General features: G+C 73.4%; 49 protein-coding genes and 4 pseudogenes (1 of these 53 cut by a window edge). 29 read left to right on the top strand and 24 right to left on the bottom strand.

Annotated elements, in window-relative coordinates:
- The 3 genes from IF47_RS0118130 to IF47_RS0118120 form a co-directional block, all read left to right on the top strand.
- Positions 1 to 307, top strand: partial view of an MBL fold metallo-hydrolase gene (locus tag IF47_RS0118130; protein WP_031509864.1) — the end only. It extends 356 nt beyond the left edge of the window; 307 of the gene's 663 nt are visible here — the last part of the coding sequence; its start codon lies beyond the left edge, outside the window; it ends in the stop codon at positions 305 to 307.
- A 104-nt stretch (positions 308 to 411) separates the two neighbouring features.
- Entirely contained in the window at positions 412 to 1,188 is a 777-nt protein-coding gene (locus IF47_RS0118125) for an exodeoxyribonuclease III (RefSeq protein ID WP_031509863.1), read from the top strand.
- A gap of 117 nt (positions 1,189 to 1,305) precedes the next feature.
- Entirely contained in the window at positions 1,306 to 1,746 is a 441-nt protein-coding gene (locus IF47_RS0118120) for a DUF6278 family protein (protein WP_031509862.1), read from the top strand.
- Positions 1,747 to 1,868: 122 nt separating this feature from the next.
- On the opposite strand, the gene IF47_RS0118115 is transcribed toward IF47_RS0118120, so the two are convergent.
- Positions 1,869 to 2,621, bottom strand: coding sequence for a GntR family transcriptional regulator (locus IF47_RS0118115; protein WP_031509861.1), 753 nt, complete (start codon positions 2,619 to 2,621; stop codon positions 1,869 to 1,871).
- Positions 2,622 to 2,819: 198 nt separating this feature from the next.
- Positions 2,820 to 3,580: pseudogene (locus tag IF47_RS27965) on the bottom strand (hypothetical protein).
- A 223-nt stretch (positions 3,581 to 3,803) separates the two neighbouring features.
- Between IF47_RS27965 and hydA the strand changes: the two are divergent.
- The 3 genes from hydA to IF47_RS0118095 all read left to right on the top strand — a co-directional run bounded on the left by hydA (position 3,804) and on the right by IF47_RS0118095 (position 8,301).
- On the top strand, positions 3,804 to 5,222 hold the full coding sequence (gene hydA / locus IF47_RS0118105) for a dihydropyrimidinase (protein WP_031509860.1): 1,419 nt from the start codon (positions 3,804 to 3,806) through the stop codon (positions 5,220 to 5,222).
- A gap of 191 nt (positions 5,223 to 5,413) precedes the next feature.
- Complete coding sequence (locus tag IF47_RS0118100; RefSeq protein WP_031509859.1) at positions 5,414 to 6,373, top strand: TIGR03885 family FMN-dependent LLM class oxidoreductase; 960 nt, start codon at positions 5,414 to 5,416, stop codon at positions 6,371 to 6,373.
- Positions 6,370 to 8,301, top strand: coding sequence for a glycoside hydrolase family 15 protein (locus IF47_RS0118095; protein ID WP_106982594.1), 1,932 nt, complete (start codon positions 6,370 to 6,372; stop codon positions 8,299 to 8,301). The genes IF47_RS0118100 and IF47_RS0118095 overlap by 4 nt, the downstream gene beginning before the upstream one ends.
- 12 nt (positions 8,302 to 8,313) lie before the next feature.
- Here the strand turns inward: IF47_RS0118095 and IF47_RS0118090 are convergent, their stop codons facing one another.
- Entirely contained in the window at positions 8,314 to 9,096 is a 783-nt protein-coding gene (locus tag IF47_RS0118090; protein WP_031509857.1) for an SIR2 family NAD-dependent protein deacylase, read from the bottom strand.
- A gap of 142 nt (positions 9,097 to 9,238) precedes the next feature.
- Between IF47_RS0118090 and IF47_RS0118085 the strand changes: the two genes are divergently transcribed.
- Both IF47_RS0118085 and IF47_RS0118080 read left to right on the top strand, forming a co-directional pair.
- Positions 9,239 to 10,069 carry an inositol monophosphatase family protein gene (locus tag IF47_RS0118085; RefSeq protein WP_031509856.1) on the top strand — a complete coding sequence of 277 codons (831 nt, stop codon included), beginning with the start codon at positions 9,239 to 9,241 and terminating at the stop codon, positions 10,067 to 10,069.
- 13 nt (positions 10,070 to 10,082) lie between these two features.
- Positions 10,083 to 11,501 carry a phytoene desaturase family protein gene (locus tag IF47_RS0118080; RefSeq protein WP_031509855.1) on the top strand — a complete coding sequence of 473 codons (1,419 nt, stop codon included), beginning with the start codon at positions 10,083 to 10,085 and terminating at the stop codon, positions 11,499 to 11,501.
- Between the two features lie 38 nt (positions 11,502 to 11,539).
- Here IF47_RS0118080 and IF47_RS0118075 read toward each other — a convergent pair whose 3' ends face one another.
- On the bottom strand, positions 11,540 to 11,764 hold the full coding sequence (locus IF47_RS0118075; protein ID WP_031509854.1) for a hypothetical protein: 225 nt from the start codon (positions 11,762 to 11,764) through the stop codon (positions 11,540 to 11,542).
- Positions 11,765 to 11,830: 66 nt separating this feature from the next.
- Between IF47_RS0118075 and IF47_RS0118070 the strand changes: the two genes are divergently transcribed.
- The gene (locus IF47_RS0118070; protein WP_031509853.1) at positions 11,831 to 12,031 is read left to right on the top strand and encodes a type II toxin-antitoxin system VapB family antitoxin; all 201 of its coding nucleotides are present in this window, start codon (positions 11,831 to 11,833) and stop codon (positions 12,029 to 12,031) included.
- Between the two features lie 58 nt (positions 12,032 to 12,089).
- On the opposite strand, the gene IF47_RS0118065 is transcribed toward IF47_RS0118070, so the two are convergent.
- Complete coding sequence (locus tag IF47_RS0118065) at positions 12,090 to 13,769, bottom strand: BCCT family transporter (RefSeq protein WP_031509852.1); 1,680 nt, start codon at positions 13,767 to 13,769, stop codon at positions 12,090 to 12,092.
- 151 nt (positions 13,770 to 13,920) lie between these two features.
- On the opposite strand from IF47_RS0118065, the gene IF47_RS0118060 reads away from it, so the two are divergent.
- From IF47_RS0118060 to IF47_RS29590, 6 genes and pseudogenes are all read left to right on the top strand, one after another.
- A complete protein-coding gene (locus tag IF47_RS0118060) occupies positions 13,921 to 15,072 on the top strand; it encodes a glycerate kinase (protein ID WP_245641154.1) in 1,152 nt (383 codons plus the stop codon).
- A gap of 345 nt (positions 15,073 to 15,417) precedes the next feature.
- Entirely contained in the window at positions 15,418 to 16,233 is an 816-nt protein-coding gene (locus IF47_RS0118055; RefSeq protein ID WP_031509850.1) for an ABC transporter ATP-binding protein, read from the top strand.
- Complete coding sequence (locus IF47_RS0118050) at positions 16,221 to 17,024, top strand: ABC transporter ATP-binding protein (RefSeq protein ID WP_037732852.1); 804 nt, start codon at positions 16,221 to 16,223, stop codon at positions 17,022 to 17,024. The genes IF47_RS0118055 and IF47_RS0118050 overlap by 13 nt, the downstream gene beginning before the upstream one ends.
- Positions 17,021 to 17,911, top strand: a complete 891-nt coding sequence (locus IF47_RS0118045; RefSeq protein WP_031509848.1) for a branched-chain amino acid ABC transporter permease — start codon at positions 17,021 to 17,023, stop codon at positions 17,909 to 17,911. Before IF47_RS0118050 ends, IF47_RS0118045 begins: the two co-directional genes overlap by 4 nt.
- Complete coding sequence (locus tag IF47_RS0118040; protein ID WP_078591929.1) at positions 17,904 to 19,103, top strand: branched-chain amino acid ABC transporter permease; 1,200 nt, start codon at positions 17,904 to 17,906, stop codon at positions 19,101 to 19,103. Before IF47_RS0118045 ends, IF47_RS0118040 begins: the two co-directional genes overlap by 8 nt.
- Positions 19,100 to 20,338 (top strand): annotated as a pseudogene (locus IF47_RS29590) (ABC transporter substrate-binding protein); the annotation flags it as partial. The gene IF47_RS0118040 and the pseudogene IF47_RS29590, both read left to right, overlap by 4 nt.
- Positions 20,339 to 20,416: 78 nt before the next feature.
- Here IF47_RS29590 and pssA read toward each other — a convergent pair.
- The 9 genes from pssA to IF47_RS0117980 all read right to left on the bottom strand — a co-directional run bounded on the left by pssA (position 20,417) and on the right by IF47_RS0117980 (position 31,612).
- Positions 20,417 to 21,274 (bottom strand): CDP-diacylglycerol--serine O-phosphatidyltransferase, encoded by an 858-nt coding sequence (pssA, locus tag IF47_RS0118020; protein WP_031509844.1) that lies wholly within the window; start codon positions 21,272 to 21,274, stop codon positions 20,417 to 20,419.
- Positions 21,261 to 21,908 (bottom strand): phosphatidylserine decarboxylase, encoded by a 648-nt coding sequence (locus IF47_RS0118015; RefSeq protein ID WP_031509843.1) that lies wholly within the window; start codon positions 21,906 to 21,908, stop codon positions 21,261 to 21,263. The genes pssA and IF47_RS0118015 overlap by 14 nt, the downstream gene beginning before the upstream one ends.
- A gap of 175 nt (positions 21,909 to 22,083) precedes the next feature.
- A complete protein-coding gene (locus tag IF47_RS0118010; RefSeq protein ID WP_031509842.1) occupies positions 22,084 to 23,289 on the bottom strand; it encodes an acyl-CoA dehydrogenase family protein in 1,206 nt (401 codons plus the stop codon).
- Position 23,290: 1 nt separating this feature from the next.
- Complete coding sequence (locus IF47_RS0118005; protein ID WP_031509841.1) at positions 23,291 to 23,815, bottom strand: MaoC family dehydratase; 525 nt, start codon at positions 23,813 to 23,815, stop codon at positions 23,291 to 23,293.
- Positions 23,816 to 23,940: 125 nt separating this feature from the next.
- Positions 23,941 to 24,933, bottom strand: coding sequence for an HpcH/HpaI aldolase/citrate lyase family protein (locus tag IF47_RS0118000; RefSeq protein ID WP_051717840.1), 993 nt, complete (start codon positions 24,931 to 24,933; stop codon positions 23,941 to 23,943).
- Positions 24,930 to 26,984, bottom strand: a complete 2,055-nt coding sequence (locus tag IF47_RS0117995) for a protein meaA (RefSeq protein ID WP_078591928.1) — start codon at positions 26,982 to 26,984, stop codon at positions 24,930 to 24,932. The genes IF47_RS0118000 and IF47_RS0117995 overlap by 4 nt, the downstream gene beginning before the upstream one ends.
- A 186-nt stretch (positions 26,985 to 27,170) precedes the next feature.
- Positions 27,171 to 28,508 carry a crotonyl-CoA carboxylase/reductase gene (gene ccrA / locus IF47_RS0117990; RefSeq protein WP_031509838.1) on the bottom strand — a complete coding sequence of 446 codons (1,338 nt, stop codon included), beginning with the start codon at positions 28,506 to 28,508 and terminating at the stop codon, positions 27,171 to 27,173.
- 426 nt (positions 28,509 to 28,934) lie between these two features.
- Positions 28,935 to 29,720: a TetR family transcriptional regulator gene (locus IF47_RS0117985; RefSeq protein ID WP_051717839.1), complete on the bottom strand. Its 786-nt coding sequence runs from the start codon at positions 29,718 to 29,720 to the stop codon at positions 28,935 to 28,937.
- A 107-nt stretch (positions 29,721 to 29,827) separates the two neighbouring features.
- On the bottom strand, positions 29,828 to 31,612 hold the full coding sequence (locus IF47_RS0117980; protein ID WP_031509836.1) for a 3-hydroxyacyl-CoA dehydrogenase family protein: 1,785 nt from the start codon (positions 31,610 to 31,612) through the stop codon (positions 29,828 to 29,830).
- A 362-nt stretch (positions 31,613 to 31,974) separates the two neighbouring features.
- On the opposite strand from IF47_RS0117980, the gene IF47_RS0117975 reads away from it, so the two are divergent.
- Complete coding sequence (locus IF47_RS0117975) at positions 31,975 to 32,562, top strand: HEAT repeat domain-containing protein (RefSeq protein ID WP_245641153.1); 588 nt, start codon at positions 31,975 to 31,977, stop codon at positions 32,560 to 32,562.
- Between the two features lie 13 nt (positions 32,563 to 32,575).
- Here the strand turns inward: IF47_RS0117975 and pdxR are convergent, their stop codons facing one another.
- The gene (gene pdxR, locus IF47_RS0117970; protein ID WP_425423610.1) at positions 32,576 to 34,102 is read right to left on the bottom strand and encodes a MocR-like pyridoxine biosynthesis transcription factor PdxR; all 1,527 of its coding nucleotides are present in this window, start codon (positions 34,100 to 34,102) and stop codon (positions 32,576 to 32,578) included.
- 56 nt (positions 34,103 to 34,158) lie between these two features.
- On the opposite strand from pdxR, the gene IF47_RS0117965 reads away from it, so the two are divergent.
- Positions 34,159 to 34,986 (top strand): methyltransferase domain-containing protein, encoded by an 828-nt coding sequence (locus IF47_RS0117965; protein ID WP_031509833.1) that lies wholly within the window; start codon positions 34,159 to 34,161, stop codon positions 34,984 to 34,986.
- Between the two features lie 239 nt (positions 34,987 to 35,225).
- A pseudogene (locus IF47_RS29585) lies at positions 35,226 to 35,601 on the top strand (MerR family transcriptional regulator).
- On the opposite strand, the gene IF47_RS0117960 reads toward IF47_RS29585, so the two are convergent.
- Positions 35,513 to 35,752: a hypothetical protein gene (locus IF47_RS0117960; protein ID WP_031509832.1), complete on the bottom strand. Its 240-nt coding sequence runs from the start codon at positions 35,750 to 35,752 to the stop codon at positions 35,513 to 35,515. The pseudogene IF47_RS29585 and the gene IF47_RS0117960 overlap by 89 nt on opposite strands.
- Before the next feature lie 420 nt (positions 35,753 to 36,172).
- A complete protein-coding gene (locus IF47_RS0117955; protein WP_031509831.1) occupies positions 36,173 to 37,213 on the bottom strand; it encodes an Rv2578c family radical SAM protein in 1,041 nt (346 codons plus the stop codon).
- 280 nt (positions 37,214 to 37,493) lie between these two features.
- On the opposite strand from IF47_RS0117955, the gene IF47_RS0117950 reads away from it, so the two are divergent.
- The 5 genes from IF47_RS0117950 to IF47_RS0117930 all read left to right on the top strand — a co-directional run bounded on the left by IF47_RS0117950 (position 37,494) and on the right by IF47_RS0117930 (position 43,552).
- A complete protein-coding gene (locus IF47_RS0117950) occupies positions 37,494 to 38,228 on the top strand; it encodes a class I SAM-dependent methyltransferase (protein WP_031509830.1) in 735 nt (244 codons plus the stop codon).
- 96 nt (positions 38,229 to 38,324) lie between these two features.
- A complete protein-coding gene (locus tag IF47_RS0117945; RefSeq protein ID WP_031509829.1) occupies positions 38,325 to 39,161 on the top strand; it encodes a M55 family metallopeptidase in 837 nt (278 codons plus the stop codon).
- Positions 39,154 to 40,482, top strand: a complete 1,329-nt coding sequence (locus IF47_RS0117940; RefSeq protein ID WP_031509828.1) for a M20/M25/M40 family metallo-hydrolase — start codon at positions 39,154 to 39,156, stop codon at positions 40,480 to 40,482. The genes IF47_RS0117945 and IF47_RS0117940 overlap by 8 nt, the downstream gene beginning before the upstream one ends.
- 122 nt (positions 40,483 to 40,604) lie before the next feature.
- Positions 40,605 to 42,611 (top strand): S9 family peptidase, encoded by a 2,007-nt coding sequence (locus IF47_RS0117935; protein ID WP_031509827.1) that lies wholly within the window; start codon positions 40,605 to 40,607, stop codon positions 42,609 to 42,611.
- Positions 42,608 to 43,552, top strand: a complete 945-nt coding sequence (locus IF47_RS0117930; RefSeq protein ID WP_031509826.1) for a S66 peptidase family protein — start codon at positions 42,608 to 42,610, stop codon at positions 43,550 to 43,552. Before IF47_RS0117935 ends, IF47_RS0117930 begins: the two co-directional genes overlap by 4 nt.
- Positions 43,553 to 43,591: 39 nt before the next feature.
- On the opposite strand, the gene IF47_RS0117925 is transcribed toward IF47_RS0117930, so the two are convergent.
- Entirely contained in the window at positions 43,592 to 44,536 is a 945-nt protein-coding gene (locus tag IF47_RS0117925; protein ID WP_031509825.1) for an aminoglycoside phosphotransferase family protein, read from the bottom strand.
- 11 nt (positions 44,537 to 44,547) lie between these two features.
- Here IF47_RS0117925 and IF47_RS27960 point away from each other — a divergent pair.
- The 3 genes and pseudogenes from IF47_RS27960 (at position 44,548) to IF47_RS0117905 (ending at position 47,197) form a co-directional block, all read left to right on the top strand.
- Positions 44,548 to 45,172, top strand: a pseudogene (locus IF47_RS27960) (SDR family NAD(P)-dependent oxidoreductase).
- Positions 45,173 to 45,486: 314 nt separating this feature from the next.
- Positions 45,487 to 46,131, top strand: coding sequence for a 4'-phosphopantetheinyl transferase superfamily protein (locus IF47_RS0117910; RefSeq protein WP_031509824.1), 645 nt, complete (start codon positions 45,487 to 45,489; stop codon positions 46,129 to 46,131).
- A 142-nt stretch (positions 46,132 to 46,273) separates the two neighbouring features.
- A complete protein-coding gene (locus IF47_RS0117905) occupies positions 46,274 to 47,197 on the top strand; it encodes an NADP-dependent oxidoreductase (protein ID WP_031509823.1) in 924 nt (307 codons plus the stop codon).
- Between the two features lie 54 nt (positions 47,198 to 47,251).
- On the opposite strand, the gene IF47_RS0117900 is transcribed toward IF47_RS0117905, so the two are convergent.
- The 3 genes from IF47_RS0117900 to IF47_RS0117890 form a co-directional block, all read right to left on the bottom strand.
- Positions 47,252 to 47,608, bottom strand: a complete 357-nt coding sequence (locus IF47_RS0117900; protein ID WP_031509822.1) for a VOC family protein — start codon at positions 47,606 to 47,608, stop codon at positions 47,252 to 47,254.
- 78 nt (positions 47,609 to 47,686) lie between these two features.
- Positions 47,687 to 48,496 carry a methyltransferase domain-containing protein gene (locus IF47_RS0117895; protein ID WP_031509821.1) on the bottom strand — a complete coding sequence of 270 codons (810 nt, stop codon included), beginning with the start codon at positions 48,494 to 48,496 and terminating at the stop codon, positions 47,687 to 47,689.
- Positions 48,497 to 48,572: 76 nt separating this feature from the next.
- The gene (locus IF47_RS0117890) at positions 48,573 to 49,775 is read right to left on the bottom strand and encodes a baeRF2 domain-containing protein (protein WP_051717838.1); all 1,203 of its coding nucleotides are present in this window, start codon (positions 49,773 to 49,775) and stop codon (positions 48,573 to 48,575) included.
- Positions 49,776 to 49,939: 164 nt separating this feature from the next.
- On the opposite strand from IF47_RS0117890, the gene IF47_RS0117885 reads away from it, so the two are divergent.
- Entirely contained in the window at positions 49,940 to 50,173 is a 234-nt protein-coding gene (locus tag IF47_RS0117885; protein ID WP_031509819.1) for a DUF6158 family protein, read from the top strand.
- Between the two features lie 266 nt (positions 50,174 to 50,439).
- Positions 50,440 to 50,928, top strand: a complete 489-nt coding sequence (locus IF47_RS0117880; protein WP_031509818.1) for a ribonuclease FAU-1 family protein — start codon at positions 50,440 to 50,442, stop codon at positions 50,926 to 50,928.
- 171 nt (positions 50,929 to 51,099) lie between these two features.
- Here IF47_RS0117880 and IF47_RS0117875 read toward each other — a convergent pair whose 3' ends face one another.
- Together IF47_RS0117875 and IF47_RS0117870 are read right to left on the bottom strand one after the other, a co-directional pair.
- The gene (locus tag IF47_RS0117875) at positions 51,100 to 52,914 is read right to left on the bottom strand and encodes a thiamine pyrophosphate-requiring protein (RefSeq protein WP_031509817.1); all 1,815 of its coding nucleotides are present in this window, start codon (positions 52,912 to 52,914) and stop codon (positions 51,100 to 51,102) included.
- Between the two features lie 13 nt (positions 52,915 to 52,927).
- Positions 52,928 to 53,899, bottom strand: a complete 972-nt coding sequence (locus tag IF47_RS0117870; protein ID WP_031509816.1) for a TIGR03557 family F420-dependent LLM class oxidoreductase — start codon at positions 53,897 to 53,899, stop codon at positions 52,928 to 52,930.
- A gap of 244 nt (positions 53,900 to 54,143) precedes the next feature.
- On the opposite strand from IF47_RS0117870, the gene IF47_RS0117865 reads away from it, so the two are divergent.
- Positions 54,144 to 54,986: a SigB/SigF/SigG family RNA polymerase sigma factor gene (locus IF47_RS0117865; RefSeq protein ID WP_051717837.1), complete on the top strand. Its 843-nt coding sequence runs from the start codon at positions 54,144 to 54,146 to the stop codon at positions 54,984 to 54,986.
- Between the two features lie 78 nt (positions 54,987 to 55,064).
- Here IF47_RS0117865 and IF47_RS0117860 read toward each other — a convergent pair whose 3' ends face one another.
- Entirely contained in the window at positions 55,065 to 56,213 is a 1,149-nt protein-coding gene (locus tag IF47_RS0117860; protein ID WP_031509814.1) for a PAS domain-containing protein, read from the bottom strand.
- Between the last annotated feature and the right edge of the window lie 16 nt (positions 56,214 to 56,229).

Raw genomic sequence — 56,229 nt, 5'->3', positions numbered from 1 at the left:
CGTCGGCTACGCCGTCACCCACGCCGGCGCCCCCGGCGGCGCGGTCTTCCACCCCGGTGACGCCCTGACCGTGCCGGACCGCCCGGTGGACACCCTGCTGCTGCCGGTGCACGCCCCCTGGAGCAAGCTCTCGGAGGTCGTCGACTACGTTCGCGAGGTGGGCCCGAGGGTGGCGTACGACGTCCACGACGGGCTGCTGTCGAACTTCGGGTACGCGGTCTACGGCCGGATGCTCGGCCCGAACGGCCCCGGGATCGGCGACGCGGAGCACGTGCGGCTGGCGCCCGGGGAGAGCACCACGCTCTGAGCGGACGCCACAGAGCGCCCGGGAACGCCCCGTCCGCCGCGGACCGCCCGGCCCACCCCCGGTCTCTTCCTGGGATGTCGGCGCCGGGCGGTAGATTCGCTGCCATGCGCATCGCCACGTGGAACGTCAACTCGATCACCTCCCGGCTGCCGCGGCTGCTGGCCTGGCTGGAGAACACCGGCACGGACGTGCTCTGCCTGCAGGAGCTGAAGTGCACGGCGGAGGCGTTCCCCGCCGAGCCCCTGCGCGAGCTCGGCTACGAGGCGGTGATCGACGCCACGGGGCGCTGGAACGGTGTGGCGATCCTCTCCCGGGTCGGCCTGGAGGAGCCGGTCGTCGGCCTGCCCGGCGGGCCGGAGTACGAGGGGGTCCGGGAGCCCCGCGCGGTCGGCGCCACCTGCGGCGGGGTGCGTCTGTGGTCGGTGTACGTGCCCAACGGCCGCGAGGTGGGCCACCCCCACTACGAGTACAAGCTCCGGTGGTTCGCCGCCCTGCGGGAGCTGGTCGAGAGGGAGACGGGGGAGGGGCCCTTCGCCGTCCTCGGCGACTACAACGTCGCCCCGACGGACGAGGACGTCTACGACCCGGCCGTCTTCGAGGGCGCCACCCACGTCACCCCGGCCGAGCGGCAGGCGCTGGCCGATCTGCGGGAGGCGGGCCTGGCCGACGTCGTGCCGCGTCCGCTGAAGTACGACCGCCCCTACACCTACTGGGACTACCGGCAACTGTGCTTCCCCAAGAACAAGGGCATGCGCATCGACCTGGTCTACGGCAACCCGGCCTTCGAGGCGGCGGTGAAGGACGCCTACGTCGACCGCGAGGAGCGCAAGGGCAAGGGCGCCTCGGACCACGCCCCGGTCGTGGTCGATCTCGAGGTGTGAACCACGGGTGTGGGATGTGAGGGCCGTGTGACGTCCGTCGTCGGAAGGGGCGGCGGGCCGCACGGCCCTCCGCGTGCCTGTGGTGTTCACCGCGCCGGTGGTGACACCCTGAGTCGCATGAACATCCCCTTCCTGGACAACTGGCGCAAGCGGTACGGGCAGTCCCGCGGCGTGGCGGTGGTGGGAGACGACCCGCGCGACGCCGAGGGAGTGGCGCAGCTCCTCTCCGAGTGCGAACTGCTGCGCGCGCAGGCCGGGGCGGCGGGGATCGAACTGGACGACACGGTCGAGTCACTCGCCGCCCTCGACCAACTCCTGCCGCTGTGGCGGGACGATCCGGAGATACTGCTCTGGTTGGGCAACGACGCGGGCCTGTACCTGGGCACGGTCGTCGTCCGCACGGTGCCGGGGGCACGGTGGCAGGTGTGGCCCAGTGGCCGCCCGGTGGTGCGGCTCGCCTCCGGTCGGGAGCTCGACGTGGTGGAGGCCGGCCGGGAGTGGGCGCTCAGCGGCACCCCGGAGTTGTCGCAGATGTACGCGGAGGCGTCCGAGGCGTAGGGCCCGTCCGTCGTGCGGCTTCCGGGCCGGGTCCGCGTCGTCGGGGCTGTGTCTTCGGGGTCGCGTCGTCGGGTCCGGGGCCGTGCCCGCGACCGCCCGGTCGTGGGCGGCCGGGTGGCCGGTCAGTCGGCGAAGGCGATGCGGTACTCCAGCCGCCAGCGGTCCGCCCGCACCACGATGTCGGAGGTCTCCACGGCCCGCCCGTCCGCCGTGTGGTGCGTGCGCTCGATGACCGTCACGCACTGCCCCGGCGAACAGCCCAGGGCCTCCGACTCCAGGGTGGTGGCCGGGCGCGAGCCCACCAGTTCGGTGGCCCCCGTCACCCGCATCCCGATGGCGGCGAACCGCTCGCGCACCCCGCGGCGGGCGTACGGGCCGCGCTCGGGGAAGACCACCTCGGTGCCCTCGGTGAGTGCCAAGGGCTCCCAACTCGTGGCGAGTTGGAGCGGACGCCGGTCGGCCAGGTACTCGTACTGCGTGCACATCACGCGGTCGCCCACGGCGATCCCCAACCGTTCGGCGATGCGCGGCGGGGCGGCCGTGGTGGCGGAGGTGGCCTCCCACAGCAGCGACGCCGTGGCGGCCCCGGCGTCGATCCGGGCGGCGAACGGGGAGTCCACCGTCTCGCCGGTCCGCAGCAGGTTCCCCAGGGGGCGGCGGTCGGTGACGAACACCCCGCGCCCGAACTGCCCTTCCGCGTAGCCCGCCGCCTTGAGCACGCGCACCGCGCGGTCCACGGTCTGGTCGCTGGCGGCGTAGGCGCGTTTCAGCTCGGAGCGCGACGGTATCCGGGCCCCCACGGCCAGGAGGCCCTCGTCGATCTGCCGGCGCAGGTCGTCGGCTATCCGCTGGTAGACCGGTCTGCTGTCGCCCATCCGGGAATCCTCTCCGTGCTGCCGCCTGTACCGGGTACGGGGAGTGGTCTTTCGCACCTGGGTCAGTACCTAGGTCAACAGGGTAGAAGGCGGTTTTCCGCCTGGTGGGGCGTCGTCGGCGACATCATCGACAGATCGACACACCGTCGTCCCGCGATCTCCAGAAATACGACGGGACGTCACCGGCCGCGGCTCCCGTCAGCTCCTGGCGCGGCGTCTCCCGCCGCCCGACGGGGAGGGCGCGGGTGACGGGGCGGTGGCGGCCTGGGTGACGTCCGCGACCGGCTCGACGACGTCGGGTCCGTACGCATGGGAGTTGACGACCTTCAACAGCAGGCAGAAGGTGCCGTCCACCCCGTAGGTGCGGGCCGGCTCGGTGTGGTGGCGGGCGAGGTGGCGGGCGGCGGCCTGGTTGGCGACGGCCCGCTGCCCGCAGGCGACGAAGACCGGGCGGGAGCCCTCGCCCGCGGTGAGTCGGGCCGGCAGGACGTGCTCCACCGACCCCTTCTCCGCGCGGTACCGCTCGCCGCCATGGTGAACGCGCCCTGGTCCGGGCCCGGTCCGGCGGACACGTCGATCCGGACCCCCGGCAGCAGGGAGTGGAGGTGGGCCGCGGTGCGGTGATTGGCGACCGGGCCGCCGATGCAGAACTCGGTGCGCTCGCCGAAGCCCTGGCGGACGGTGTCGTGGGAGAGCACCTGCGCGTGCGCGCCGCAGTCCTTGATCAGGGCGGACAGTTCCATCAGCGCGAAGACGTCCTCGCGGGCCACCGCGCCCTCGCCCGTGCCGGCCTGGCGGCCGACCACGAGCAGGCACTCGGAGTGGGGTGGCAGTCCCAGGAAGCGCTGGGTGCGGCGGAGTCGGCGGCGCCACAGGCAGGTGCGGCCGAACCAGCCGAGCGACGTGGTGACGCCGGCCGCGAGCACGCCCAGCACGATCTCGCGCAGGTTGTCGTCCATGGGGCGGAAGCGTAGCGGCGCACGTGCGTTTCCGTCCGGTGCATGACAGGGGCCCGGGTGCGGGCGGCGCGATCACGCGTTCCGACCGGGCGGTGCGGGAACCGTCCGTGACGCGGCGGGCACGGCGGCGGTGACGCCCGCGCCGTCGGGTTGCCGCGGCGGGTGAGCGGACCTACCGTCGCACTCGGGGCCGCCTTGGCGCGACCTCGAAGGAGATGGGCGCATGAGCCGTACGGTCGTCCGCGGCGGACTCGTCGTCACCGCCGCCGAGGAGCTGTACGCCGACGTCCTGATCGAGGGGCCGCGGATCGCCGCCCTCGCCGCGCACGGCAGCGCCTGCGCGAAGGGCTGGACGGCGGATCGCGTCATCGACGCCGGCGGCCGGTACGTCGTCCCCGGTGGCGTCGACGTCCACACCCACCTGGACTTCCCGTTCGACGGGACCTTCTCCGCCGACACCTTCGCCACCGGCACCCGGGCGGCGGCCTGGGGCGGCACCACCACCGTCGTCGACTTCGCCGTCCAGGGCCGCGGTCGCGGCCTCCGCGAGGGACTGGACCTGTGGCACGCCAAGGCCGACGGGCAGTGCGCAGTCGACTACGCCTTCCACATGGTCCTCTCCGACGTGAACGACGACACCCTTCGGGAGACGGACCTGCTGGTGGAGGAGGGCATCACCTCCTTCCGGCTGTACATGACGTACCCGGGCGTCCACTACAGCGACGACGGACGGATCCTGCGCGCCCTGCAACGCGCCGCCGACAACGGCGCCCTGATCATGGTGCACGCCGAGAACGGCATCGCCATCGACGTCCTCGCCGCCCAGGCCCTCGCCGCCGGTCACACCGAGCCCCGCCGGCACGGCGAGGTCCGCCACCCGCTGCTGGAGGCCGAGGCCGTCCACCGCGCCGTCCAGCTCGCCCGCGTCGCCGGAGCGCCGCTGTACGTGGTGCACGTCTCGGCGCGACAGGCCGTGGAGGAGCTGGTGGCGGCCCGGGACAAGGGGCTGCCGGTCTACGGCGAGACCTGCCCCCAGTACCTCTTCCTCTCCGCCGACGACCTCGCCCGCCCCGGCTTCGAGGGCGCCAAGTACGTCTGCACCACCCCGCTGCGGCCCCGCGGGGAAGGGCACCAGGAGGCCCTGTGGCGGGCGCTGCGCACCGACGACCTCCAGGTCGTCTCCACCGACCACTGTCCGTTCAACCTCGCCGGCCAGAAGGAACAGGGCCACGGCGACTTCACCCGCATCCCCAGCGGACTGCCGGGCGTCGAGCACCGGATGGACCTGCTCCACCAGGGCGTCGTCGCCGGGCGCCTCTCCCGCCGGCGCTGGATCGAACTCGCCTGCGCCGCCCCGGCGCGGATGTTCGGCCTGGCCGGGCGGAAGGGCACCCTCGCCCCCGGCGCGGACGCCGACGTGGTGGTCTACGACCCGACCGCCGACCACACCCTCTCGGTCGCCGGCCACCACATGAACGTCGACTACTCCGCCTACGAGGGGATGCGCGTCACCGGGCGGGTCGAGACCGTCCTGGTGCGCGGCGAGGTGGTCCTCGACCGGGGCGAGTACGTCGGACGCGCCGGACATGGCCACTTCCTGCCGCGCGGCATCTGCGAGCTCCCCGGCCTGCCACCCGCGTGACCCGGCTGCCGTCATGCCGCCCGGTTTCCGGGGAACGCTGAGACCGAAAGTCAACGTGTGCGACGTGTGTGAAAAGACCGAACGGTGCGCACGGCGTCGGACACCGCCGGAGACCGCCGGACACGTCGGCGAGGAGACGCGGGGCCGGACGGGCCCGCCCGCCCGGCGGCCGGAGAAAGGAGGGACGGGGCATGACACGCTACGGTTTCCACGCCTCACACGAGCAGTTCCCGCCGGCCGAACTGCTCTCGCTGCTGAAGCAGGCCGAGGACGCCGGGTTCTCCCGCGGCATGTCCTCCGACCACTTCGAGCCCTGGAGTTCGCGCCAGGGGCACTCCGGCCACGCCTGGGCCTGGCTGGGATCGGCGCTCGCCGTCACCTCCCTTCCGATGGGAGTCGTCACCGCCCCCGGCCAGCGCTACCACCCGGCCGTGCTCGCCCAGGCGGCGGCGACGCTGACGCAGATGTACCCGGACAGGCTGTGGATGGCGCTCGGCACCGGACAGGCGCTCAACGAGCACATCACCGGCGCCCCCTGGCCCGGAAAGGAGGCGCGCGCCCGCCGCCTGGAGGAGTGCGTGGAGATCATGCGCGCCCTGTTCGCCGGCGAGACCGTCTCGCACGACGGACTGGTCCGCGTCGACCAGGCCCGCCTGTGGTCGCTGCCCGAGCGGCCGCCCGCCCTGTTCGCCGCGGCGGTGACCCCCGCCACCGCGGCCCGGGCGGCGCGCTGGGCGGACGGCCTGGCCACCGTCAACCAGCCGGACGGCGCCCAGCGGAAGACCCTGGCCGCCTACCGGGACGCGGGCGGAAAGGGCCCGGCCGTGCTCCAGGCGCACGTGTCCTGGGCGCCGGATCGGGAGGCGGCGCTGGAGGCCGCCCACGACCAGTGGCGGGAGGCGATCTTCGGCAGCGACGTCGGCTGGGAGATCCCGCGGCCCGAGCACTTCGAGCAGGCGGCCCGGTTCGTCGAACCGCACCGGGTCGAGCCCTACGTCCACGTCTCCGAGGGCCTGGCGCGGCACACCGCCTGGCTGGCCGATCAGGCGGAGGCGGGATTCGACGAGATCATGCTGCACCAGGTGGGCCGGGACCAGGCCGCCTTCATCGAGGCGTTCGGCGCCGACGTCCTGCCGGAGCTGGCCCCGTGACGGCCGGGGAGCGGCCCGACGCGGGCACGTATCCGCCGATCGGCGAGTACGCCTTCCTCTCGGACTGCCGCACCGCCGCCCTGGTCGGACCGGACGCCGCCGTGGAGTGGCTGTGCGCCCCGCGGGTGGACTCCGACAGCGTCTTCGCGCGGCTGCTGGACCGTGCCGTGGGCGGGGCGTGGGAACTGCGGGTCGAGGGCGCCGAGCCGGCGGACCGACACTACGAGGACACGGCGCCGGTGCTGGAGACCCGCTGGGACTCCCGCTCGGGCGCGGCGGTGGGGTACGACTTCCTCGCGGCCCGCCCGCCGGGTGCGCAGGAGCACCGGGGACTCGTCCCCACCGGCCTCCTGGTCCGCCTCCTGCGGTGCGAGCGCGGGCGGGTACGGGTGCGGCACCTGCTGTCGGCCAGGCCCGAGTACGCGCGCCGCACCGCCGAGTGGACCGCCGGTCCGGGCACCGGCGCCCTCGCCGAGGAGGGCGCCGGGCTGTGGCTCGCCGCGGCCGGCCCCGGCGGCGAGGCCGGTCCGCGGCCGGCCGTCACCGCGGACGGCGACGCGGAGGTGACCGCCGAACTCGGCGCCGGGGAGGCCCTGGCCGTCGTCCTCGGGTACGACGGACGGTGGCGCGGCCCGCTGGACGTCGGAGACGCCGACCGGCTGCTCCGGGAGACCAGGGAGGCCTGGCACGCCTGGACGCGGACGATGTCCTACGACGGCTACGCGGCGGACCACGTGCGGCGCAGCGCCGTGGTGCTGCGCGCCCTGATGTCCAGCGACACCGGCGCCCTCGTCGCCGCGCCCACCACCTCCCTCCCGGAGTGGCCGGGCGGCGAGCGGAACTGGGACTACCGCTACCTGTGGCACCGGGACGCCGCCCTGGTGGTCCTGGCGCTGATGCGGCTGGGCCACCGGGCGGAGGCCGGGGCGTACCTGCGCGGTCTGCTGCGGCACCCCACCGCCTCGCGCGGCGTGCTCACCCCCATGCTGGACATCGACGGACGCACGGAGACCACCGAGCGGACGCTGGACCATCTGGAGGGGTATCTGGGTTCCCGCCCCGTGCGGGTGGGCAACAGCGCCCACGAGCAGACGCAACTGGACGTCTACGGCCAGATCCTGGACGCGGCCTTCGTGTTCCAGCAGGTCACCGCCGGTTCCGAGGACGGCGTGGGGGACCGGGCCGGCGCCGGGCTCGACGCGGACGAGCGTGCCGTCGTCTACTCGGTGGTCGACACCGCGTGCGAGCGGTGGCGGGAGCCGGACCACGGCATCTGGGAGATCCGCGACGAGCCTCGGCACTGGACCAGCACCAAGCTCTACCTCTGGGTCTGTCTGGACCGCGGCATCCGTCTCGCCGAACTGACCGGTGACACGGGGCAGCCGCTGGAGAAGTGGCGCGCACAGCGGGACGAGCTGCGCGAGGACATCCTCACCCACGGCTACGACGAGACCGTCGGCGCCTTCGTCCAGTCCTACGGCTCCCGCAACCTCGACGCCTCCCTGCTGCGGATCCCGCTGCTGGGCTTCCTCGACGGCCGCGACCCCCGGGTGCTGTCCACGATCGACGCGATCGCCGAGGGGCTCGGAGAGGGCCCGCTCGTCCACCGCTACGACCCCCGGGCCACCGCCGACGGCCTCGAAGGGCCCGAGGGCGGCTTCCTGCTGTGCTCCTTCGACATGGTCTCGGCGCTCGTCCTGGCCGGGCGCCTGGACGAGGCGCGGGAGCGCTTCGAGGAGCTGTGCGCCCGCGCGGGACGCTTCGGGCTGTTCGCCGAGGAGCAGGCGGCCGACGGCACCATGCTCGGCAACTACCCGCAGGCCTTCACCCATCTGGCCCTGATCGAGGCCGCGATGAACCTGGACGAGGCCGGCCACCACGAGTCGCTGCACGCCTGGGCCACCCGGGCGGGGCGGCGGGAGCGCTGACGCGCTCCGCCCTCAGCCCTCCGCCCAGTCCTCTGCCCGGCCCTCCGCCAGCTCCTCCAGCAGGGCGGGCAGGGCCCGTCCGATCGGCTCGCGGACCACCCGGTCGGCGAGCCGGTCGTACGGGGTGGGCTCGGCGTTGACGATCACCAGACGCGCGCCGTGCTCGGCCGCGATCTCGGCCAGCGACGCGGCGGGCTGCACCTGGAGGCTGGTGCCCACCGCGACGAACACCTCGCACGCCTTGGCGATGGCCACCGCCTCGGCGAGCACCATCGGGTCCAGCGCCTCCCCGAACATCACGGTGGCCGACTTCAGGATGCCGCCGCACCGGTCGCACGCCGGGTCCTCGACCCCGGCCCGTACCCGATCCAGCGCCTTGGCCATCTCCGAGCGCGCGTGGCACCCGGTGCACACCACGGCCCGCGCGGTGCCGTGCAGCTCCAGCACCTTGCGGTCGGGCATCCCGGCCATCTGGTGGAGCCCGTCCACGTTCTGCGTGATCACCCGCACCGGCACCCCGGACCGCTCCAGCCGCACCACCGCCTCGTGCGCGGCGTTGGGTCTCGCCCGCAGCGCCGGGCCCTCCAGCCGCATCCGCCAGGAGCGGCGGCGGATCTCCGGGTCCGACATGTAGTACGAGTAGGTGACGAGCTTCTCGGCGTCGGGGTCCGTGCGCCACACCCCCGCGGGGCCCCGGTAGTCGGGGATCCCGGAGTCGGTGGAGATCCCCGCTCCGCTGAGGATCGCCACCAGGGGCCTGTGGCCGGTCACCGCGTCCGTCCCGTCCGTGTTCATGGCATCGAGCCTACGCAGCCGGGCGACCGGCCCTCGAAAGCGCTTCCGCCGACCGGCGGCCCGCCCCGCGCGGAACGCACCGCTCACCCCATGGCCGCACACCGCCCGACGGGACCGCCGGGTGACGTGCTTCCATGGATGGATGATCAGTGACGCATTGGTGACAGCGGTCGAGGAGGCCGTCCGCAAGGTGGCGGCCGAGGAGGTCCTGCCCCGCTGGCGGCAGTTGAGCGAGGACGAGGTGAGTCGGAAGACCGGCCCGCACGACCTGGTCACCATCGCCGACCACCGCGCCGAGGAGCGGCTGACCGCCGACCTCACGGCGCTGCTGCCCGGCTCCGTGGTCGTCGGCGAGGAGGCGGTGCACGCCAATCCGGTGACGTACCAGGCGCTGCGCGGCGACGCCCCGGTGTGGATCGTGGACCCGGTGGACGGCACCCGGCAGTTCGTCCACGGCGAATCGGGGTTCTGCACCCTGGTGGCCCTGGCCCACGGCGGCGAGGTGCTGGCCTCCTGGACGTACGCGCCGGCCCGCGAGGAGCTGGCCGTCGCCCGGCGGGGCGAGGGGGCCCACCTGAACGGCGAGCCCCTGCGCTCCGGCGCCCCCGAGCCGGGGGCGGTGCTGGAGGTCGCCTGCTCCCACCCGGACTTCACCACCGAGGCGCAGAAGCGGGCCCTGCTCGGCCTGGAGGTCGAGGGGGTCGCGCCCCGGCCGTGCGGCTCGGCCGGACTGGAGTACCTGAACGTGGCGCGCGGCGCGCTGGACGCGGTGGCCTTCTCCTGGGAGAACGCCTGGGACCACGCCGCCGGCCTGCTGCTGGTGGCCGAGGCGGGCGGCGGTCACGCCACGCTGACCGGGGAGCCGTTCCGCCTCGCCGGCGGCAACGCCCTGCCCTTCACCGCCGCACGGGACGAGGTGACGGTGCGTCGTATCCTCTCCCTACTGGCTTCCGCCAGCCGACCTCGAGGGTGAGGGGAGAGCCGAGATGCCGTCGATGCGTGACGCGGTCGTGGTGGGAGCCGGGCCGAACGGACTGACCGCCGCGGTCGAACTGGCCAGACGCGGCTTCTCGGTGGAGCTGTTCGAGGCGCTGGACACCGTCGGGGGAGGGGCGCGCACCGAGGAGCTGACCCTCCCCGGCTTCCGGCACGACCCCTGCTCGGCCGTCCACCCCCTGGGCGTCGGCTCGCCGGCCTTCTCCGCGATGCCGCTGGACCGGTACGGGCTGGAGTGGCTCCACCCCGAACTGCCCCTGGCGCATCCCTTCCCCGACGGCACGGCCGGGGTGCTCTCCCGTTCGGAGGCCGAGACGGCCGTCTCGTTCGGGCCGCGCGACGCGGGGCGGTACCGGCGTCTGGTGGCGCCCTTCCTGGGGCGCTGGCACACCCTGGTCCCGGACTTCTTCAAGGTGCCGTGGGACGGGCTGCCCCGCGATCCGGTCACCCTGTCCCGCTTCGGGCTGCTGGGACTCCAGCCGGTGGACTGGCTGACGCGCCGCTTCCACGACGACAGGGCCCGCGCGCTGATGTTCGGGTTGGCCGCCCACGCCATCGCGGCACCGACCTCGCCGGCCACCGGCGGCATCGCCCTGGTCTTCGCGCTGGCCGCGCATGAGGTCGGCTGGCCGCTGCCGCGCGGCGGCTCGCAGGCGATCTCCGACGCGCTCGCCGCCTACCTGCGCGACCTGGGGGGCGAGGTCCACACCGGGGTGGAGGTCAGGCGGCTGGACGAGCTGCCTCCCGCCCGCGCCTATGTCTTCGACACCTCGCCCACCGCGCTGGCGCGGATCGCCGGGCTGGGCGACGCCTACCGCCGCTTCCGGTACGGCGCCTCCGTCTTCAAGATCGACTACGCCCTGGACGGGCCGGTCCCGTGGACCTCCGCCGACGCCCGCCGCGCCGGGACCGTCCACATCGGCCCGTCCAGCCGGGAGATCACCGCCGCGCTACACGCCGCCGTCGAGGGCGAGCGGCCCCACACCCCGTTCCTGATCACCGCCCAGCCCACCCTGGTGGACCCGGGCCGCGCGCCGGAGGGCAAGCACGTCTTCTGGGCGTACGGCCATGTGCCGCGCGGCTGGAGCGGGGACGCCACCGAGGTGATCGAGCGGCAGATCGAGCGTTTCGCGCCCGGCTTCCGCGACCTGGTGCTGGCCCGCGCCACCGCGGGCCCGCCCGAGCTGGCCGCCCGCAACGCCAACTACGTCGGCGGCGACATCGCCTGCGGCGCCTTCAGCGGGCTCCAGGCGCTGCTGCGCCCCAAACTCGCCCGCGTCCCGTACGCCACCGCCCACCCGGCCGTCTACCTGTGCTCGTCGGCCACCTGGCCGGGGCCGGGCGTCCACGGGATGTCGGGGCACAACGCGGCGAAGGCGGTCTGGAGGCGCCTGCGCGAACGCGGGTAGCGCGGGGCGCGCCGGCGCACCCCGCGTTCCGTCGGGCCCTATCTCTTCGCGTGCTTCTTGTGCACGGCCTGCCTGCTGACGCCGAGGGCGGTCCCGATCTCCTCCCAGGACCAGCCCTGCCGGCGCGCGTTGTCCACCTGGAGCGCCTCCAGGCGCTCCACCAGCCGCCGCAGCGCGGCGACCGCCCGCAGCCCCACGCGGGGGTCGTGGTCCATGGCGGCCTTCGCGGTGTCGACCGTTTCCCTTGCCTCCGGTCCTGCCATGCTGTCAACCTAGGATGACACCAAGAGATCGTCAATCGAGGTTGACGGAAAGGGGGCGGGACGGCCATGGCGAAGGTGAAGGTCGAACTCGACGCGGAACTGGTCGTCGAGGTCATGGTGTTGGCCGGGATCGGCGATCCGCGCGACGCCGTGGAGGCGGTGGTGCGCGACTACGTCGCCCGCGGGCACCGCACGGAGGAGCGTACGGGCGAGACGGACGCGCGGCTACGGGAGATCCAGCTCGCGCCCAAGGTCGAGGAGGGCTGAGCACACGCCGGACACGCGCGCGGGCCCGGGGACGTTCCCCGGGCCCGCGCACACGGCGTCAGGTCCGACTCGGGCCGTTGCGCCGGGACCGCTCCCGGTTCCGGCGGTCGGTGTGCTCGCCGATGGCCTCGCCGACCATGCGTCGGACGGCTTCTCGGATCCCGTACAGCGGGTGGTGGCGCGGTGGCCCGGCGCCGGGGTCCGCGCGCAGCTCCCTCGTCAGCGCCCAGCACAGCGTGATCATCACCAGCGCGAACGGCAGGGCCACCAGGATCGTCCCCGCCTGGAGGGATTCCAGGCCGCCCGCCAGCAGGAGCACGGCGGCCACCGCCGCCATCAGCACGCCCCAGGTGACGACCAGCCAGCTACGCGGGTGGAGGGCGCCGCCGGAGGTCAGCGAACCCATCACCAGGGAGGCGGAGTCGGCGCTGGTGATGAAGTAGGCCATCACCAGGATCATCGCGATCACCGAGGTGACCGTGCCCAGCGGCAGCGCGTCCAGCAGGCCGAACAGCGCCGCCTCCACACCGCCCTCCAGCTTCCCGACCATGTCGGCCTCGCCGGTGGCGTCCAGGCGCATGGCGCTGCCGCCCATCACGCAGAACCAGACGACGGTCGCCCCGCTGGGCACCAGCAGCACCCCGATGAGGAACTCGCGGATCGTACGGCCGCGGGAGATGCGGGCGATGAAGGTGCCCACGAACGGCGCCCACGACAGCCACCAGGCCCAGTAGAAGATCGTCCAGGTGCCCAGCCACTCCTTGTTGCCGAAGGCGCCGGTCCGGGAGGAGAGCCCGATCAGGTCCTGGAGGTAGGCGCCGACACCGGCCGGGATCGCGTCGAGGATGAACACCGTCGGGCCGAGCAGGAAGACGAAGAGCATCAACGACGCGGCGAGCCCGACGTTGAGGTTGCTCAGCCACTTGATGCCCCGGTGCAGTCCGGAGAAGGCCGAGAGCACGAACGCGGCCGACAGCACCGCGATGACCAGCAGTTCCAGCTCCCTGGTGTCCTCCCAGCCCACGGTGAGGTTGAGGCCCTTGGCCACCTGGAGGGCGCCCAGGCCCAGGCTGGTGGCCGTGCCGAAGACGGTCGCGAAGACGGCCAGCAGGTCGATGATCCGGCCCGGCCAGCCGTTCGCGCGGCGCTCGCCGATGAGCGGGACGAAGACCGAGCTGATGCGGTTGCCCCGGCCCTTGCGGAAGGTGGCGTAGGCCAGGCCGAGGCCGGCCACGCCGTAGATCGCCCAGGGATGCAGCGTCCAGTGGAAGAAGGAGTACTCCAGCGCGGTGCGCTCGGCGGCGCCGCTTCCGCTCTCGATGTCGCCGAAGGGCGGCGGGTCCGCGTAGTACGTCAGCGGCTCGCCGACGCCGTAGAACATCAGGCCGATGCCCATGCCGGCGCTGAACATCATGGCGATCCAGGCCAGGTTGCCGAACTCCGGCTCGTCGGTGTCCTTGCCCAGCTTGATCCGGCCGAAGCGACTGATCGCGAACACCGCGCACAGCACCAGGAAGAGGTCGGCGGCCACGGTGAACAGCCAGCCGAAGTTGTCCAGCACCCAGTCCAGGGCGGTGTCGGTGACTCTGGAGAAGGAGTCCGTGCCGATGGCCGCCCAGGCGACCGCGGCCAGCACCGTCACCACACCGATGACGATCACCTTGACGTCCGGCGGCGGGTCCTCATGGGGGGTCTCCGGCTCGGGGACCTGGGAGGAGGCGGTCACATCGGTACTCATATCGTCTCACTATGGTGTGAATGGCGTCTTTCGCTGTGGGGGCACGCCGACGGGACGGAGGACATGCCGTGGCGCACCCGTGGTCCCGTCTGCCCGGTAATCGGTAGGGTCAAGGCGGCGCGACAGCCTGTTCGAGAACAAGAGAGACGTTGTGGACGGAACACACACCGAGACAGGCCGCGTGCTGATCGCCGCGGACAAGTTCAAGGGCTCCCTCACCGCCGCGGAGGTCGCCGAGCACGTCACGGCCGGACTCCGCCGGGTCCGCCCCGGCGTGGCGGTCGAGGCGCTGCCCATCGCCGACGGCGGCGACGGCACCGTCGCCGCGGCGGTCGCCGGAGGCTTCGCGCTCCGCCAGACGGCGGTCACCGGACCGCTGGGCAAGGCGGTCACCGCCTCCTACGCGCTGCGGGACGACACCGCCGTGGTGGAGATGGCCCAGGCCTCCGGGCTCCGGAAACTGCCCGACGGCGTCCTCGCCCCCCTGTCGGCCACCACCTACGGCACGGGCGAACTGCTGCTGGCGGCCGTCGACGCGGGCGCGCGCACCGTCGTCCTCGGCGTCGGCGGCTCGGCGACGACCGACGGCGGCGCGGGCATGCTCGCCGCGCTCGGCGCCCGTTTCCTGGACGAACGCGGCGAGCCGCTCGGACCGGGCGGCGGCCCGCTGGGCCGGCTGGCCACGGCGGACCTCACGGGCCTGGACCCCCGGCTGAAGGACACCCGGATCATCCTGGCGAGCGACGTCGACAACCCGCTCACCGGACCGGCGGGAGCCGCGGCCGTCTACGGCCCGCAGAAGGGCGCCGACGCCGACGACGTCGCGGCCCTGGACGCCGCCCTCGCCCACTACGTCCGGGTGCTGGAGGCGACCCTCGGGCCGCGCGCCGCCCGGTGCGCCGAACAGCCCGGCGCGGGCGCGGCCGGCGGTGTCGGCTACGCGGCGCTGGTCGCCCTGGACGCGGCCTTCCGGCCCGGCGTCGAGGTGCTGATGGAGGTGCTGGGCTTCCACGCCGCCCTGGACCGCGCCGGCCTGGTGATCACCGGCGAGGGCTCGCTGGACTCCCAGACCCTGCGCGGCAAGGCCCCCGCCGGGGTGGCCGCCGCGGCGCGCCGGGCGGGCCGCCGCACGGTCGCGGTGTGCGGACGCCTGGCCATCGGCGACGACGAGCTGCGGGCCGCCGGGATCGAGGCGGCGTACGCGCTCACCGACGTCGAACCGGACCCGGCCGTCTGCATGGCGCAGGCGGGCCCCCTGTTGGAGCGGGTCGCCGAGCGGCTGGCGGTCGAACACCTTCGGTGACGACTCCGGCCCCGACACGCCGGGGCGGACCCGGAAGGACCGACACCCCCGGCCCGTGACGGCCCGGCCCGCGACACTCCGGCCCGCGACGAATCGGCCCGTGACGACCCGGAGCGAGAGAGCCCGGACCACCCCGTGTGGTCCGGGCTCTCGCACGTCACGGACCCGTCCCACGGCGGAGCCGCCGCGTCCGCTGTGCCGGTGCACAACCCCGTCCGCGCACCTCTGGTCACGGGCACCGGATCCGGCCGCCAGCCGTGGACGGGCGCCGCGGCCGGTGCTGGGGTGAGCGCCGTGATCCCGGTGGAGCCCACCGGCGAGCAAGTCGGAAGAAGAGGAGGGCCGATGACGGCCGCTTCGCTGGAGGTCCGGGAGGTGTCCGTGGGCTACGGCCCGGTACGGGCGCTGAGCGCGGTCTCCGTGGACGTACCCGAGGGCGCGGTGGTCGCCGTCCTCGGCGGCAACGGCGCCGGCAAGACGACCCTGCTGAGGGCCGTCTCGCGCACCCTGAGCTTCCACGGCGGAACGATCGGCTCCGGATCGATCACCTTCGCCGGACGGCGTCTGGACCGCCTCACCCCCGCCCAGGTGGTGGCCGCGGGAGTGGTGCAGGTGCCCGAGGGACGGCAGGTGTTCGCCCGGATGACGGTGGCCGACAACCTCCGCGCCGGCGCCCTGGGCGCGCGCGGGGGCCGCCGGGAGGCGGCGCGGGCACGGGAACGGGTCCACGAGCTGTTCCCGGTGCTGGCCGACCGGGCGCACCAGAGAGCAGGGCTGCTCTCCGGAGGCGAACAGCAGATGCTGGCCATGGGACGCGCCCTGATGGCCCGTCCGAGGCTGCTGCTCCTGGACGAGCCCTCGCTCGGCCTGGCCCCGCTGATGGCCGACCGCATCGCCGAGACCGTGCGGGAGATCAACGCCCGGGGCACCTCGGTGCTGCTGGTGGAGCAGAACGCCGCCATCGCGCTGCGACTGGCCTCGTCGGCGGTCGTGCTGGAGGTCGGCGAGGTGGCCCTGGCCGGACCCGCCGACGAACTCGCCGCCTCCGACGAGGTGCGCCGCCGCTACCTGGGGATCGCCGACGACGGCGCCGCCGCCCCCGAGGGGACCGCCGTCGAGCCCGTCCCGGCCGCCCCGGTCCTGCGCAGGTGGTCGGCGTGACGGCCCCCGCCCCGGACGTCCCGCCGCTGCGGGTGCGCGACCTGACCGTGCGCTTCGCCGGGATCACCGCCCTGGACGGCGTCTCCTTCACCGTCGAGCCCGGCAGCGTGCACGCGGTCATCGGCCCCAACGGCGCGGGCAAGTCCACCACCTTCAACGTGCTCTCCGGCGTCTACCGCGCGACCTCGGGCAGCGTCCGCCTCGGCGACGAGGAGCTGACCGGCCTGCCCCCGCACGAGATCGCCGCCCGCGGCGTGGCCCGCACCTTCCAGAACATCGCGCTCTCCCCGTACATCACGGTCGCCGACAACCTGATGCTGGGACGCCACCGGCTGACCCGGTCCGGGTTCCTCGCCGCGGGGCTCCGACTCCCCTCGGCCGCCCGCGAGGAGGCCCGGCACCGCGAACGGGTGCGGGAGATCGCCGCCTTCACCGGCCTGGAGGGGCACCTCGACCACCCGGCCGGAGCGCTGCCGTACGGGCTGCAGAAGCTGGTGGAACTCGGCCGCGCGCTGTGCATGGAACCCCGGCTGCTGCTCCTCGACGAGCCCGTGGCCGGCATGACCGCCGACGAACGTCGCCGCACCGCCTCGGTCATCGCGGGCGTGCGCGACGGACTCGGCATCTCGATCGTCCTGGTCGAACACGACATGGGGGTGGTGATGCGGCTCGCGGACGCGGTGACCGTGCTCGACTTCGGCCGGAGGATCGCCGACGGCCCGCCCGACGCGGTGCAGCGCGACCCCGCGGTCGTCCGCGCCTACCTCGGTCAGGAGGCGGCGGCATCGTGACGACCTTCGTGGAACTGCTGTTGAACGGGCTGTCCATCGGCGCGGTCTACGCCCTGATCGCCCTCGGCTTCGTGATCGTCTTCAGGGCCACCGAGGTGGTGAACTTCGCCCACGCCTCCCTGCTGCTGGCCGGCGGCTACGTCACCGCCGTGCTCAGGGACGACATCGGCTTCCTCGCGGCCCTGGTCGTGGGCGTCGCCGGCGCCGCGCTGCTGGGCGCGCTGATCGAGTTCCTGGTGATCCGCCGCTACCGCGGACGCGACCACAGCGTGCTCGCCATCGTCACCATCGGCGTCGACATCGTCCTGCTCGCGGAGCTGACCCGGCGGATCGGCTCCAACGTGTACCCCATGGGCGACCCGTGGGGCGACGGGGTGCTCACCCTCGGCGGGGTCAGCGTCCCGCACACCAGGGTGGCAGCCTTCGTCACCGCCGGACTGATCATCGCCGCCTTCCTGCTCGCCTTCCGCCTCACCTCCTGGGGCGTGGCGACGCGCGCGGTGGCCGAGCATCCGGAGACCGCGGCGCTGATGGGCATTCGGCTGGGCCGGGTCTCGCTGTCGGCCTGGGCGGTGGCGGGCGGACTGGCCACGGTCGCCGCCCTGTTCCTGACCGTCTTCCCCACCCCCGGCCTGGAGCGCGGCACCTCCCTGGCGGCCCTGAAGGCGTTCCCAGCCGCGATCCTGGGCGGCCTGGACTCCACCACCGGCGCCCTGGTCGGCGGGCTGGTCATCGGCGTCACCCAGTCCCTGGCCACCGGCTACCAGAGCGACCTGACCTTCCTGGGCCGGGGCATCGGCGACCTGGCGCCGTACCTGGTGATGCTGTTGGTGCTGCTGGTGCGTCCGGCGGGACTCTTCGGAACGAGGGAGCTCGCCCGTGTCTGAACCCACCACACCACTCACCGCGTCCGGGGCCACCGCGTCCGGGGCCGCCGCGTCCGGGGCCGCCGCGTCCGAGATCACCGCTCCACCGGCCGGGCCCCGGCCCGCCGGCCGGCGCGCCACGCGCGTCGGCCCCTCCCGCCGCCGGGCCGCGTACGCGGCGGCGGGAAGTCCGGTCCTGCTCGCCCTGCCCTTCTACGTCGACCGCTTCTGGCTCCAGGCCGGGCTGCTGGCCATGGCCGCCGCCATCGGCGCCATCGGGCTGACCCTGCTGACCGGCGCCACCGGCCAACTCTCCCTCGGCCACGCCTTCTTCCTCGCCGTCGGCGCCTACGGCTACTGCGTCCTGGCCGGCGACGGCGAGGGCGCGGGGGAGCCGGTCGGACTGGGACTGCCGAGCTGGGCGGCGGTGGTGCTCGCGGTGCTCCTGGCGGGCGTGGCGGGCGGTGTGTTCAGCCCGATCGCCGGACGGCTGCGCGGGGCGTACCTGGGCATCGCCACCCTGGCACTGATCTTCATCGGGCAGCACGTGCTGTTCAACGCCCACGACCTGACCGGCGGCTACAACGGCCGCGCCGTACCGCCGCTGTCGCTGTTCGGCCTCACCTTCGACGACAGCGAGACGGTCGTCGCCGCCGTGCCGTTCCAGGCGATGGAGAAACTCTGGTACGTCGGGCTGCTCCTGCTGGCCGGCTGCGCCCTCTTCGCCCGCGGGGTGCTGCGCGGCCGTCCCGGAAGGGCGATGAACGCCATCCGCGACCACCGGATCGCGGCCGGGGTGATGGGCGTGCCTGTGGCCCGCCACCGAGCGGCGGTCTTCGTCCTGTCCTCGATGTACGCGGGCCTGGCCGGGGTGCTGCTGGCCCTGGTCTTCCAACAGACCGTGCCCGAGTACTTCGGTTTCATCCTCTCCCTGGAGTACCTGGCGATGATCGTCATCGGCGGTCTGGGCTCGGTCACGGGGGCCGTCGTCGGGGCCGCGTTCGTCACGCTGCTGCCCCAGATCCTCACCCGCTACAGCGAGGTCCTGCCCCTGGTCTCCGCCCCCGGCACGGGCGGGGTCTCCCCGGGCGAGGTGTCCCGCTACCTGTACGGCGCCGCGATCGTCGCCGTCGTGCTGTTCCTGCCGGGCGGCCTGGTGCGGCTCGCCGCCCGTCGCGGACCCATCGAGAAAGACGAGGCAGAGAGACCATGAAGATGCGCACACCACGCACGGCGGCGGTGGCCGCCGCGGTCGCCGTCACCCTCATCGTCGCCGGATGCAGCGGCAAGGCGACGGACGGGGACACCGGCGGCACGGGCGCCGGGGGAGTGAAGACCGACAAGGGCGTCACGGACGACACCATCCACATCGGCGCCCTCACCGACATGACCGGGGTCTACGCCTCCCTGGGCAAGAGCGTCACCCAGGCTCAGCAGCTCTACATCGAGCGGATCAACGCCGACGGCGGGATCTGCGGACGCAAGCTGGAGCTGACCGTCCGCGACCACGGCTACGACGCCGGCAAGGCCATCCCCGCCTACACCGAGCTCCAGCCCAAGGTGGTGGGCTTCGTGCAGTTCCTCGGCTCGCCGTTCGTCAGCGCCGTCAAGGAGCGGATCGACACGCAGCACAAGCTGCTGGTGCTGCCCCAGGCGTGGTCCGCCGACCTGCTCGGCAGCGCGTACGTCCGCACCATCGGCGCCACCTACGACGTGGAGACGGTCAACGCGATCGACTTCCTGCTGGCGGAGAAGAGGATCGCCGAGGGCGACAGGGTGGGCCACGTCTACTTCGAGGGCGACTACGGGGAGAACGCCCTGGAGGGCTCGCGGTACGCCGCGAAGAAGGCCGGGCTGACCATCGTCGAGCAGAAGATCAAGCCGACCGACGAGGACATGTCCGCCCAGGTCGCGGCGTTCAAGAAGGCCGGCGTGAAGGCCGTGCTGATCAGCGCCGGGCCGCGGCAGGCGGCCTCCCTGGTGGGCGTGGCGGCGGCCGGCGGCCTGAACGTGCCCATCGTCGGCAACAACTCGGCCTTCGCCCCGCAATTGCTGGAGACCCAGGCGGGACGGGTCCTGCAGAAGGACTACTACGTGGCGGCCTCCACGCTGCCCATCGGCTCGAAGGAGCCGGAGCCCTCCCGGCTCGCGCGGGAGTACTCCAAGGCACACCCCGACGACGTCCTCGACAACGGCGTGGCCGCCGGGTGGAGCGCCGCCTCCGCCTTCGGCGCGGCCCTGAAGCAGGCGTGCGAGGACAAGGACCTCACCCGGCAGGGCGTCGTGGACGCGCTGACGTCCCTGGAGGCCGAGCCGATACGGCTCGGGCCCACCGACACTCCGGTCGTCCCGGGGACCGGCCCCCGTCGGGGACGTGACGCACCTCACGCCGGTCGAAGCGTCGGAGCCGGAAGTCGACGGGTGTGCCGGCCGCCGGACGGGGCACCGGGAAGACGGATGAAAAGGCTTCGGGCGCCGGACGGGTGTGAACCCGTCCGGCGCCCGAGTGAACCGGCCGTCCTCCGGCTAAGCCTTGGCCGCCGCCCGCGCCTCGCGGCGGTTGTCACGGAAGGCGTTCACCCGCCGCGCGGTGGCGAACAGCGGGATCACCGCGCCCAGCACCAGTTGGAGCGCGCAGCCGGTCTCCAGCAGCAGCTCGCCGCCCGGGGCGTCGAAGGCCCAGGCCGTCAGCAGGCCCATGCTCAGCACGATCCAACCGAGCATCGCCACCGCCAGCACACCGCGCGGCTTGGGGTACTCGACCCGGCTCACCATCAGCCAGGCCACCCCGACGATCGCCAGCAGCGTGGGGACGAACGGCAGCTCCAGCAGCACGATGGAGACGACCGTCAGCGCCCCGAAGGGGCTGGGCATGCCCTGGAACACCCCGTTGGGCAGGGTGAGGCAGGAGAATCTCGCCAGCCTCAGCACCACCGCCAGCAGCACCACGACCGCGGCGAGCACCGAGACGCCCTGGTGCGCGTCGTTGGCGACCATGCCCCAGACCAGCACGAAGTACGCGGGCGCCAGCCCGAAGCTGACCAGGTCGGAGAGGTTGTCCAGCTCCGCGCCCATCGCCGAGCTGCGCAGCTTGCGCGCCACGAGCCCGTCGAAGAGGTCGAACACCGACGCCAGCAGCATCAGCATCACCGCGGTCGCGGCGCCGTGCCGAGCCGTCCCGCCGTCGCCGGTCAGGTGCGGGATCAGCACACCCGTGGTGGTGAAGTACACCGCCATGAAACCGCAGGTGGCGTTGCCGAGGGTGAGCGCGTCGGCTATCGACAGCCGCATCGACAGCGGCATGTCGTCCATCTCGTCGTCGGCGGCGTCCTCGACCTCCGCCTCGGGCACCCAGGCGCGGTTGCCGGGATCAATCACGGTCAAGGCGAGTCACCCCCGCGGTCGTGGCCTGGCCGACCTCGACGTCGACCTCGACGCCCTCCGGGAGGTAGAGGTCCACGCGCGAGCCGAAGCGGATCAGACCGATCCGCTCGCCCTGCTCGACCTTCGTTCCCTCCTCGACGTACGGCACGATCCGTCGGGCCACGGCCCCGGCGATCTGGACCATCTCGATGTCGCCCAGTTCGGTGTCGAAGTGCCAGACGACGCGCTCGTTGTTCTCGCTCTCCTTGTTGAACGCCGGGACGAACCCGCCGGGGACGTGCTCCACGGACGTCACCGTGCCGGCCAGCGGGGCGCGGTTGACGTGGACGTTCAGCGGGCTCATGAAGATCGCGACGCGGGTGCGTCCGTCCTTCCACGGCATGATGCTCTGCACCACGCCGTCGGCAGGGGAGAGGACACGGCCCTGGGCGATCTCCCGCTCGGGGTCGCGGAAGAACCACAACATGCCCGCCGCGAGGGCGGTGGCGGGCACGGCGGCGACCGCGGCGCCCTTCGAGCGCCTGGCGCGGGCCAGGGAGAGGGCTGCGGTGGCCACGGTCGGGAGGAGCCACGGCGACGCTCCGCGCGCGAGACGGATTCGGCCGCGTTGTGCAGAGGATGGGCTGTGGGGCATGGAAGACCTTCGTAGCGGAGGGTGCCGCGGATACACGGGGACGGCGGCTTTCCGGGATGCTATCGGTTACCGGTGGCAACTGGGCAAGCCAGAGCGCCAGTCCGGACCGGGAACTCTCCGGGAGGCCCCGGTCGGGGTGCTTCCCGCGGAGGGAGAACACCCCGAAGGAGGCATCCTACCCCTGGAGCCTGTACTCCTCCAGGAGTCGGCGTCCCACGATCATCTTCTGGATCTCGGCAGTGCCTTCGCCGATGAGGAGCATCGGAGCCTCGCGGTAGAGCCGCTCGATCTCGTACTCCTTGGAGAAACCGTAACCGCCGTGGATGCGGAAGGCGTCCTCCACGACCTCCTTGCAGTACTCCGAGGCGAGGTATTTGGCCATGCCCGCCTCCAGGTCGTTGCGCCGGCCGGAGTCCTTCTTCCGCGCGGCGTTGACCATCAGGGCGTGCGCCGCCTCCACCTTGGTGGCCATTTCGGCCAACTTGAACTGAATCGCCTGATGCTGGGCGATGGGCTTCCCGAAGGTGTGCCGCTGCTGGGCGTAGGCGATGCCCAGCTCGAAGGCGCGCTGCGCCACGCCGCAGCCGCGGGCGGCCACGTTCACCCGACCGACCTCGACGCCGTCCATCATCTGGTAGAAGCCGCGGCCGGTCTCGCCCCCGAGCACCCGGTTCGCCGGGACGCGCAGCCCGTCCAGGATCAGCTCGGTGGTGTCGACACCCTTGTAGCCCATCTTGTCGATCTTGCCGGGGATCGTCAGACCCGGCTTGACCTCGCCGAACCCGGGCTCCTTCTCGATCAGGAAGGTGGTCATCGACTTGTGCGGGGGAGTGTCCTGGGGGTGCCCCTCGTCGGTCCGGCAGAGCACCGCCACCAGCGAGGACGTGCCGCCGTTGGTCAGCCACATCTTCTGGCCGGTCAGAACGTACTCGTCGCCGTCGCGCACGCCCTTGGTGGTGATCGCCGACACGTCCGAGCCCAGGCCCGGCTCGGACATCGAGAAGGCGCCCCGGACCTCGCCGGCCGCCATCCTCGGCAGGAAGTACTCCTTCTGCTCGTCCGTGCCGTGCTGCTTGAGCATGTACGCGACGATGAAATGGGTGTTGATGATGCCGGAGACGCTCATCCAGCCACGGGCGATCTCCTCCACGCACAGGGCGTAGGTGAGCAGCGACTCGCCCAGGCCGCCGTACTCCTCGGGGATCATCAGGCCGAAGATCCCCAGCTCCTTCAGGCCCTCCACGATCCGGGTCGGGTACTCGTCCCGGTGCTCCAGCTCGCCGGCGACCGGAAGTATCTCCTTGTCGACGAAGTCGCGGACGGTGGAGACGATCTCCTTCTGGACGTCCGTCAGTCCCTCGGTCTGCGCCAGGCGACCCATCTCACTTCTCACCCTTCTTCTCCGGCACGCGCGGCTCGGGACGGCCGGGCTGCTCTCCCCCGCGCTCGGCGATGTACTCGGCGGTGGGCACCATCACCTTGCGGCGGAAGACGCACACCAACGTTCCGTCCTGCTTGTAGCCCCGGGTCTCGACGTGGACGATGCCGCGGTCGGACTTGGACTTCGACGGGACCTTGTCCAAAACGGTGGTCTCGCCGTAGATCGTGTCGCCGTGGAAGGTCGGCGCCACGTGCCGCAGCGACTCGATCTCCAGGTTGGCGATCGCCTTGCCGGAGACGTCCGGCACGGACATGCCCAGCAGCAGGGAGTAGACGTAGTTGCCGACCACCACGTTCCGGCCGAAGTCCGTCGTCCTCTCGGCGTAGTGGGCGTCCATGTGGAGCGGGTGGTGGTTCATGGTCAGCAGACAGAAGAGGTGGTCGTCGTACTCCGTGACCGTCTTGCCGGGCCAGTGCTTGTAGACGTCACCGACCTCGAACTCCTCGTAGGTGCGGCCGAACTGCATGGTGTGACTCTCCGGTGGTGTGGTGGACGGACGGCGGGTGGCTTCGGGCCGCCCCGGCCCGTCGCCCGGGGGAAGACGGGGCGACGGGGGACGGGGCGGCCCGTTCCCGTGGGGGCCGTGGGGGCTCAGTCGGCCGGCGGCTCGAACTTGCTGGTCCGCTTCAGGCCGGCGGCCCGGCCCTTGCCCGCGATGACCAGCGCCATCTTGCGGCTGGCCTCGTCGATCATCTCGTCGCCGAGCATCGCCGAGCCCTTCTTGCCGCCCGCCTCGGAGGTGAAGTACTCGTAGGCGTCGAGGATCAGCTCGGCGTGGTCGTAGTCCTCCTGGGAGGGGGAGAAGATCTCGTTGGCGGCCTCGACCTGGCCCGGGTGCAGCACCCACTTGCCGTCGAAGCCGAGCGCGGCGGCGCGCCCGGCCACCTCGCGGAAGCCGTCCACGTTGCGGATCTGCAGGTACGGCCCGTCGATCGCCTGGAGGTCGTTGGCGCGGGCCGCCATCAGGATGCGCATCAGGATGTAGTGGTAGGCGTCGGCCGGGTAGCCCGGCGGCTGCTCGCCCACGACCAGGGACTTCATGTTGATGGAGGCCATGAAGTCGGCCGGGCCGAAGATGATGGTCTCCAGCCTTGGTGAGGCCGCCGCGATCTCGTCGACGTTCACCAGGCCCTTGGCGTTCTCGATCTGCGCCTCGATGCCGATGCGGCCGACGTCGAAGCCCATCGTCTTCTCGATCTGGGTCAGCAGCAGGTCCAGCGCCTTCACCTGGGCGGCGTCCTGCACCTTCGGCAGCATGATGCAGTCCAGGTTGGGGCCGGCGCCCTCGACGACCGTGACCACGTCGCGGTACGTCCAGTGCGTCGTCCAGTCGTTCACCCGCACGACCCGGGTCTTGCCCGTCCAGTCGCCCTCGTTGAGGAACTTCACGATGGTGTGCCGGGCCTCGGGCTTGGCCAGCGGCGCGCAGGCGTCCTCCAGGTCCAGGAAGACCTGGTCGGCCGCCAGGCCCTGGGCCTTCTCCAGGAAGCGCGGGTTGCTTCCCGGCACGGCCAGACAGGAGCGGCGCGGACGCAGCCGGTTCACGCCCGCGCCGGCTGTCTCTGCGGAAGGAGCGGTGGTCATGCGGGGACCTCCAGGGGGTCGAGCTTGTTCGCGATGCGGATCTCGTCGACGATACGGCCGATGATCTCCGTGATGCCGAAGTCCTTCGGGGTGAAGACCGCGGCGACTCCGGTGGAGCGCAGCGCCTCGGCGTCGGCGGGAGGGATGATGCCGCCGACGATGACGGGCACCTCTCCCGCGCCCGCCCGGCGCAGTCGGTCCAGCACGTCGGGGACCAGTTCCGTGTGCGAGCCGGAGAGGATCGACAGCCCGACGCAGTGCACGTCCTCGGCGACGGCCGCCGAGACGATCTGCTCGGGAGTGAGCCGGATGCCCTGGTAGACCACCTCGAAGCCCGCGTCGCGCGCCCGTACGGCGATCTGCTCGGCACCGTTGCTGTGCCCGTCCAGGCCGGGCTTGCCGACCAGCAGCCGCAGCCTGCCGACGCCCAGCTCGGCCGCGGTGGCGTCCACCTTGGCCCGCACGGCGGCGAGCGTGGAGCCCTCCTCGGCGGGGGCCGTCACCGGCGCCGAGCTCACCCCGGTGGGGGCCCGGTACTCGCCGAAGACGTCCCGCAGCGCCCAGGCCCACTCGCCGGTGGTCACCCCGGCGCGGGCGCACTCCAGGGTGGCCGGCATCAGGTTGACCTCGCCCGCGGCGGCCCGCTTCAACTCGGCCAGGGCCTGCTGGGCCCGAGCCTCGTCCCGCGTCTCGCGCCAGCGGTGGAGGGAGGCCACCACGGTGGCCTCGACGGTCGGGTCCACCGTTATGATCGCCGTGTCCAGGTCGGCGGTGAGCGGATTCGGCTCGGTGGACTCGAAGCAGTTGACCCCGACGATCTTCTCCTCGCCGGACTCGATGCGGGCCCGGCGCTCGGCGTGCGAGGCGACCAGCCGCGACTTCAGATAGCCGGACTCCACGGCCGCCATGGCGCCGCCCATCTCCTGGATGCGCTCGATCTCGGCCCACGCGCCCTCGGCCAGCTCGGCGGTCTTGGCCTCGACCACGTGCGACCCGGCGAACAGGTCGTCGTACTCCAGCAGGTCGCTCTCGTGGGCCAGGACCTGTTGGATGCGCAGCGACCACTGCTGGTCCCAGGGCCGGGGCAGACCCAGCGCCTCGTTCCAGGCGGGCAGTTGCACGGCGCGGGCCCGAGCGTCCTTGGAGAGGGTGACGGCCAGCATCTCCAGCACGATCCGCTGGACGTTGTTCTCCGGCTGCGCCTCGGTCAGACCGAGCGAGTTGACCTGGACGCCGTAGCGGAAGCGGCGCTGCCTGGGGTCCTCCACGCCGTACCGCTCACGGGTGATCCGGTCCCAGATGCGGGTGAAGGCCCGCATCTTGCACATCTCCTCGACGAAGCGGACGCCCGCGTTGACGAAGAAGGAGATGCGGGCGACGACGTCGCCGAACTTCTCCGGCGGCACCTGCCCCGAGTCGCGCACCGCGTCGAGGACCGCGATGGCCGTCGACATGGCGTACGCGATCTCCTGCACCGGAGTGGCCCCGGCCTCCTGCAGGTGGTAGCTGCAGATGTTGATCGGGTTCCACTTGGGGATGTTCGCCACGGTGTAGGCGATCACGTCGGTGGTCAGACGCAGGGAGGGACCCGGCGGGAAGACGTGCGTCCCGCGCGAGAGGTACTCCTTGACGATGTCGTTCTGCGTCGTCCCCGACAGCCTGGCGACGTCCGCGCCCTGCTCCTCGGCGACCACCTGGTACAGCGCGAGCAGCCACATGGCGGTGGCGTTGATGGTCATCGAGGTGTTCATCCGCTCCAGGGGAATGTCCTGGAACAGCCGCCGCATGTCGCCGAGGTGACAGACCGGCACGCCGACCCGGCCAACCTCACCGCGGGCGAGGACGTGGTCGGGGTCGTAGCCGGTCTGCGTCGGCAGGTCGAACGCGACCGACAGACCGGTCTGCCCCTTGGCGAGGTTGCGCCGGTACAGCTCGTTGGACGCCTCGGCGGTGGAGTGCCCGGCGTACGTCCGCATCAGCCACGGACGGTCTCTTTTTTTGTGTTCACTCGCCTCCGGGCTCCCCCAGCTACCGCTGGGAGGGGCCCCCATTGATCCGGTGCCGACGGGGTTCGTCGCACGGTCGCTCGTTCCTCGCTCCCTCCTCCTCACCCCTTTCGACACCGGCGCGCCCTTTGGCTCGTTCACGCCCGAGGGGGTGGCCGGCGAGGGGGAACCGGACGAGGGGGTGGCGCTCTTCGGTGCGCTCGCGTCACGGGGTTCGGCCATGGGGCGACCTCACACGTTCCGGAAGCGGTTGATCGCGGGGAGGTGCTTCTCGCGCGTCTCCGCGTCGCGGACGCCCAGGCCCTCCCGCGGGGCCAGGCACAGCACGCCGACCTTGCCCTGGTGGACGTTGCGGTGCACGTCGTGGGCGGCCTGGCCGGTCTCGTGCAGCGGGTAGGTCTTCGACAACGTGGGGTGGATCTTCCCCTTGGCGATGAGGCGGTTGGCCTCCCACGCCTCGCGGTAGTTGGCGAAGTGCGAGCCGACGATCCGCTTGAGGTTCATCCACAGGTAGCGGTTGTCGTAGCTGTGCATGTAGCCGGAGGTCGAGGCGCAGGTGACGATCGTGCCGCCCTTGCGGGTGACGTAGACGGAGGCGCCGAAGGTCTCCCGGCCGGGGTGCTCGAAGACGATGTCCACGTCCTCGCCGCCGGTCAGCTCGCGGATGCGCGCCCCGAAGCGCTTCCACTCCTTGGGGTCCTGGGTGTTCTCGTCCTTCCAGAACCGGTAGCCCTCGGCGGAGCGGTCGATGATCGCCTCGGCGCCCATGGAGCGGCAGATCTCCGCCTTCTTCTCGCTGGAGACCACGCAGATCGGGGTGGCGCCGCCGGCGAGCGCGAACTGGGTGGCGTAGGAGCCCAGACCGCCCGAGGCGCCCCAGATGAGCACGTTGTCGCCCTGCTTCATCCCGGCGCCGTTGCGGGAGACCAACTGCCGGTAGGCGGTGGAGTTGACCAGGCCGGGGGCGGCGGCCTCCTCCCAGGTCAGGTGCTTGGGCTTGGGCATGAGCTGGTTGGACTTCACCAGGGCTATCTCGGCCAGGCCGCCGAAGTTGGTCTCGAAGCCCCAGATGCGCTGCTCGGGGTCGAGCATGGTGTCGTCGTGGCCGTCGGCGCTCTCCAGCTCCACCGACAGGCAGTGCGCGACGACCTCGTCGCCGGGTCGCCAGGCGTTGACGCCGGGGCCGGTGCGCAGCACCACGCCCGCCAGGTCGGAGCCGATGATGTGGTACGGCAGGTCGTGGCGCTTGGCCAGCGGAGAGGTGCGCCCGTAGCGCTCCAGGAAGCCGAAGGTCGGCAGGGGCTCGAAGATCGAGGTCCACACCGAGTTGTAGTTCACGGAGCTGGCCATGACCGCCACCAGGGCCTCGCCCGGGCCCAGTTCCGGCACCGGCACGTCGTCCAGGTGCAGCGACTTGCGCGGGTCCTTGTCACGGGTGGGCAGGCCGGCGAACATCTCGACCTCGTCCTTGTGCACGGTCACCGCGCGGTACGACTCGGGAAGGGGGAGGTTCTCGAAGTCTGCGGGCGTGCTGTCCGACGCGAGGATCGCGTCCAGGATTTCCTTCACGTGGGCCTCCGGCGAGCGTGTCAAGACGCTTGAGGGGTCGCTGGGGTCTGTCTGTTTCTCGTTGAGCTGCTGGTGCCGTCGGTTCGGCGGTGGTGCTGCGGCTCGGCGCGGTAGCGCTGAAGGCCTGTGACGCAGGCGTCCGGACGCGCGGAGTGGCCGCGGGGACAGTGCCCGGACACGGCTCACGTTATGGCACTGCGTGCCAGGAAACAAGACACTGCGTGCCAACAATTTCTCTCAAGTGTCATTGGCCGCGCACGCATGAGCGACCACGGCCGCCTCCCGAGGGGGAGGCGGCCGTGGTCGCTCGTCGTCTCTGTGGGGTTTTCGTGAATCTCCTTGAAGGGCCGGGCAGTTGACTTCGGCAGGCTCTTCCCGCCGGCGCCGTTCCTCGGGGGTGCCGCGTGCCGCGTCGGGGTGCGGCCCTCAGCTCTGGCGCAGGGCCTGCTCGATCGCGCGCATGACCTCTCCCAACGGGGCGTCCGTGCGCGCCACCGTCACCAGCACCTCGTTCCCGGCCCCGGCGGAGGCCGCGGGCGACGACTCCGAGGCCGCCGCTCTGCCGGCGACGAAGCCGGTGCCGAAGGTCCGCCGTACGATCGCGAAGGCACGGTCGAGCTGGGCCTCCACGTCGCCCTCGCCGCCCGCGCGCAGCCACCGCCGCAGCACGTGGTTGTGCGCGGTGACCACCGCCGAGGCGGCGACCTCGGCGAGCAGCGGCTCGTCGAGCCCGTCCTCCCCCTCGCCCCCGTCCCGGTGGGCCTCGTCGAAGTGGCCCAGCAGGTAGCGGGTGAACAGCCGCTCGTAGCGCGACACGGACGCGATCTCCCGCTCGCGCAGGGTGGGGACCTGGCGGGTGAGCTTGTAGCGCGCCACCGAGATCTCCGGGGAGTCCGCGTACATCTTCAGGACTTCCTTGATGCCGCGGCAGACGGTGTCCAGCGGGTTCTCGTGGGCGGGCGCGGCGTCCAGCACCGCCTTGGCCCGCTCCAGGGTGTCGTCGTGATCGGGGAAGATCGCCTCTTCCTTGGAGCGGAAGTGCCGGAAGAAGGTGCGGCGGGCCACACCCGCCGCCGCCGCGATCTCGTCGACCGTGGTCTCCTCGTAGCCCTTGGTGGCGAAGAGCTCCATCGCGGCGGCGGCCAGCTCACGGCGCATCTTCAGGCGCTGATTGGGCACGTGCGGACGAGCGGGTTTCACGGGCTGGGCCATGTGGGGAACGTTACACGGCGCCCTGCGCCCCGCGGGCGATCCACCGGGCTCCAGCAGCCCACCCCACCCGGAATCCGAGTGGGGTGGGAACACCGGGACCGCCGGGATCACCGCCTCGCGTACTCGCGGAAGCCCCGCCCGGTCTTGCGGCCCAGGCAGCCCGCCGCCACCAGGTGCTCCAGCAGTGGGGCCGGGGCCAGGCCCGGCTCGCGGAACTCCTGGTGCAGCACCCGCTCGATCGCCAGGGAGACGTCCAGACCGACCACGTCGAGCAGCTCGAACGGGCCCATCGGGTAGCCGCCGCCGAGCTTCATGGCCGCATCGATGTCGTCCATGCTCGCGTAGTGCTCCTGCACCATCTTGATCGCGTTGTTCAGGTACGGGAACAGCAGCGCGTTGACGATGAAGCCCGCCCGGTCGCCGCAGTCCACCGGGTGCTTGCGGATCCGCGCGCACACCTCGCGCACCGTGGCGTGGACGTCGTCGGAGGTCAGCACCGTGCGGACGACCTCGACCAGCTTCATCGCCGGCGCCGGGTTGAAGAAGTGCATGCCGATCACGTCCCGCGGGCGCGAGGTGGCGCGGGCGCAGGCGATCACGGGCAGCGAGGAGGTGGTGGTGGCCAGCACGGCGCCCGGCTTGCACACCTCGTCCAACGTGGCGAACAGGCCCTTCTTGACCTCCAGGTCCTCGGCCACCGCCTCGACCGCCAGATCGACGTCCGCCAGCGCCGCCGGCGAACCGGCCGGGGTGATCCGGGCCAGGGTCTCGTCGCGTGCCTCGGCCGTCATCCGGCCCTTGGCCACCGAGCGCTCCAGCGAGGAGGCGATACGGGCCCGGGCCTTCTCCGCCTTCTCCTCGGAGCGGGCGACCAGCACCACGTCGTAGCCCGCCTTGGCGAACACCTCGGCGATGCCGCTCGCCATGGTGCCCGACCCCGCCACGCCGACGGAGCGCACCTCGCGCGGTGTGCCGGCCGACTCGCCCGCGCGGGGCGTCGACTCGTCCGGCACGACGGTCGCCGATCCCGGCGCCTGGTAGGTGTAGAAGCCGCGCCCGGCCTTACGGCCCGTCAGACCGGCGGCGGTGAGCTGCCCGAGGATCGGCGCGGGCGCGTGCAGCCGGTCGTGGGACTCGGCGTACATCGCCTCCAACACGGTGCGGGCGGTGTCGATGCCGATCAGGTCCAGCAGGGCGAGCGGCCCCATGGGCAGACCACAGCCCAGCCGCATCGCGGCGTCGATGTCCTCGCGCGTGGCGTACCGCGACTCGTACATCGCGGCGGCCTGGTTGAGGTAGCCGAACAGCAGCCCGTCGGCGACGAAACCGGGCCGGTCGCCGACCGCGATGGGCTCCTTGCCCAGGTCGTGGGCGAGATCGGTGACCGCGGTGACCGCCTCGGGCGAGGTCAGCACGCTGGAGACGATCTCCACCAGCCTCATCGCCGGCGCCGGGTTGAAGAAGTGCATCCCCAACACGCGCTCGGGGTGCGCGGAGTCGGCGGCGAGCCGGGTGACCGAGAGCGCGTTGGTGCCGGTGGCGATGACGGTGGACGGCTTGACGACGCCGTCCAGCGCGGTGATCACCCGCTGCTTGAGCTCGTACTCCTCCGGCACGACCTCGATGACCAGGTCGGCGTCGGCGGCGGCCTGGAGGTCGCCGAAGGTGCGGAAGCGGGCGAGGGCGTCCCGCCGCTCCCGATCGGTGAGCCGCCCGCGCTCGACGGCGCGCGCGGTGGACGCCTCCAGGGCGGCGACGGCTTGGCGGGCGGCGTTCTCGTCGGTGTCGATGCCGATGACCTCGCGGCCGGCGCGGACCAGGACCTCGGAGATGCCGGTGCCCATGGTGCCGAGGCCGATCACGGCGACGGTGGTGAGGGTGGGACGGTCCATCACGGGACTCCAGGGGAGGAAGAGACGGTGACGACTGGAAAAGGGAGAGAGGAGAGAAGGCGAGGAGGGGAACTCGGGTGCGCGCGACCGCGCCGAACCCGCGCCGTACGCCGGGGGATCGAGCGGAGCGGCCCTGTCCCTGGGCCGTGCCCGACTCGCGTACGTGCGTGCCAAACCGACTGCGCGTCGGACGGCCGCGTCACCAGACCATCCGACTGAGCGGGGGTACCGCTCCGATGAGCAGGCTAACCAGTGGGTAACCGGAACGCCAGTGGGTAGACCGCTTCCGGATGTGTGGCAAGAGCCACAGGGAAGGACCGCGAGGGGGAGCGCGGCGCGGGACGCCGGGGAGGGAGCGGACGGTGGGCGGAGCGGACGCGGTGGACGACGAGCAGGTGACGCGGTTGCGGGCCGAGGCGGAACCGGCCCCGTTCGAACGGCTCCTCGCCCTCGCCCGACAGGACACCCCCGCCGCCCGCGACGCGCTCGCCGCCGAACTCACCGCCCCCGCGCGCCCGTTGTGGGTCCGTGAGCTGGCCGCCTGCGCTCTGGGCCGGGCCGGCGACCGCCGGGCCTTCGAGACGCTGGTCTTCCTGCTCAACCACCGCGACCCGGCCCGCTGTGCCGCCGCCGCCCGCGCCCTGCTCCTCCTGGACGACCCGCGCACCGCCCGTGCCGCGGCGGCGCTCGCCGACAACGAACCGCGCACCGCCTACGCCCTCCACCCCGTGAGGCTGCTGGCCGCCCTGCGCGCGCCCGTCTCCGCGCCGACGCTGATCCGCGTCCTGGACCGGCTGTTGGCCGGCCCCGCCCACCACCGGCCGGTGGCCCGCGCCTGCGTGGAGGGGCTCGGCACGCTCGGCGACGCACGGGCCCGGCCGGTGCTCCGCGCCGCGCGGGAGCACCCGGAGCTGCGCGCCGCGGCCGAGGAGGCGCTGCGCCGGCTGTGAACCGGCCCGCCCCTCAACGGAGTTCGCGCGCCACGGCCCCCAGGACGGCCACCGCCTCGTCGATCTCGCCCGCCGTCCGGGCCGCGTAGCCCAGCACCAGCCCCGGCCGGGACGGTCGCTGGGCGTGCCAGGACAGCGGCTGCGTCTTCACGCCCCGGGCGAGGGCGGCCGCCGCGAACTCGGTGTCGTCGAACGCCGAACCGGAAGAGGAGGAGTCGAGGACGACCGTCAGGTGCAGGCCCGCCGCGGCGCCGTGGACGACCGCGCCCGGCAGGTGGGCCCGGACCGCCGCGACCATGGCGTCCCGGCGCCGCCGGTGACGCCCGCGCAGCAGGCGCAGATGACGTTCCAACTCGCCCGACTCCATCAGTCGCGCCAAAGTGAGCTGCGGCAGGACGGCGTTGCCCAGGTCGGCGTACCGCTTGGCGTCCGCCAAGGCGTTCCGGTACCTCGGCGGGGCCAGCACCCACCCCACCCGCAGGGCGGGCGCCAACAGCTTGGAGACGCTGCCGAAGTGGACGACGTGGTCCGGGAGCATCGACCGCAGAGCGGGGACCGGGGGCCGGTCGTAGCGGTGCTCGGCGTCGTAGTCGTCCTCCAGGACCAGCCCGCCCTCCGCGGCCCACCGCATCAGCGCGCGGCGCCGATCCCCGCCGAGCACCACACCGGTGGGGAACTGGTGGGCCGGGGTGAGCAGGACGGTCGGGGCGCCCGAGGCGCGCAGCGCGTCCACGCGGACGCCGTCCTCGTCGACGGGGACGGGCGGGGTGGCGAGCCCGCGGGCGTTCAGGTGCATCCGGGCGCCGAGCGATCCGGGGTCCTCCACCGCCGTCTCGCGCACCCCTTCGTCGCGCAGCACCTGCGCGAACAGGGTGAGCGCCTGGGCGGTGCCGGAGACGATCAGCACCTCGTCGGGCGTCACCCGGACCCCGCGGTTGCGGGCCAGCCAGGCCGCGACGGCCGACCGGAGCACGGGCGCCCCGCGGGGATCTCCGTACCCCAGGTCGGCGGAGACCAGCCCGTCCAGGACCCGGCGCTCGGCGCGCTGCCAGGCCGCCCGGGGGAAGGCGGCCAGGTCCGGCGTGCCGGGGGTCAGGTCGAGCCGCGCCGGCACCGCCCGCAGCCGGTCGAAGACGTCCGGGCCGGGCGCGCCCGCGAAGACCTCCTCCGGCGACGGGGGCCCGGCGGGCCGCGGCGGAGCGGGGGTCCGGGCGGGGGCGGCGACGACGACCGTCCCGGCCCGCCCGCGGCCGGCGACGTGTCCGTCCTCGCCCAACCGCCGGTAGGCGTCGGTGACCACGCCCCGGGACACGCGCAGCTCCGCCGCCAGGGTCCGGGTGGCGGGCAGGCGGCTGCCCACCGGCAGGCGACCGTCGGCGATCGCCAGCCGCAACTGCCGGGCCAGCCAGTCGGCCAGCCCGCCGGGCGGTGCCCGACGTGCGTCCAACTGGAGGAAGTCGGCCCCGGCGGCCCCGTCCCGCGGAGCTCTCCCCCGCACCGCTTTGGACCTGTCGATGGAGCCCTCATTGGCACTGTCCACCGGACCATTGTGCGGCCAGGGTTGACGAGAGGACAGGAACGAGGAAGCGAGGAACGATGACGGTCGAATACGTGCACGGGTACTCGGAGCAGGAGACCGGCCGACTGCGCGACCAGGCGGACACCCTGGCGGCCCTGTTGCACGAGGGCACCGCCTACCCCGCCGGCAGTCGGGTGCTGGAGGTCGGCTGTGGGGTCGGCGCCCAGACGGTGCACCTGGTCGCGAACAGCCCCGGCGCGCGCGTCACCGCGGTCGAGGTCGACGGCGACTCCCTGGAGCGGGCCCGGGCGAGGGTGACGGCCGAGCACCCCGGCGCGGCGGTGGAGTGGCACCGCGCCGACCTGTACGACCTGCCGTTCCCGGAAGGCTCCTTCGACCACCTCTTCGTCTGCTTCGTGCTGGAGCACCTGCCCGATCCGGAGCGGGCGCTGTGCGCGCTGCGCCGTCTGCTGCGGCCGGGCGGCACCGTCACGGTGATCGAGGGAGACCACGGAACGGCGGTCTTCCACCCCGACAGCCGCCACGCCCGCGCGGTGATCGACTGCCAGGTCCGGCTCCAGGCCGCGGCGGGCGGCGACGCGCTGATCGGCCGCAGACTCCAGCCGCTGCTGGCCCGCGCCGGGTACGGCGACATCGCGGTGCGCCCCCGGACGGTCTACGCCGACCGCACCCTGCCGGGGATGGTCGACGGCTTCACCCGCCGCACCTTCATCCCCGTCTTCGAAAGCCTCGGGGACGACGCCCTGGCCATGGGCCTGACCACCGAGGACGACTGGCGGCGGGGCATCGCCGACCTGTACCGGACGGTGGAGGACGGGGGCACCTTCCACTACGCCTTCTTCAAGGCCACCGCCGTCAACCCGCTGCCCGACACGGGCCGCTGACCACGGAGTGACCCGGCGGCCGGCGGACGCCGTCGGTCGGGCATCATGGCCCGGAAGATCCGCGGGACGGCGCTCCGCCGGCACAGGTGGCGACTCCGCCCCGACGTCAGGGATGAGTGGGGCCGACAAGCTGTGAGTCGCGGGTGAACGGCGCCCGAGATCCGGTGATCCACACCGCGCACGGTCTCCGTGCGTCGTTTCGGAGGACGAGGGCACATGGCGAGGGAACGAGCGCGGCGATGAGCCGGCGGATCCGGATCGGCGAGGTGGCCGAGCGAACGGGCCTGTCGCCGCGCACCATCCGGCACCACGAGGAAGTCGGCCTGGTCGTCCCCTCCGCCCGCGGCAAAGGGGGGCTTCCGGCGCTACACCGACTCGGACGTCGACCGCCTGACGGTCGTCCGCCGGATGAAGCCGCCGGGCTTCGCCCTGGAGGAGATGCGGGACCTGCTCGGGATCACCGACCGGCTCCCCTCCGACGAGCCGCCGACCGGCGTCGAGCGCGACCGCCTGCGGGAGCGGCCCGTCAGTAGCTCCACCAGCGGCCCTCGACGGGCTGCGGAATCCAGGTGTAGATGCCGCTCTCGGCGGGCCCGCGCCGCCAGACGGCCTTGACGTCCTCGGCCGGATACTCCTCCAGGCAGTCCCAGACGCCCAGCGAGTCGGTGTCCTCGATGACGATCTGGCCGTCGGCGGTGCGCCCGGCCCGCCCGGCCTCGACCAGCCTCTCCCGGCCATCCTTGAGCTGCAGTTTGAAGACGGCCATCGTGCGCGCCTTTCTCCCGACGGTCCCCGCCGTTCGACGGTTCCCGGATGGTCTTCAGGGGTTCGCGGAGGTGTTGGGGGGTGTGCCACCCCCGAGGCGCCGGACGACGACGGAGCGGTGACCCCGGAGGTGGCGATGGAAGCAGGCCGACCATGTCGGCGAGCACGCTTACTCTAACGCAGGGGGAGGGTTGTCACCGGTCCACTCGTGCCAATGGCCGCACCCGTGCGAGGGAGGTGTCGGAGTGTCACCGGAAGGACGGAACGCGGCCGGCGTACGGGAGGGCGACCGGAACGGACGGGAGAGGACGGGACCCGCCGGCGCGCGAACCGCGAGGTGTGACACGGGAGTTGAGGGCCTGACGGACGCCGCCCGCCGCCGGGACGCCCCGAGGGCGTCGGCGCGGCAGCGGAGGAGTCGTCAGAGCAGCGTCAACTGGGTCGGGCCCGCCCCGGGCTCGGAGGCGCGGCGTTCGGACTCGGGGACGGCGCGGTGCGCGCCCGGCCGGGACGGGCCGATGCCGTACTCCGCCGCCAACTCGTGCACCTGTCGGGTGATGCGGCGCTGGTACCACTTCGGCGCGTAGGCGCCGTCGGCGTACAGCGCCTCGTAGTGGCGCACCAGACCGGGATGGTGGCGGTCCAGCCAGGCCATGAACCACTCGCGGGCGCCCGGCCGCAGGTGCAGGGCGAGAGGGGTGACGGAGGTGGCGCCGGCCGCCGCGATCGCCCGGACGGTCGCGCGGAGTTGGTCGGGGCCGTCGGAGAGGAACGGGATCACCGGCGCCATCAGCACCCCGCAGCCGATGCCGTGCTCGGTGAGGGTCCGCACCACGTCCAGCCGTCGCTCGGGGGCGGGGGCGCCCGACTCCACCGCGCGCCACAGCTCCTCGTCCAGGAAGGCCACCGACACCGATATGCCCACCTCCGCCACGGCGCGGGCCGAGCGGATCAGGTCCAGGTCGCGCAGGATCAGCGTGCCCTTGGTGAGGATGGAGAAGGGGTTGGCGAAGTCGCGCAGGGCCGCCAGGATGCCGGGCATCAGCCGGTAGCGGCCCTCGGCGCGCTGGTAGCAGTCGACGTTGGTGCCCATCGCGATGTGCCGGCCGGTCCAGTGGGGCGAGGCCAGTTCGCGGCGCAGCAGCCGGTCGGCGTTGGTCTTCACCACGATCTGGGTGTCGAAACCGATGCCGGTGTCCAGGTCCAGGTAGGCGTGGCTGCGGCGGGCGAAGCAGTACACACAGGCGTGTGAGCAGCCGCGGTAGGGGTTGACGGTCCATTCGAACGGCATCCGGGAGGCGCCGGGCACCCGGTTGATGATCGAACGTGCCCGTACCTCGTGGAAGGTGATGCCCCTGAACTCGGGGGTGTCGAACGTGCGGGTCACCACGTCGGCGCCGAAGAGGGCGGCCGTGGTGCCGCTCGCCTCCGGTCCGCCGTGGCCCAGGTTGTCCCAGCGCATGCGGCCTCCTCGCTCCGCCCCAAGAATAGAACATCTGTTCCCGTCTGGGGGTGCGGGATTCGAGGAGCGCGCCGGCTCCGACCGTCCGCCCGGTGAGGAGTCGTCACCCCCCACACCCGCGGAGCGCCCCACCGGAACGGGTGGCTCCGCACTCGCTCCGTGCTCGCTCCGGTCGGGGCGACGCGCTCGGGAACGAGGAGGCACGATCCACGCCGAACGGGGTACGAGGGCTGTCCCGGCGGCCGAGGCACGGCCCCACGACGGTGGAGGGAGCAGACCCGTGAACGCCACGTCCCGAGACGGCCGAGCAGGCGACACCTGGGACGGCAACTGGAGCAGCGATCCCGCGATCACGGCCGCCGTCCACCTGCCGATCTTCGAGAAGTACTTCGACCCCGACCTGCCGCTGGTCGACGCCGACTGCGGCAACGGCGCCCAGACGGCCTTCCTCGCCGGCCGCTTCCACCCGTGCGTCGGCATCGACCGGTCCGCCGAGGCCCTGGAACGGGCCCGGACCGTGGTCGGCGAGGGCGCGGGGCACCGCTCCGCCCCCGACTTCCGCCGGCTCGACGCCGCCGACCCCGACGCCATGCGACGCCTCCACGAGGAGTTGGGGGACGCCAACGTCTACCTGCGCGGCGTCCTCCAGCGCAGCGAGCCCGACCACCGCCCGCGCGTCGCGGAGTCCGTCGCCGCCCTCGTCGGCGAGCGCGGACGCGCCTTCGTGGTGGAGGCCGCCCCCACGGCGCGGGCCGCCCTGGCCCGGGGCGCCGAGGCCGCCGACCCCACCGAGCTGCCCGGCCCGCTGGACGCGCCGGGCCTGTCGGACCTGTCCCACCTCTCCGGCGAACACGGCCCCGAGGGCGGGCTGCCGGAGCTGGCCGACCCGTTCGACGAGGCCGGGCTGCGGGTGCTCGCCGCCGGCTCCCTCCCGCTGTCCACGACGGAGTTCGAACCGGACGGCTCGCGGCTGGACCTCCCGGCGAACTGGCTGGTGGTCGGCCGCGCCGGCTGACCGGGCCGACGCGCCGGAGCCGCCACAGGTGTGGACCGCCGACGGTTGCCCTCGAGGTCTTTGACCTCGCCCGGGCGGCGCGTAACGTGGCGTGCCATGACGAAGATCCTGATCAGTGCGGACATGGAGGGGGCCACGGGCGTGACCTGGCCCGGCGACGTGCTGCCGGGGGCGTCCCAGTGGGAACGCTGCCGTCCGATGTTCACCTCCGACGTGAACGCGGCGGTCGTCGGGTTCTTCGCCGGCGGGGCGGACGAGGTGCTGATCAACGAGGCGCACTGGAGCATGCGGAACCTGCTGCTGGAGCGGCTCGACGACCGCGCCCAGATGCTCACCGGCCGCCACAAGCCGCTCGGCATGATGGAGGGAATCCAGTACGGCGACGTGGACGGCATCGCCTACGTCGGCTACCACACCGGCGCGGGCACCGAGGGCGTCCTCGCCCACACCTACCTCGCCAACACCATCACCGGTGTGTGGGTGGACGGGGAACGGGCGAGCGAGGGCCGGCTGAACACCCTCGTGGCCGCCGAGTTCGGCGTCCCCGTCATCCTCGTCACCGGCGACGACCGCACCTGCGCCGACGCCCGCGACTACGCGCCGAACGCGCTCGGGGTCGCCGTCAAGGACTACGTCTCGCGCTACGCGGCCGTCTGCCGCACCCCTGCCCGCACCGCCGCCGACATCCAGGCCGCGGCGAAGGAGGCGGTGGCGCTGGCCGTCCGCCACGAGCCCGCCCCGCCGCGACCCCACACGATCGAGATCGAGTTCGACGCCGAGCACCTGGTCGGCGCGGCGACCGTCGTCCCCGGCGTGGAGCGGACGGGTGAGCGCCGCGTGGCCTACACATCGCCGTCCATGTACGAGGGCATCCGCACCTTCAAGGCGGTCACCACCGTCGTCTCGTCCTCCGTGGAGGAGCAGTATGGCTGAGCGCATCGACCGGCAGGCCCTCGACGAGGCGGTCGCCTTCACCTCCGACCTGATCCGCATCGACTCCGTCAACCTCGGCAACGGCGACGGCACGGAGCGGCAGGCGGCCGAGTACGTCGCCGAACGCCTGGCCGACGTCGGCATCGAACCGAAGCTGCTGGAGAAGGTCGAGGGCCGCACCAACGTCGTCGCCCGCATCGAGGGCACCGACCCGGACGCCGAAGCGCTGCTCGTCCACGGCCACCTGGACGTGGTGCCCGCCGAGCCCGCCGACTGGACCGTCCACCCCTTCTCCGGCGAGGTCCGCGACGGCGTGGTCTGGGGCCGCGGCGCGGTCGACATGAAGAACGCCGACGCGATGGTCCTGGCCACCGTCCGCGCCTGGGCGCGGGCCGGGGCACGTCCCCGCCGCGACATCGTGCTCGCCTTCACCGCCGACGAGGAGGACACCGGCCAGTACGGCGCCGACTTCCTCGCCCGGGAACACCCCGAACTCTTCGAGGGCTGCACCGAGGGCATCGGCGAGTCCGGCGCCTACACCTTCCACGCGGGCGGCGACCTGCGGCTCTACCCGGTCGCGGCCGGCGAGCGGGGCACCGCCTGGATGGAGCTCACCGCCACCGGACGCGCCGGACACGGCTCCAAGGTCAACCACGCCAACGCGGTCAGCCGGCTGGCCGCCGCGGTGCACCGGATCGGCGAGCACACCTGGCCCGTGCGGCTCTCCCCGACGGTACGGGCCGCCCTCACCGAACTCTCCCGCCTCAACGGCCTGGACGCCCCCGACCTCGACGCGCCCGACTTCGACGTGGACGCCCTGCTGGCCAAGCTCGGCCCCTCGGCCAAGCTGGTCGAGGCGACCGTGCGCAACAGCTCCGCCCCCACCGGCCTCAAGGCCGGCTACAAGATCAACGTCATCCCCGGCACCGCCACGGCGTACGTGGACGGGCGGATGCTCCCCGGCACCGAGGAGGAGTTCGTCGCCACCATGGACGAACTGACCGGCCCCGACGTGGACTGGGAGTTCTACCACCGGGGACCGGCCGTCGAGGCGCCGGTCGACTCGCGCACCTTCGCCGTGCTGCGCGAGTCCCTGGAGCACTTCGACCCCGACGCCCACGTCGTCCCGTTCTGCATGACGGGCGGCACCGACGCCAAGCAGTTCGCCCCGCTGGGCATCGTGGGCTACGGGTTCTCGCCGCTGAGGCTCCCCGAGGGCCTCAACTACCAGGCGATGTTCCACGGCGTCGACGAACGCGTCCCCGTCGAGGCCCTGCACTTCGGCGTGCGGGTGCTCGACCGCGCCCTGATCGACCTCTGAGCGATCGACCTCTGAGCGATCGCCCTCCGAGCCCGGCCCCGGTCCGGACCGGGGCCCGGCCTCCGGCCCACGCCGCCACCCCTCGCCCCCGACTCCGACGAGCCGCACAAGGAGCCCACCCGATGACGCCCGTCACCGCCCCCTACGGCACCTGGACGTCCCCGATCGACGCCCGCCTGGTCGCCGCGCACGACGGCCGCCCCGAGTACGTGGGCACCGTCGGCCAGGAGGTGTGGTGGACCGAACCCCGCCCGGCCGAGGGCGGACGCCGGGCCCTGATGCGGCTGCGCCCCTACGACACCGGGCCGGCCGAGTCCGTCCTCCCCGAGCCGTGGAACGTCCGCAGCCGGGTGATCGAGTACGGCGGCCGGCCGTGGGCGGGGGCGGCGCGCGAGGACGGCGGGCCGCTGGTGGTCTTCGTCCACCACCCGGACCAGCGGATGTACCTCGTCGAGCCGGACGCCCCCGGCGCCGCCCCCCGCCCGCTCACCCCCCTCTCCCCGGTCGGCGAGGGCCTGCGCTGGGCCGACCCGGTGGTGCTGCCGGAGCGGGGCGAGGTGTGGTGCGTGCTGGAGGAGTTCACCGGCCCTCGCCCCACCGACGTGCGCCGGGTGCTCGCCGCCGTCCCCCTGGACGGCTCGGCCGCCGACGACCGCGCCCGGGTGCGGGAGTTGACCGACGGCGCCGACCGCTTCGTCACCGGCCCCCGGCTCTCCCCGGACGGGCGGCGCGCGGCGTGGCTGGCCTGGGACCACCCGCGGATGCCCTGGGACGGCACGGTGGTCCGCCTCGCCGACGTCGCCGACGACGGCGTCCTGACCGGCGCGCGGCCCGTCGCCGGCGGCGCCGACGAGTCGATCGCCCAGGTCGGCTGGGCGACGGATGGCGCGCTGCTGTACGCCGGGGACGCGAGCGGCTGGTGGAACCTGTACCGCCTGGACGCCGACGCGACCGGCGGGGGCGCCAACCTCTGCCCCCGCCCGGAGGAGTTCGGCGGACCGCTGTGGAAGATCGGCCACCAGTGGTTCGAACCGCTGGAGAACGGCCTGATCGCCGTCCTCCACGGAGTCGGCTCCCCACGCCTGGGCATCCTGGACCCGGCCACCGGCGAGTTGGCCGACACCCCCGGCCCCTGGACCGAGTGGGCCCCGACGCTGGCCTCCGCGGGCGCCCGCGTCATCGGCGTCGCCGCGGGCCCCTGCCGCGGCCACGAGGTGGTGGAGCTGGACGTCCACACCGGCCACACCCTGGTCGTCGGCGCCGCGCACACCGACCCCGTGGACCCCGCCTACCTCCCCGAGCCCGAGGAGCGCGTCTTCCACGGCCCCGACGGACGCGAGGTCCACGCCCGGCTCCGCCCGCCGCGCAACCCCGGGCACCGAGCCCCCGACGGCGAACTGCCCCCGTACGTCGTCTGGGTCCACGGCGGCCCCACCGGGCGGACGGAGTCCGCCATGGACCTGGAGATCGCCTACTTCACCTCGCGCGGCATCGGCGTCGTCGAGGTCGACTACGGGGGCTCGACGGGCTACGGCCGCGCCTACCGCGAGCGCCTGCGGGAACAGTGGGGCGTGGTCGACGTCGAGGACTGCGCCGCCGTCGCCCGGGCCCTGGCGCGGGAGGGCACCGCCGACCCCGCCCGGCTCGCCATACGCGGCGGCAGCGCGGGCGGCTGGACCACCGCCGTCTCCCTCACCTCGCCGCTGACCGAGGGCCTGTACGCCTGCGGGACGATCGCCTACCCCATCCTGGACCCGGCGGGCTGGGCGACCGGCGAGACCCACGACTTCGAGTCGCGGTACCTGATCTCCCTCGTCGGCCGCCTGGAGGAGCACCCCGACCGCTACCGCGACCGCTCGCCCGTCCACCACGCCGACCGCGTCACCACGCCGTTCCTGCTCCTCCAGGGCCTGGACGACGTGATCTGCCCGCCCGCCCAGTGCGACCGCTTCCTGGCCGAGGTCGCCGGGCGCGGGGTGCCGCACGCCTACCTCGCCTTCGAGGGCGAGGGCCACGGCTTCCGCAGGGCGGAGACCATCACCCGGGCCGTCGAGGCCGAACTCTCCCTCTACGCCCAGGTGTTCGGCTTCGAGCGCCCGGACGTCCCCGCACTGGAGCTGACCGAATGAGCCCCGCCGCACGCCCCCTCGTCCGACCCCGACGGCCGCGCCCCGGCGACCGGGTGGCGATCGTGGCGCCCAGCGGGCCGGTGCTCCGCGAGCGGCTGGACGCCGGCGTGGACGTCCTGCGCGGTTGGGACCTGGACCCGGTCGTCATGCCGCACGTCCTCGACGTCCACCCGCACCTGGACCACCTCGCGGGCACCGACGCCGACCGCGCCCGCGACCTCGTCGACGCCTGGTGCGACCCCACCGTCACGGCGGTCCTCGCCGCGCGCGGCGGCTACGGCGCCCAGCGGATGGTGGACCTGGTGGACTGGGAGGCGCTGCGGGCGGCCGGCCCCAAGGTGTTCGTCGGCTACAGCGACCTCACCGCGCTCCACCGGGCCATCGCCGACCGCCTGGGCCTGGCCGGACTGCACGGCCCGATGCCCGCCACCGTTTCCTTCCTCAAGGACGCCGCGACCCAGGACCACCTGCGCCGCACCCTCCTCGCGCCGGAGACGGTCACCGAGATCACCTCGCCCGGCGCCCGCACCCTGGTGCCCGGCCGCGCCCGCGGCACCACCTTCGGCGGCTGCCTGTCCCTGCTGGCGGGCGAACTCGGCGTCCGCGGACGGCTGCCCGCCTGCCCGGACGGCGGCGGCATCCTGCTGCTGGAGGACGTGGGGGAGAGGCCGTACCGCGTCGACGCCCACCTCACCCACCTGCTGCGCTCCGGAGCGCTGGACGGCGTGACGGGCGTCGTACTGGGCTCCTGGCACGACTGCGGCCCCTACGAGGAGATCCGCGAGGTGCTGCTGGACCGGCTCGCCCCGCTGGGCGTCCCCGTGGTGGAGGAGATGGGCTTCGGCCACGGCCCCTCGACCCTCACCCTCCCGCTGGGCGTGCCCGCGACCCTGGACGCCGACGCGTGCGTCCTGACCCTGGAGGAACCCGCCCTGGCATGACCGGCACGGCGGGGGAGGGAGACCGGTGGGGCCGGACGGTCACAGCCCGGCGAGGTCCGCCAACGTCCGCACCTGACGCATCATCGAGACACCGGCGTCGAGGTCGTCCCGCTCGGCCACCGCCCACAGCGCCGACTCCACGCGCCGCGCCGCCGCCCACGCCTGGAGCCGCACCACGTCCGCGCCGAGCACGCCGGCGACGAGCGCGGACCGCGCGGCGACCACCGACCGGGGGACGGGCCGGCCGAACGGGGCGTCGATCTGCTCGATCAGCGGCCAGGGGTCGTACAGCGGGTCTCCCACCATCGGCTTGGGGTCGATCGCCAACCAGGGCCGCCGCCCGGCGGCCAGCACATTGCCGGGGTTGAGGTCACCGTGCACCACGGCCTCGCGGCCGGCCGACGCGGGCAACTCGCGCAGCAGCCGCACCCCCAGCGCCACCAGGGAGGGATCGAAGCCCGGAGGCCGCAGCCGGTCCATGCGCTCCTCGGCGAGCGCCGCCCATGCGGCGGTCACGTCCGCCATCCGGTCCAGGCCCGTCTTTGGCGGCACGGGCACGTTCCACAGTTCGCGCAGCAGCCCGACCCCGGCCACCAACCGCTCCTCGACCGGGAGTTCGGCGGCGTCCCCCAACTCGGTGCCGGGCGCGCAGCGCTCCAGCAGCAGGGCGTACCGCCCGGCGTCGTGCTCGTACGGACGCACGGCGCCCCGCCCGTCCCACAGCCGCAGCGCCTCGCCCTCCCCGGCCGCCTCCGGGTGCGGCCAACTCACCTTGAGCACGGCGTCCGAGCCGCCGGCCCGCCGCACCGGCGCCACCCACGAGCAGCTTCCCCCGGCGTACGGCCTGCCGGGCGTCAAGTCCCAGCGCTCCAGCAACTCCCGTACCAGTTCCGGCAGCCGGCCCAGCCACTGCCGCCCGCCCGGGTAGCCGGAGACGGTGCGGACGACGGGCAACGCGGGCGGCACCAACTCCTCGGGCGTCATGGGGCCCGAGCATAGGGACCGCGTCACCGATCCGCCGAACGCCGTGCCCGAACGCCGCCGGCCGCCGGGCCCGGGCGATCCACGCGGACAACGCCGATCCGGCCGCCGTCCGCGCCGCCGTGGAGACCACCGTGGCGGAGTTCGGGCGCCTGGACATCCTGGTGAACGCCGGGACCGGAGTCATGGCCCCGATCGAGGAGATCGCGGCCGAGGACGTCGACCGGGTGCTCCACGTCAACGTCCGCGCCCCCTACCTGGCCTGCCAGGCCACCGCCGCCCACCTGGGGGAGGGCGGACGGATCGTCACGATCGGGAGCTGCATGGCCGAGCGCGTCGCCTTCCCCGGCGCGTCCCTCCACGCCACCGGCAAGGCCGCCCTGACCGGCCTGACCAAAGCCCTGGCCAGGGAACTCGGCCCGCGCGGCATCACCGTCAACCTCGTCCACCCCGGCCCGATCGACACCGAGATGAACCCCGGCGGACGGGCCGAACGCCGAATACCAGAGCGGCCTCACGGCGCTGGGGCGCTACGGGAAGCCGGAGGAGGTCGCCGCGACGGTGGCGCATCCGGCCGGACCCGGCGGCCGGTACGTCACCGGGGCCTCCATCGCCGTGGACGGCGGCTTCACCGCCTGAACCGGGGGGGCGCGGAACGGAGCGGGGGCCGGAGCGCGTGGGTCCGTTCTCGCGGCTTCGGCCCCTTCTGTCACCGCCCCGCGCCGAGGTCGGCATCGCGCCGTTCGCCGAGTACACGGCCCGCCACGCGCCCGGCGGCGACGGGTGAGCGCGGGGCGACCGGTGGTTTGCCGGAACCGAGGGGGAACCGGTGCCGGAGGCGGCCGGGTCCGGGATAGTGGGGGCGGAACACCGGGGGCGCCACGTCGGCGCACTCACGCGTCCCGGCCGTCCCCGAACCGTCACCATCGCCCCACCGCGCACCGGAGGAAGTCGTGAAACTGCACGTACTGCGGGTGTCCGAGCACGCGGCCGACGCGCGCGCCGGCGCGGTCCTCTCGGAGGAGGAGCGCGCCCGGTGCGCGGCGTTCGTCCACGAGGCCGACCGCGACCGCTACCGGGTCGCCCACACGGCCCTGCGCGTCGAACTCGCCGCGCTCCTGGGCACCGACCCGGCCGCCGTCCCCCTGACGCGCGAGCCGTGCCCGCTGTGCGGCGGACCGCACGGCCGTCCCGCCGTGCCCGGCAACCCGGTGCACTTCTCGCTCTCCCACACGGGCGACGTGGTGCTGCTCGCCTTCGACGACGCCCCCGTGGGAGTCGACGTCGAGGGGATCCCCACGGCCGCCGTCGTCGCCGAGACCGTCCGCGCCCTCCATCCGCGCGAGCGGGCCGAGATCGGCGCGCTGCCGTCCGCCGACCGTCCGGTGGCCTTCGCCCGCTGCTGGACCCGGAAGGAGGCGTACCTCAAGGGCACCGGTACCGGCCTGGGCGAGGAGCCCTCGGTCACCTACGTCGGCAGTCTCGCGGTGCCCGCCGAGGTTCCCGGCTGGACGCTCACCGACGTCGAGGCCCCGGACGGTTACCTGGCGGCCGTCGCCGTCGCGGTGCCCCGCCCGGTCGCACCGGGCACTTCGTAGGGCGGGCCCACCGGGCGGACCGACGACGCCCCGGTCGCCTGGGACCGGTCCGCCACCCGAGCGGCGCGGACGCGGCCGGCGTCGGGGACCGTACGGAGCAGCGGCAGGAATGATCAGCCCGGTCGGGGAAGTTGTGCGGAGCATGAAGGCAATCGCTCTGAAGAACCACGGTGGACCGGACGACCTGACGCTGATGGACCTGCCCGAGCCCAGGCTCGGACCGGACGCGGTGCTGGTGCGGGTGAAGGCGGCCGGGGTGAACCCGGTGGACTGGAAGGTCGGCGCGGGCTACCTCGACGCGGTCCTCGACACGCACTTCCCGCTGATCCCGGGCTGGGACGTGGCGGGCGTCGTGGAGCGGACCGGGTTCGACGCGAAGGAGTTCGCTCCCGGCGACGAGGTGATCGGGTATCTCCGCAAGGACTGGGCGCAGAACGGCACTTACGCGGAACTGGTCGCCGCGCCGGTGCGGACCCTGGCCCGCAAGCCCGCCGCGCTGAGTTGGCAGCAGGCGGCGGGACTGCCGTTGGCAGGACTCACCGCGTACCAGTCGCTGAAGCGGCTGGAGGTCGGCGAGGGCGACACGGTGCTGGTGCACGCCGCGGCCGGCGGCGTGGGCTCGCTGGCCGTGCAGATCGCCGTCGCCCGCGGCGCCCGGGTGATCGGCACCGCCAGTGAGCGCAACCACGGCTTCCTGCGGGAGTTGGGCGCCGAGCCGGTGACGTACGGCGAGGGGCTGGCGGACCGGGTCCGCGCGCTGGCGCCCGACGGGGTGGACGCGGCGTTCGACTTCGTCGGCGGCGACGCGGTGGACGTCTCGCAGCGGGTGCTGCGCGACTCCTCCCGGGTGCTGTCGATCGTCGACACCGAGGTGATGGCCAAGGGCGGGGATTACCTGTTCGTCCGGCCCGACCGGGACGACCTGACCGCGCTGGCCGACCTCGCCGACGCCGGGAAGCTGACGGTCGGCGTGGACAAGGCGGTGCCGCTGGTCGAGGCCGCCGAGGCGTGGCGGCTCAGCCAGTCCGGTCGCGCCCGGGGCAAGATCGTGATCGACGTCTCCTGAGCCGCCCCGCCCCGTCCCGCCCCGCGCCGGGGCGGGGCGGGACGGGACGGGAGCCTACCGGCCCGTCTCCCGGCGGTCGACGTACTCGAAGACCGAACCGTCGGGGTGACGGGCCACCAGGTTCCGGCCGATGGAGGTCGAGGTGGGGCCGGCGAGGATCTCCGCGCCGACCTCCTTCAGGACGGCCGCCGCCTCCTCCACGTCCCGCACCGCGAGGGTGGCGGTGACCATGCGCAGGATCTCCATCGGGCCGGGCGGGCCGCTCAGCAGCAGGAACGGGCCGACCGCCGCCGCCGAGACGGGCCCCTGCGAGAACCGGGCGGCCTCGGCGCCGGTGATCCGCTCGTACACTCCGATCGCCGCGTCGAGGTCGTCGACACACACGCGCAGCGAGGTCCCCAGAAGTTCCATACGGGCGAGCCTAGTTGGCGGCGCGGGCGGTGTCAGGCACGTCCCGGACACACCCAGCACGGCCCGTCGGAGGTTCCCTCAGACCCGGCACAGGATCTCCCCGTGGGGCACCATGAACCAGCCGTCCTCCCGCGCGCCCCACTCGCGCCAGGCGGCGGCGATCCGCTCCAGGTCCTTCGGCCGCGCGTGCCCGCCGTCCACGGCCAGGGGGGCGTAGGAGGAGGCGACCGTGCGTTCCGCCCACAGGCCGCTCCACCAGGCGCGGTCGGCGTCGTCGGCGAAGCACCAGGCGCTCGCGGAGGCGGTGACGTCGGTGAAGCCGGCCGCGCGGGCCCAGGAGCGCAGTCGGCGGCCCGCGTCCGGCTCGCCGCCGTTCGCCCGGGCCACCCGGCGGCACAGGTCGAGCCAGTCGTCCAGTCCGGCCGTCCGCGGGTACCAGGCCATCGCCGCGTAGTCGGCGTCCCGGGCCGCCACCACCCCACCCGGGCGGCACACCCGCCGCATCTCGCGCAGCGCCGCCACCGGGTCGCCCAGGTGCTGGAGGAGTTGGTGGGCGTGGACGACGTCGAAGGAGTCGTCCGGGAAGTCCAGGGCCAGGGCGTCGCCGCGGACGAAGCGGATGTCGATCGGCCCGCGTTCGGCGGCGGTGGCCCGCGCCTCGGCCAGGACGTCCTCGGAGGCGTCCACCGCCGTCACCTTCCCGGGGGCCACCAGCGCGGCCAGATCGGCGGTGATGGTGCCCGGACCACAGCCCACGTCCAGCACCGACAGGCCGGGGGCCAGTGCGGGCAGGAGGTGGGCCGCGGAGTCGGCGGCGGTACGCCGGCGGTGGGAGCGCAGGACGGACTCGTGGTGGCCGTGGGTGTACACGGCGTTCGCCTTCGGCATGGCCGTACCGTACCGGGGTGTCTCGCCATGCGAGCAACTGTGTTCCGTTATATGGACGCCAAGGAGGGTGCGGCGGTCACGCCGTCGGCGGTTGACCCCCCGTGGAACCCTCCGCCGGGGGACCGCCGTACGGCCAGCGCAGCAGCGCGCCGAGCCCGCCCACCGGCAGCCCGTCGGGGGTGCCCGGCTCGTCCGCGAGCGGCGCCACGGAGACCACCTCGGCACCGGTGGCCACCGCCGCCCGCAGCAGCGCGTCGTCGGCGCGGGCGCTGACGGGCTGGGACCGGCCCGGTCGCCGCGCGTCGCTGCGGCGCACCGCCACCTGGTCCGGCTCGTCGCCCACCCACACCTCGCGGTGCAGATCGGGGCCGTCGGGGCGGATCAGCAGCGTGTCGATGCGGTGCTCGCGCGCCGCGTCGACGAGCGCCGGCACGCCCTCGGCGGCGCCCACCCGGCCGTCGTCGGTCGGCACCCGCCGGGCCTGGAACCGCTCCATGACCTCGGCGGTGTGGCGGCGCAGCCGCTCGGCGCGGGCCGACTCCACCTCCTCGTCCAACAACCGCTCGCTCCTGGCCTGGTTGCGGCCCGCGTCGCGGACCCCGTGCTCGGCGAGGACGGCCACCTCCCTCAGCTCGGGAGCCAACCGGTCCCGCACGGCGTGGCACTCACGGCCGTCCCCGGCGAGCACCACCAGCTCGGCGTTGGTCTCGGCGTGACGCCGGCGCAACTCCTCCGCGATGAGCGCGGCGTTGTGGTCCCAGGTGTTCTCCACCGAGTTCTGGAAGTGCCGCTCCCGCCAGGAGAGCGAGGGGGTCATGTGCAGGGGGTGTTCCTCGCCCTGGACGTGGCCCACCTCGCGGGTCCCGAACGGGCCGCGCAACTCCAGATCCGCGCCGGTGCGGTCCATGCGCGCCACCAGGCAGGGCGGCGCCGTGTCCATCAGGTCCAACAGGGGGGTGACGTGGGGCAGCGGACCCCATCCGGCGTACGCGCCGCCGGGCGGCGGCGCGGCCAGGTCACGGGTGAGCACCACCTCGCCCCCGGTGGCGAACACCGCCTGCCCCGAGGGGTGCGCGGTGCGCGGCAGGGCGACGAGCGTCTCGTACACCGCCCGGCAGGTGCGGTCGTCGGCCCCTCGGCTCGCCAGTTGCTCGCAGACGTCGCGGGCGCCGAGTTCATGGCGGGTGGCCGCGTCCTCGGTCGCCAGTGGGATGTCGAAGTAGACCGAGGCCCAGAGGCCGGGCCGGTCGAGGATCGGGCTGAGGAATCCGAGTTCCATGGGCTCCCTCCTTGAATGGCGAGTTTCGGGTACCCGAACCGGTGCAAACGACACGGAGCGACGGACCGCGGCACCGGCCGACCGTCCGGGGCACGAGAACGAGAGATCACCGAAGAGATCACCGAAGAGAACGCTGAGAGGACCACAGAGGAGGTCACCGGAGCATGGAACGGGAGATGGGAATCGATCCGGGCAGGCTGTCCGACTCCGAGCTGCTGGAGGAGTTGCAGTCCCTGCACCGCACCCGACACGACACCCTGCTGCACGGATCGTCCGACGCGCTCGCCGCGCACACCAGGCGCACCGAGCAGTTGGAGAACGAGTACCTGCGGCGTCACCCCGACCGCGCGGTCTCGGCGGGCCGCACCCGGGAGGGCGCCCGGGCACGCACCGAGTGAACGGCGGAAAAGCGGCGGGGCGGGTGTTTGCCCCTCGGCGGCGGGGGCACCCGGACCGCGGCCGAGCGAGCGGCCCTGTGGGGGAGTGAAGAAGGCTCCGGGCACGGAAGTCAGGGACCGTGCCCGGAGCCGCTCCGTGTCCGGCCCGGTGGCCGACCGGAGGGGAGGGGACGGCGGGCGCGCGTCGGAAACCGGATGCGCTCCTCCCTCACGTCGGGAAGAGTGGGAGCGTGAACCCCCACCCCGAGACCCCGCCCCGGAGCACCTTGCTGACGCCGGGCGGCGCGGTGACCGTCGTTCTGCTCAAGTCCCGCGATCGACAAGTGCGTTACCCCGCGACGGTGGTGCGCGACGACGGCGTCCACGCGGTGGTGCGGGCGCCCTGGGCCGGGCCGCCGGTCCGTGACTTCGGCTTCGTGCGCTTCGAGCGCGGCGACGTGTTCACCGAGCACTACTGGCGCGACCGCTGGTTCTCCGTGAAGGAGGTGCGCGCCGCCGACGGCGGACTCAAGGGCTGGTACTGCGACATCACCCGCCCGGCCCGCGTGGCGGGGGAGGCGCTGACCACCTGGGACCTGGAGCTGGACCTGTGGGTGTCGGCCGACCGGTCGGCCGTGCTGCGCCTGGACGAGGACGAGTTCGAGGCCGAGGGGCTGGCCGACCGCGAACCGGAGGCCGCCGAACGCGCCCGCCGGGCGCTGGACGAACTGGAGGAGCTGGCCCGCTCCGGAAGGCTCGCGGCCCTGCTGGACTGAGTGGCCGGACTGAACGCTCCGGGCTCTCGGTCCGGACTGAGCGGCCGGACCGAGGGCCCGAGTCTTCCGGCTCTCCCCGTCCGACGGGCCGGGGAGAGCCGAGAGGGAAGAAGAAAAGGGGGTGTGGAGAGCCGCACCCTCTCCACACCCCCGTCCCGGGGCGGCACGGAATCAGCTCCGGCGCCGCTGCCTGTCCGCGCCGGGGCCGCCGGCCAGGAGCTCCTGGGCCTTGGCCTTCACCCCCTGCGCGATCATCGCGAAGCGGTCGGAGTCGCCCTTGGCGATCGCCGCCAGCGTGGCCTCCATCTGGTCCCAGGTGGCGTGCGGTGGGATCGGCGGCATCGCCGGGTCGGTCAGGAACTCCACGACCACCGGACCGTCGGCCCCCAGCGCCCGCCGCCAGGCGCCCTCGACGTCCTCCGGGCGCTCCACCCGGATGCCGGTCAGCCCCAGCGAGGCGGCGAAGTCGGCGTAGGAGACGTCGGGGAGCTCCTGCGAGGGCAGGAACTGCGGCGACCCGCTCATCGAGCGCATCTCCCAGGTGACCTGGTTCAAATCCCGGTTGTTCCACACCCCCACGACCAGCCGCGGGTCCTCCCACTCGGCGCGGTACCTGGCGATCGTGATCAGTTCGGCCAGCCCGTTCATCTGCATCGCGCCGTCCCCCACCAGCGCGATCGCCGGACGGTCGGGGTGGGCGAACTTCGCGCCGATGGCGTACGGCACCCCGCAGCCCATGGTGGCCAGCGTCCCCGACAGCGAGCCGCGCATGGCGCCGCGCATCCGGAGGTGGCGGGCGTACCAGTTGGTGGCCGAGCCCGAGTCGGCGCTGACGATCGCGTCCTCGGGCAGCAGCGGGTCCAGGGCCCGCATCACGTGCTGCGGGTTGATCGGGTCGGAGGAGAGCCTCGCCTGCCGCTCCATCACCTCCCACCAGCGTTCCACCGAGGAGACGATCCCCTCCTGCCAGGAACGGTCCTCCTTGCGGCGCAGCAGCGGCAGCAGCCTCTGGAGCGTGGCGCGGGCGTCGCCGACCAGGTTCACCTCGTAGGGGTAGCGCATCCCGACCATGTGCGGGTCGATGTCGATCTGCACCGCCCGCGCCTGCCCGTACTCCGGCAGGAACTGGGAGTAGGGAAAGCTGGAGCCGACGGTCAACAGCGTGTCGCAGTCGCGCATCAGCTCGTAGGAGGGCCGGGTGCCCAGCAGGCCGATGGCGCCGGTGACGTACGGCAGCGTGTCGGGCAGGACGTCCTTGCCCAGCAGGGCCTTGGCCACCCCGGCGCTCAGGACGTCGGCGACCCGCTCCACCTCCGCGCGCGCCCCGGCGGCTCCCTGGCCGACCAGCAGGGCGACCCTGCTCCCCGTGTTGAGGACCTCCGCGGCCCGCTCCAGCGCCTCGTCGGAGGGCACGGCCGAGGAGTCGCTCAGGCCGAGGCTGGAGGGCACCATCTTGAAGGCGTGGGCGGGCGGGGTGTACTCCAACTCCTGCACGTCCGCCGGGATGATCACGGCGGTGGGACAGCGCCGGCCGTACGCGGTGCGGATCGCCCGGTCCAGGACGCCCGGAAGCTGCTGCGGGACGTTGACGGTCTCCAGGAACTCCGAGGCCACGTCCTTGAAGAGGCTGTGGAGGTCGACCTCCTGCTGGTAGGAGCCGCCCATGGCGCTGCGGTTGGTCTGGCCGACGATCGCCACCACCGGGACGTGGTCCAGCTTGGCGTCGTACAGGCCGTTGAGCAGGTGGATGGCCCCGGGGCCGGACGTCGCCGCGCACACCCCGACCCCGCCGCCGAACTTGGCGTACCCCACGGCCTCGAAGGCGGACATCTCCTCGTGCCGGGACTGGACGAACCGCGGTCGATCTCCCGCGCGCTGCCAGGCGGCGAGCAGTCCGTTGATGCCGTCGCCGGGATAGCCGAAGACGTACTCCACCCCCCACTCGCGCAGTCGGGAGAGTACGTGGTCGGACACCTTCCGGCTCATCGAGCGGCTCCTCTCAGCCCTTCAGTCGAGGCAGGACCTCGGCCCGGTAGAAGTCGAAGAACCCCTTCAGGTCCGGGCCGATCTGGTTGACGTGCACCACGTCGAACCCGGCGTCGGCGAAGGCCCGCAGGGCACGCGCGTGCTCCTCGGGGTCGTCGCCGAGGGGCAGTCCGGAGGAGGCCACCGTCTCCTCGGTCACCAGTTGGGACGCCTGTTCGAAGTGCGCGGGGGTGGGGAGGACCTGTCCCAGTTCGCCCGGCAGGAACATGTTGGGCCAGCGGCGGTGGACGGCGCGGAGGGCCTCGTCGCGGTCGCGGGCGTGGCAGACCTTGGTCCCGGCGAAGGCCGGTCGCCGCCCGGCGCCGCCCTCGCCGCCGGCCCGGCGGAAGCGCGCCGGCCCCTCGGCGTCCGGCATCGTGGTGACGAACCCGTCGCCGATCCGCCCGGCCAGCTCGATCGCGGCCGGGCCGAACCCGGAGACGTCGATGGGGACGGGCTCCTCGGGCACGTCGTACAGCCGGGCGTTCTCCACCGTGTAGTGCCGGCCGCGGTGGTTGACCTCCTCGCCGGTCAGCAGCCGACGGATGACGTCGACGGCCTCCTCCAGCATCTCCATCCGCACCGCCGCCCGGGGCCAGCGGTCCCCCAGGATGTGCTCGTTCAGCGCCTCGCCGGTTCCCACGCCCAGCCGGAAGCGGCCCTCGAGCAGCAGGGCGCAGGTGGCGGCGGCCTGGGCGACGATCGCCGGGTGGACGCGCACGGTGGGGCAGGTGACCGCGGTCTGCACCGGCAGCGAGGTGACCCGCGAGATCGCGCCGATGACCGACCACACGAACGGGCTGTGCCCCTGGACGTCGTTCCAGGGGTGGTAGTGGTCGGAGATCCACAGGGAGGTGAATCCGGCCTCCTCGGCCATCCGGGCCTGTTCGACCAGTGCTTCCGGACCGTGGTCCTCACAGGCCAGGAAGTAGCCGTACTCGGTCATCTCGGGTGCCCTTCCGCGCGCACAGTGGTGCGAGCACCGGGTAACCGGGTGCCGGTATGAAAAACATCGTTTGAAGGGGTGGGGCCCGGGCATCCGAACTCTCGTGCTTCGGACCGCAGGCACATCCGCGGGAGCGGCGTGATCAGCGTGAATCCCCCGCCCCGGGTGTTCGAGCCTCGGCCCGCCCGTGCCCGTTCCCGCGGTATTCCCCACAGCCCAGTCCACAGTTCGGGAGAGACCGCACATGACCCCCGTACGAGCACGAGCCAAGCACGCGCGGCACCCGCACGACGACGCCCCTGACACCGCCGCCGAATTCCGACGCATCGCCGAGCTCCCCGACGGCCCGGAACGCGACGAACTGCGGCAACAGGTCGTGCGGGCCTGGATGCCCATGGCCGAGCGACTCGCCCGGCACTTCCGCAACCGGGGGGAGTCCCTGGAGGACCTGGAACAGGTGGCGGCCCTCGGTCTGGTGAAGGCGGTCACCCGTTACGATCCGGCGCGCGGCAGCGCGTTCGAGAGCTTCGCCGTGCCGACCATCGTCGGCGAGATCAAACGGCACTTCCGCGACCACATGTGGGGCCTGCACGTGCCGCGCCGGGTGCAGGAGCTGCGCAACCGCGTCCGCGCCTCCACCCGTCAGCTCAGCCACTCCCTCGACGGCCGGACCCCCGGGGTCAAGGAGATAGCCGAGCACAGCGGTCTGACGGAGGAGGAGGTGCGGATCGGCTCCGAGGCCCTGGAGAGCTACAGCACCCTCTCCCTGGACGCCGAACTGCCCGGCGCCGACGACGGCTACGCCCTCGTCGACACCCTGGGCAGCTCCGAACCGGGCTTCGACCTCGTCGTCTACCGGGAGTCGCTCAAGCCCAGGCTCCGCAACCTGCCCGAGCGCGAGCGCAAGATCCTCTACCTGCGGTTCTTCTGCGACATGACGCAGAGCAGGATCGCCGAGCAGCTCGGCATCTCCCAGATGCACGTCTCCCGCCTGATCAGCCGCACCTGCAACCGCCTCCAAGCGGAGGTCGAGGCCGACCAGGAGAGGGAGCGGGAGAAGACCTACGCCGGCTCCCAGGCCGCGTAGGGGGATGAGGGGAAGAAGGAGAGCCGCCGGCCCACGAGTGGGCCGGCGGCTCTCGCGGTCCGCCCGGACCGCCGACCCTCACAGGCCGCGCAGCGCCAGGGCGAGATGCCGCGCGATCCGGTCCACGGCGCCGGCCTCCGCCAGCTCGAAGGGACGGCGTCCCCCGGTGCGCAGCAGCGTCAGCGCGCCCAGCGCCGGACCGCCCTCGCCGTCGGCCAGCGACACGCACAGCAGGGAGGTGGCCTCGGCCCGCACCAGCACGGGGGCGCCCGCGGCGTCCCGGCCGAGGCCCTCGGGGTCCTCCGGCCGCACCCACAGGGTCTCGCCGCCGCGCCGTATCGCGTCCACCACCAGCGGACACGAGGCCGGGTCCTGCTCGGCGACCTCCTCCCGCAGCCGTCCGGCCGGGGCGAGGACGGCGGCCCGCCGCAGGGTGCCGCCGGGCACCACGACGTCCACGATCACCCAGTCGGCGAACCGTCCGTAGAGCACGTCGGCCGCTCGCTGCGGCACCTCCTTGGGGGAGTCCGCCAGGATCAGCGCCGCGGTCATCGCGTCGAGCAGGTCCATCAGCTCGGTGGTGCGGGTGGCCTCGGCCAGATCGGGGACCGGAACGGGGGTCGGATCAGGGGACGGGGCGGAGCGGGGCACGGCGGGGTCCGCGCCGCGCTGGAAGGCGGCGAGCACGACCGAGCGGGGCTCGTGCGGGGGCCGCAGCGCGGTCAGCGTGGCCCGCAGCTCCCCCCCGCGCCGTCCGGGCTCCGGCGGGCGCAGCAGGTGGACGACCAGGCTGCGATCGCCCTCGCCCCGGGCGACCGCGGCCACCTGGGAGCGGAACACCGCCCGGGAGTCGTGCGCCAGCGAGCCGGTCAGCGACCTCCCGGTGGCGTACCCGGCGCGCACCCCGAACAACTGGGTCGCGGCGAAGTTGAACCGCCGCACCACCCCGTCCCGGTCCAGCAGGACCACCGCCACCGGCAGCCGCTGGAACAGGGCGCGCAGCAACCGGTGCTCGTGGTGCTCCCGACGGCCGCCCTGCTCCCGTTCCGCCGCCGCCAGCTCCTCGTACCGCGGCCACAGCACCTCGGCCACGTGCTGGAGTTCGAAGAGGGCCGCGTCCAGGGCGGGGAGCTGTTCGGCGTCCGGCAGGGCACGCGCCGAACGCAGCTCCTCCACCCGCCGGCGGAAGTCCGCCAGTTCGGCTCCGAAGTCCTCGGCCTGCGCCATGCGCACAACGTAACCC

This window comes from Streptomyces megasporus (assembly GCF_000718985.1).
Lineage (GTDB): Bacteria > Actinomycetota > Actinomycetes > Streptomycetales > Streptomycetaceae > Streptomyces > Streptomyces megasporus.
This window is presented reverse-complemented; position numbering and strand designations above follow the sequence as displayed.

Excerpts from the sequence above, each read along its gene's own strand:
- hydA (WP_031509860.1), top strand. The coding sequence starts at position 3,804 with ATGAGCCGTACGGTCGTCCGCGGCGGACTCGTCGTCACCGCCGCCGAG.
- IF47_RS0117940 (WP_031509828.1), top strand. The coding sequence starts at position 39,154 with ATGGCTGAGCGCATCGACCGGCAGGCCCTCGACGAGGCGGTCGCCTTC.
- IF47_RS0117900 (WP_031509822.1), bottom strand. The coding sequence starts at position 47,608 with ATGGAACTTCTGGGGACCTCGCTGCGCGTGTGTGTCGACGACCTCGAC.
- IF47_RS0117980 (WP_031509836.1), bottom strand. The coding sequence starts at position 31,612 with ATGGACCGTCCCACCCTCACCACCGTCGCCGTGATCGGCCTCGGCACC.
- IF47_RS0118120 (WP_031509862.1), top strand. The coding sequence starts at position 1,306 with ATGAACATCCCCTTCCTGGACAACTGGCGCAAGCGGTACGGGCAGTCC.
- IF47_RS0118010 (WP_031509842.1), bottom strand. The coding sequence starts at position 23,289 with ATGGGTCGCCTGGCGCAGACCGAGGGACTGACGGACGTCCAGAAGGAG.
- IF47_RS0118125 (WP_031509863.1), top strand. The coding sequence starts at position 412 with ATGCGCATCGCCACGTGGAACGTCAACTCGATCACCTCCCGGCTGCCG.
- IF47_RS0117960 (WP_031509832.1), bottom strand. The coding sequence starts at position 35,752 with ATGGCCGTCTTCAAACTGCAGCTCAAGGATGGCCGGGAGAGGCTGGTC.
- IF47_RS0117885 (WP_031509819.1), top strand. The coding sequence starts at position 49,940 with ATGGAACGGGAGATGGGAATCGATCCGGGCAGGCTGTCCGACTCCGAG.
- IF47_RS0118115 (WP_031509861.1), bottom strand. The coding sequence starts at position 2,621 with ATGGGCGACAGCAGACCGGTCTACCAGCGGATAGCCGACGACCTGCGC.
- IF47_RS0118015 (WP_031509843.1), bottom strand. The coding sequence starts at position 21,908 with ATGCCCCACAGCCCATCCTCTGCACAACGCGGCCGAATCCGTCTCGCG.
- IF47_RS0118055 (WP_031509850.1), top strand. The coding sequence starts at position 15,418 with ATGACGGCCGCTTCGCTGGAGGTCCGGGAGGTGTCCGTGGGCTACGGC.
- IF47_RS0118000 (WP_051717840.1), bottom strand. The coding sequence starts at position 24,933 with ATGACCACCGCTCCTTCCGCAGAGACAGCCGGCGCGGGCGTGAACCGG.
- IF47_RS0117945 (WP_031509829.1), top strand. The coding sequence starts at position 38,325 with ATGACGAAGATCCTGATCAGTGCGGACATGGAGGGGGCCACGGGCGTG.
- IF47_RS0117955 (WP_031509831.1), bottom strand. The coding sequence starts at position 37,213 with ATGCGCTGGGACAACCTGGGCCACGGCGGACCGGAGGCGAGCGGCACC.
- IF47_RS0117865 (WP_051717837.1), top strand. The coding sequence starts at position 54,144 with ATGACCCCCGTACGAGCACGAGCCAAGCACGCGCGGCACCCGCACGAC.
- IF47_RS0117935 (WP_031509827.1), top strand. The coding sequence starts at position 40,605 with ATGACGCCCGTCACCGCCCCCTACGGCACCTGGACGTCCCCGATCGAC.
- IF47_RS0117875 (WP_031509817.1), bottom strand. The coding sequence starts at position 52,914 with ATGAGCCGGAAGGTGTCCGACCACGTACTCTCCCGACTGCGCGAGTGG.
- IF47_RS0118080 (WP_031509855.1), top strand. The coding sequence starts at position 10,083 with ATGCCGTCGATGCGTGACGCGGTCGTGGTGGGAGCCGGGCCGAACGGA.
- IF47_RS0118075 (WP_031509854.1), bottom strand. The coding sequence starts at position 11,764 with ATGGCAGGACCGGAGGCAAGGGAAACGGTCGACACCGCGAAGGCCGCC.
- IF47_RS0117870 (WP_031509816.1), bottom strand. The coding sequence starts at position 53,899 with ATGACCGAGTACGGCTACTTCCTGGCCTGTGAGGACCACGGTCCGGAA.
- IF47_RS0118085 (WP_031509856.1), top strand. The coding sequence starts at position 9,239 with ATGATCAGTGACGCATTGGTGACAGCGGTCGAGGAGGCCGTCCGCAAG.
- IF47_RS0117995 (WP_078591928.1), bottom strand. The coding sequence starts at position 26,984 with ATGGGGGCCCCTCCCAGCGGTAGCTGGGGGAGCCCGGAGGCGAGTGAA.
- IF47_RS0118100 (WP_031509859.1), top strand. The coding sequence starts at position 5,414 with ATGACACGCTACGGTTTCCACGCCTCACACGAGCAGTTCCCGCCGGCC.
- IF47_RS0117985 (WP_051717839.1), bottom strand. The coding sequence starts at position 29,720 with ATGGCCCAGCCCGTGAAACCCGCTCGTCCGCACGTGCCCAATCAGCGC.
- IF47_RS0118070 (WP_031509853.1), top strand. The coding sequence starts at position 11,831 with ATGGCGAAGGTGAAGGTCGAACTCGACGCGGAACTGGTCGTCGAGGTC.
- IF47_RS0117895 (WP_031509821.1), bottom strand. The coding sequence starts at position 48,496 with ATGCCGAAGGCGAACGCCGTGTACACCCACGGCCACCACGAGTCCGTC.
- IF47_RS0117905 (WP_031509823.1), top strand. The coding sequence starts at position 46,274 with ATGAAGGCAATCGCTCTGAAGAACCACGGTGGACCGGACGACCTGACG.
- IF47_RS0118090 (WP_031509857.1), bottom strand. The coding sequence starts at position 9,096 with ATGAACACGGACGGGACGGACGCGGTGACCGGCCACAGGCCCCTGGTG.
- IF47_RS0118005 (WP_031509841.1), bottom strand. The coding sequence starts at position 23,815 with ATGCAGTTCGGCCGCACCTACGAGGAGTTCGAGGTCGGTGACGTCTAC.
- IF47_RS0117930 (WP_031509826.1), top strand. The coding sequence starts at position 42,608 with ATGAGCCCCGCCGCACGCCCCCTCGTCCGACCCCGACGGCCGCGCCCC.
- IF47_RS0117860 (WP_031509814.1), bottom strand. The coding sequence starts at position 56,213 with ATGGCGCAGGCCGAGGACTTCGGAGCCGAACTGGCGGACTTCCGCCGG.
- IF47_RS0118065 (WP_031509852.1), bottom strand. The coding sequence starts at position 13,769 with ATGAGTACCGATGTGACCGCCTCCTCCCAGGTCCCCGAGCCGGAGACC.
- IF47_RS0117925 (WP_031509825.1), bottom strand. The coding sequence starts at position 44,536 with ATGACGCCCGAGGAGTTGGTGCCGCCCGCGTTGCCCGTCGTCCGCACC.
- IF47_RS0117965 (WP_031509833.1), top strand. The coding sequence starts at position 34,159 with ATGACGGTCGAATACGTGCACGGGTACTCGGAGCAGGAGACCGGCCGA.
- IF47_RS0117890 (WP_051717838.1), bottom strand. The coding sequence starts at position 49,775 with ATGGAACTCGGATTCCTCAGCCCGATCCTCGACCGGCCCGGCCTCTGG.